General features: G+C 41.6%; 57 protein-coding genes, 1 tRNA gene and 1 rRNA gene (1 of these 59 running past the window's edge). 2 read left to right on the top strand and 57 right to left on the bottom strand.

What is annotated here, in order from left to right; genetic code table 11:
* From lysS to spoIIE, 19 genes are all read right to left on the bottom strand, one after another.
* Positions 1-1,341: the 5' portion of a lysine--tRNA ligase gene (gene lysS / locus CVD28_RS24375; protein WP_101597305.1), read on the bottom strand. Its footprint begins 141 nt before the window's first position; only the first 1,341 of its 1,482 coding nucleotides appear in the window; its start codon is at positions 1,339-1,341; its stop codon lies beyond the left edge, outside the window.
* A gap of 204 nt (positions 1,342-1,545) precedes the next feature.
* A complete protein-coding gene (gene dusB, locus CVD28_RS24370) occupies positions 1,546-2,544 on the bottom strand; it encodes a tRNA dihydrouridine synthase DusB (protein ID WP_101597304.1) in 999 nt (332 codons plus the stop codon).
* Positions 2,545-2,661: 117 nt separating this feature from the next.
* Positions 2,662-2,874 (bottom strand): helix-turn-helix domain-containing protein, encoded by a 213-nt coding sequence (locus CVD28_RS24365; RefSeq protein WP_101597303.1) that lies wholly within the window; start codon positions 2,872-2,874, stop codon positions 2,662-2,664.
* Positions 2,826-3,356, bottom strand: coding sequence for a 2-amino-4-hydroxy-6-hydroxymethyldihydropteridine diphosphokinase (gene folK, locus CVD28_RS24360; protein ID WP_101597302.1), 531 nt, complete (start codon positions 3,354-3,356; stop codon positions 2,826-2,828). The genes CVD28_RS24365 and folK overlap by 49 nt, the downstream gene beginning before the upstream one ends.
* Before the next feature lies 1 nt (position 3,357).
* Positions 3,358-3,717 (bottom strand): dihydroneopterin aldolase, encoded by a 360-nt coding sequence (gene folB, locus CVD28_RS24355; RefSeq protein ID WP_101597301.1) that lies wholly within the window; start codon positions 3,715-3,717, stop codon positions 3,358-3,360.
* Entirely contained in the window at positions 3,710-4,549 is an 840-nt protein-coding gene (gene folP / locus CVD28_RS24350) for a dihydropteroate synthase (RefSeq protein ID WP_180954301.1), read from the bottom strand. Before folP ends, folB begins: the two co-directional genes overlap by 8 nt.
* On the bottom strand, positions 4,546-5,427 hold the full coding sequence (gene pabC / locus CVD28_RS24345) for an aminodeoxychorismate lyase (RefSeq protein ID WP_101597300.1): 882 nt from the start codon (positions 5,425-5,427) through the stop codon (positions 4,546-4,548). Before pabC ends, folP begins: the two co-directional genes overlap by 4 nt.
* Positions 5,428-5,458: 31 nt before the next feature.
* Positions 5,459-6,058, bottom strand: a complete 600-nt coding sequence (pabA, locus tag CVD28_RS24340) for an aminodeoxychorismate/anthranilate synthase component II (RefSeq protein ID WP_101597299.1) — start codon at positions 6,056-6,058, stop codon at positions 5,459-5,461.
* On the bottom strand, positions 6,055-7,485 hold the full coding sequence (locus tag CVD28_RS24335) for an anthranilate synthase component I family protein (RefSeq protein WP_101597298.1): 1,431 nt from the start codon (positions 7,483-7,485) through the stop codon (positions 6,055-6,057). Before CVD28_RS24335 ends, pabA begins: the two co-directional genes overlap by 4 nt.
* A 214-nt stretch (positions 7,486-7,699) precedes the next feature.
* The gene (gene cysK, locus CVD28_RS24330) at positions 7,700-8,626 is read right to left on the bottom strand and encodes a cysteine synthase A (protein WP_101597297.1); all 927 of its coding nucleotides are present in this window, start codon (positions 8,624-8,626) and stop codon (positions 7,700-7,702) included.
* A gap of 107 nt (positions 8,627-8,733) precedes the next feature.
* Positions 8,734-9,627 carry a peptidyl-prolyl cis-trans isomerase gene (locus tag CVD28_RS24325; RefSeq protein WP_101597296.1) on the bottom strand — a complete coding sequence of 298 codons (894 nt, stop codon included), beginning with the start codon at positions 9,625-9,627 and terminating at the stop codon, positions 8,734-8,736.
* A gap of 12 nt (positions 9,628-9,639) precedes the next feature.
* The gene (hslO, locus tag CVD28_RS24320) at positions 9,640-10,518 is read right to left on the bottom strand and encodes an Hsp33 family molecular chaperone HslO (protein WP_101597295.1); all 879 of its coding nucleotides are present in this window, start codon (positions 10,516-10,518) and stop codon (positions 9,640-9,642) included.
* 42 nt (positions 10,519-10,560) lie between these two features.
* Positions 10,561-11,325, bottom strand: a complete 765-nt coding sequence (locus tag CVD28_RS24315) for a type III pantothenate kinase (protein WP_101597294.1) — start codon at positions 11,323-11,325, stop codon at positions 10,561-10,563.
* Between the two features lie 467 nt (positions 11,326-11,792).
* Positions 11,793-13,844 (bottom strand): ATP-dependent zinc metalloprotease FtsH, encoded by a 2,052-nt coding sequence (gene ftsH, locus CVD28_RS24310; RefSeq protein ID WP_101597293.1) that lies wholly within the window; start codon positions 13,842-13,844, stop codon positions 11,793-11,795.
* A 123-nt stretch (positions 13,845-13,967) separates the two neighbouring features.
* A complete protein-coding gene (gene hpt / locus CVD28_RS24305) occupies positions 13,968-14,510 on the bottom strand; it encodes a hypoxanthine phosphoribosyltransferase (protein ID WP_101597309.1) in 543 nt (180 codons plus the stop codon).
* 30 nt (positions 14,511-14,540) lie between these two features.
* Positions 14,541-15,932, bottom strand: a complete 1,392-nt coding sequence (gene tilS, locus CVD28_RS24300) for a tRNA lysidine(34) synthetase TilS (RefSeq protein WP_101597292.1) — start codon at positions 15,930-15,932, stop codon at positions 14,541-14,543.
* Between the two features lie 107 nt (positions 15,933-16,039).
* On the bottom strand, positions 16,040-17,038 hold the full coding sequence (locus CVD28_RS24295) for a protein kinase domain-containing protein (RefSeq protein ID WP_101597291.1): 999 nt from the start codon (positions 17,036-17,038) through the stop codon (positions 16,040-16,042).
* The gene (locus tag CVD28_RS24290; RefSeq protein WP_101597290.1) at positions 17,007-17,774 is read right to left on the bottom strand and encodes a VWA domain-containing protein; all 768 of its coding nucleotides are present in this window, start codon (positions 17,772-17,774) and stop codon (positions 17,007-17,009) included. The genes CVD28_RS24295 and CVD28_RS24290 overlap by 32 nt, the downstream gene beginning before the upstream one ends.
* A gap of 74 nt (positions 17,775-17,848) precedes the next feature.
* A complete protein-coding gene (gene spoIIE / locus CVD28_RS24285) occupies positions 17,849-20,323 on the bottom strand; it encodes a stage II sporulation protein E (protein WP_101597289.1) in 2,475 nt (824 codons plus the stop codon).
* 596 nt (positions 20,324-20,919) lie between these two features.
* Here spoIIE and CVD28_RS24280 point away from each other — a divergent pair.
* Positions 20,920-20,993, top strand: a tRNA-Met gene (locus tag CVD28_RS24280).
* A gap of 442 nt (positions 20,994-21,435) precedes the next feature.
* On the opposite strand, the gene CVD28_RS24275 is transcribed toward CVD28_RS24280, so the two are convergent.
* The 26 genes from CVD28_RS24275 to metG all read right to left on the bottom strand — a co-directional run bounded on the left by CVD28_RS24275 (position 21,436) and on the right by metG (position 47,913).
* Positions 21,436-21,891, bottom strand: coding sequence for a S1 domain-containing RNA-binding protein (locus CVD28_RS24275; protein WP_101597288.1), 456 nt, complete (start codon positions 21,889-21,891; stop codon positions 21,436-21,438).
* Between the two features lie 80 nt (positions 21,892-21,971).
* Positions 21,972-22,358, bottom strand: a complete 387-nt coding sequence (locus CVD28_RS24270) for an FtsB family cell division protein (protein ID WP_101597287.1) — start codon at positions 22,356-22,358, stop codon at positions 21,972-21,974.
* Positions 22,359-22,371: 13 nt separating this feature from the next.
* On the bottom strand, positions 22,372-23,004 hold the full coding sequence (gene yabQ / locus CVD28_RS24265) for a spore cortex biosynthesis protein YabQ (RefSeq protein WP_101597286.1): 633 nt from the start codon (positions 23,002-23,004) through the stop codon (positions 22,372-22,374).
* Positions 23,001-23,300, bottom strand: a complete 300-nt coding sequence (yabP, locus tag CVD28_RS24260) for a sporulation protein YabP (protein ID WP_101597285.1) — start codon at positions 23,298-23,300, stop codon at positions 23,001-23,003. Before yabP ends, yabQ begins: the two co-directional genes overlap by 4 nt.
* A gap of 109 nt (positions 23,301-23,409) precedes the next feature.
* A complete protein-coding gene (locus tag CVD28_RS24255) occupies positions 23,410-23,676 on the bottom strand; it encodes an RNA-binding S4 domain-containing protein (protein WP_101597308.1) in 267 nt (88 codons plus the stop codon).
* A gap of 18 nt (positions 23,677-23,694) precedes the next feature.
* Positions 23,695-25,167: a nucleoside triphosphate pyrophosphohydrolase gene (gene mazG / locus CVD28_RS24250; RefSeq protein WP_101597307.1), complete on the bottom strand. Its 1,473-nt coding sequence runs from the start codon at positions 25,165-25,167 to the stop codon at positions 23,695-23,697.
* A complete protein-coding gene (locus CVD28_RS24245) occupies positions 25,160-26,788 on the bottom strand; it encodes a putative polysaccharide biosynthesis protein (protein ID WP_101597284.1) in 1,629 nt (542 codons plus the stop codon). Before CVD28_RS24245 ends, mazG begins: the two co-directional genes overlap by 8 nt.
* 151 nt (positions 26,789-26,939) lie before the next feature.
* Positions 26,940-27,476 carry a stage V sporulation protein T gene (gene spoVT, locus CVD28_RS24240; RefSeq protein ID WP_101597283.1) on the bottom strand — a complete coding sequence of 179 codons (537 nt, stop codon included), beginning with the start codon at positions 27,474-27,476 and terminating at the stop codon, positions 26,940-26,942.
* A gap of 153 nt (positions 27,477-27,629) precedes the next feature.
* On the bottom strand, positions 27,630-31,166 hold the full coding sequence (gene mfd / locus CVD28_RS24235; RefSeq protein ID WP_101597282.1) for a transcription-repair coupling factor: 3,537 nt from the start codon (positions 31,164-31,166) through the stop codon (positions 27,630-27,632).
* A 178-nt stretch (positions 31,167-31,344) separates the two neighbouring features.
* A complete protein-coding gene (locus CVD28_RS24225; RefSeq protein WP_101597280.1) occupies positions 31,345-31,575 on the bottom strand; it encodes an anti-sigma-F factor Fin family protein in 231 nt (76 codons plus the stop codon).
* Positions 31,576-31,675: 100 nt separating this feature from the next.
* Complete coding sequence (gene pth / locus CVD28_RS24220; protein WP_101597279.1) at positions 31,676-32,236, bottom strand: aminoacyl-tRNA hydrolase; 561 nt, start codon at positions 32,234-32,236, stop codon at positions 31,676-31,678.
* 420 nt (positions 32,237-32,656) lie between these two features.
* Entirely contained in the window at positions 32,657-33,286 is a 630-nt protein-coding gene (locus tag CVD28_RS24215; RefSeq protein ID WP_101597278.1) for a 50S ribosomal protein L25/general stress protein Ctc, read from the bottom strand.
* A gap of 133 nt (positions 33,287-33,419) precedes the next feature.
* A complete protein-coding gene (locus CVD28_RS24210; protein ID WP_101597277.1) occupies positions 33,420-34,373 on the bottom strand; it encodes a ribose-phosphate diphosphokinase in 954 nt (317 codons plus the stop codon).
* 16 nt (positions 34,374-34,389) lie between these two features.
* Positions 34,390-35,763 carry a bifunctional UDP-N-acetylglucosamine diphosphorylase/glucosamine-1-phosphate N-acetyltransferase GlmU gene (gene glmU / locus CVD28_RS24205; protein ID WP_101597276.1) on the bottom strand — a complete coding sequence of 458 codons (1,374 nt, stop codon included), beginning with the start codon at positions 35,761-35,763 and terminating at the stop codon, positions 34,390-34,392.
* Between the two features lie 235 nt (positions 35,764-35,998).
* On the bottom strand, positions 35,999-36,295 hold the full coding sequence (spoVG, locus tag CVD28_RS24200; protein ID WP_101597275.1) for a septation regulator SpoVG: 297 nt from the start codon (positions 36,293-36,295) through the stop codon (positions 35,999-36,001).
* A 245-nt stretch (positions 36,296-36,540) separates the two neighbouring features.
* Positions 36,541-36,915, bottom strand: a complete 375-nt coding sequence (locus CVD28_RS24195; RefSeq protein WP_101597274.1) for a RidA family protein — start codon at positions 36,913-36,915, stop codon at positions 36,541-36,543.
* A 15-nt stretch (positions 36,916-36,930) separates the two neighbouring features.
* Complete coding sequence (purR, locus tag CVD28_RS24190; RefSeq protein WP_101597273.1) at positions 36,931-37,758, bottom strand: pur operon repressor; 828 nt, start codon at positions 37,756-37,758, stop codon at positions 36,931-36,933.
* 246 nt (positions 37,759-38,004) lie between these two features.
* Positions 38,005-38,874 carry a 4-(cytidine 5'-diphospho)-2-C-methyl-D-erythritol kinase gene (ispE, locus tag CVD28_RS24185; RefSeq protein WP_101597272.1) on the bottom strand — a complete coding sequence of 290 codons (870 nt, stop codon included), beginning with the start codon at positions 38,872-38,874 and terminating at the stop codon, positions 38,005-38,007.
* A 335-nt stretch (positions 38,875-39,209) separates the two neighbouring features.
* Positions 39,210-39,386 carry a small, acid-soluble spore protein, alpha/beta type gene (locus tag CVD28_RS24180; RefSeq protein WP_101597271.1) on the bottom strand — a complete coding sequence of 59 codons (177 nt, stop codon included), beginning with the start codon at positions 39,384-39,386 and terminating at the stop codon, positions 39,210-39,212.
* Between the two features lie 216 nt (positions 39,387-39,602).
* Complete coding sequence (gene veg / locus CVD28_RS24175; protein WP_101597270.1) at positions 39,603-39,854, bottom strand: biofilm formation stimulator Veg; 252 nt, start codon at positions 39,852-39,854, stop codon at positions 39,603-39,605.
* Positions 39,855-40,244: 390 nt separating this feature from the next.
* Positions 40,245-41,123, bottom strand: coding sequence for a sporulation peptidase YabG (yabG, locus tag CVD28_RS24170; RefSeq protein WP_101597269.1), 879 nt, complete (start codon positions 41,121-41,123; stop codon positions 40,245-40,247).
* 460 nt (positions 41,124-41,583) lie between these two features.
* Positions 41,584-42,474 carry a 16S rRNA (adenine(1518)-N(6)/adenine(1519)-N(6))-dimethyltransferase RsmA gene (rsmA, locus tag CVD28_RS24160; RefSeq protein WP_101597267.1) on the bottom strand — a complete coding sequence of 297 codons (891 nt, stop codon included), beginning with the start codon at positions 42,472-42,474 and terminating at the stop codon, positions 41,584-41,586.
* The gene (gene rnmV / locus CVD28_RS24155; protein WP_101597266.1) at positions 42,467-43,027 is read right to left on the bottom strand and encodes a ribonuclease M5; all 561 of its coding nucleotides are present in this window, start codon (positions 43,025-43,027) and stop codon (positions 42,467-42,469) included. Before rnmV ends, rsmA begins: the two co-directional genes overlap by 8 nt.
* A gap of 293 nt (positions 43,028-43,320) precedes the next feature.
* Complete coding sequence (locus tag CVD28_RS24150; protein ID WP_101597265.1) at positions 43,321-44,520, bottom strand: G5 and 3D domain-containing protein; 1,200 nt, start codon at positions 44,518-44,520, stop codon at positions 43,321-43,323.
* A gap of 242 nt (positions 44,521-44,762) precedes the next feature.
* The gene (locus CVD28_RS24145; protein ID WP_101597264.1) at positions 44,763-45,530 is read right to left on the bottom strand and encodes a TatD family hydrolase; all 768 of its coding nucleotides are present in this window, start codon (positions 45,528-45,530) and stop codon (positions 44,763-44,765) included.
* A 382-nt stretch (positions 45,531-45,912) separates the two neighbouring features.
* Complete coding sequence (gene metG, locus CVD28_RS24140) at positions 45,913-47,913, bottom strand: methionine--tRNA ligase (RefSeq protein ID WP_101597263.1); 2,001 nt, start codon at positions 47,911-47,913, stop codon at positions 45,913-45,915.
* Positions 47,914-48,479: 566 nt separating this feature from the next.
* Here metG and CVD28_RS24135 point away from each other — a divergent pair.
* Positions 48,480-48,770 carry an AbrB/MazE/SpoVT family DNA-binding domain-containing protein gene (locus CVD28_RS24135; RefSeq protein WP_180954300.1) on the top strand — a complete coding sequence of 97 codons (291 nt, stop codon included), beginning with the start codon at positions 48,480-48,482 and terminating at the stop codon, positions 48,768-48,770.
* Positions 48,771-48,916: 146 nt separating this feature from the next.
* Here CVD28_RS24135 and rsmI read toward each other — a convergent pair whose 3' ends face one another.
* The 12 genes from rsmI to rrf all read right to left on the bottom strand — a co-directional run bounded on the left by rsmI (position 48,917) and on the right by rrf (position 57,512).
* A complete protein-coding gene (rsmI, locus tag CVD28_RS24130) occupies positions 48,917-49,792 on the bottom strand; it encodes a 16S rRNA (cytidine(1402)-2'-O)-methyltransferase (RefSeq protein ID WP_101597261.1) in 876 nt (291 codons plus the stop codon).
* A complete protein-coding gene (locus CVD28_RS24125) occupies positions 49,770-50,057 on the bottom strand; it encodes a GIY-YIG nuclease family protein (RefSeq protein WP_101597260.1) in 288 nt (95 codons plus the stop codon). The genes rsmI and CVD28_RS24125 overlap by 23 nt, the downstream gene beginning before the upstream one ends.
* The gene (locus CVD28_RS24120; protein ID WP_101597306.1) at positions 50,044-50,787 is read right to left on the bottom strand and encodes a tRNA1(Val) (adenine(37)-N6)-methyltransferase; all 744 of its coding nucleotides are present in this window, start codon (positions 50,785-50,787) and stop codon (positions 50,044-50,046) included. Before CVD28_RS24120 ends, CVD28_RS24125 begins: the two co-directional genes overlap by 14 nt.
* Positions 50,788-51,121: 334 nt before the next feature.
* Positions 51,122-51,490 (bottom strand): DNA replication initiation control protein YabA, encoded by a 369-nt coding sequence (gene yabA, locus CVD28_RS24115; RefSeq protein WP_101597259.1) that lies wholly within the window; start codon positions 51,488-51,490, stop codon positions 51,122-51,124.
* Between the two features lie 13 nt (positions 51,491-51,503).
* Positions 51,504-52,334 carry a PSP1 domain-containing protein gene (locus CVD28_RS24110; protein ID WP_101597258.1) on the bottom strand — a complete coding sequence of 277 codons (831 nt, stop codon included), beginning with the start codon at positions 52,332-52,334 and terminating at the stop codon, positions 51,504-51,506.
* Positions 52,327-53,334: a DNA polymerase III subunit delta' gene (holB, locus tag CVD28_RS24105; protein WP_101597257.1), complete on the bottom strand. Its 1,008-nt coding sequence runs from the start codon at positions 53,332-53,334 to the stop codon at positions 52,327-52,329. Before holB ends, CVD28_RS24110 begins: the two co-directional genes overlap by 8 nt.
* A gap of 14 nt (positions 53,335-53,348) precedes the next feature.
* Entirely contained in the window at positions 53,349-53,789 is a 441-nt protein-coding gene (locus tag CVD28_RS24100) for a YaaR family protein (protein ID WP_101597256.1), read from the bottom strand.
* 14 nt (positions 53,790-53,803) lie between these two features.
* Positions 53,804-54,133: a cyclic-di-AMP receptor gene (locus CVD28_RS24095; protein ID WP_101597255.1), complete on the bottom strand. Its 330-nt coding sequence runs from the start codon at positions 54,131-54,133 to the stop codon at positions 53,804-53,806.
* Between the two features lie 312 nt (positions 54,134-54,445).
* A complete protein-coding gene (tmk, locus tag CVD28_RS24090) occupies positions 54,446-55,087 on the bottom strand; it encodes a dTMP kinase (RefSeq protein WP_101597254.1) in 642 nt (213 codons plus the stop codon).
* 63 nt (positions 55,088-55,150) lie between these two features.
* Positions 55,151-56,578 carry an aminotransferase class I/II-fold pyridoxal phosphate-dependent enzyme gene (locus CVD28_RS24085; RefSeq protein WP_101597253.1) on the bottom strand — a complete coding sequence of 476 codons (1,428 nt, stop codon included), beginning with the start codon at positions 56,576-56,578 and terminating at the stop codon, positions 55,151-55,153.
* Positions 56,579-56,716: 138 nt separating this feature from the next.
* Positions 56,717-56,935, bottom strand: coding sequence for a sigma factor G inhibitor Gin (locus CVD28_RS24080; protein ID WP_101597252.1), 219 nt, complete (start codon positions 56,933-56,935; stop codon positions 56,717-56,719).
* Between the two features lie 461 nt (positions 56,936-57,396).
* Positions 57,397-57,512: ribosomal RNA gene (gene rrf, locus CVD28_RS24075) — 5S ribosomal RNA — on the bottom strand.
* Positions 57,513-57,671: the final 159 nt, after the last annotated feature.

Here is a 57,671-nt window from a genome sequence, read left to right as displayed (position 1 = left end):
ATCCATTTCATGAGCTTCATCGTTACCCTGTGCTTTCTCTACAAGCTGTGCCTCAAATCGCTGACGCTGATCAATTGGATCATTTAGTTCAGTAAAGGCATTTGCATGTTCGCGGGCAACAATGAATAATTCAAAACGATCCGTAAAACGTGGATCATCTTCGTTTTTCTTTGCCAATGGCGAGATTTCAACAGGATGACCGAATATAAAAGTAGGCTGGATTAATTTCTCTTCAACAACCTGTTCAAAGAACTCGTTGACAATATGCCCGAATTCCATGTTCTCTTTTACGTCGATACCATGTTCTTTAGCAAGAGCGTGTGCTTCTTCCTTAGTCATCTGCTTCCAGAAGTCCACTCCAGTGTATTCCTTTACTGCATCAACCATATGAAGTCTTTTCCATTCCGGCTTCAGATCAATTTCATATTCACCATAGGTTACCGTTGTTGTACCTAATACTTCCTGTGCTACATGTGCTACAAGATTTTCCGTCAGTCTCATAATGTCTTTGTAATCTGCATACGCTTCATACAGCTCTATCATTGTAAATTCAGGGTTATGTCTTGTAGAAACCCCTTCATTACGGAAGACGCGGCCAATTTCATATACCTTTTCCATTCCGCCGACAATCAATCTCTTCAAATGGAGCTCTATTGCAATTCGCATAAACAGCTCCATATCAAGAGCGTTATGATGCGTAACAAACGGTCGGGCTGCCGCTCCACCTGCTATAGAATGCATCATTGGAGTCTCAACTTCTAAGTATCCCTGATTATCCAGGTAACGGCGCATCGCTTGTACAATTTTGCTGCGCATAATAAATGTGTTTTTGCTTTCCTGATTTGTAATCAGGTCAACATAGCGCTTTCTATAGCGTTCTTCAACATCCTTCAAGCCATGGAATTTATCAGGCAGCGGACGCAGCGCTTTTGTCAAGAAGAAAAAGCTCTCAGCTTTGATGGATAGTTCTCCAACCTTCGTCTTAAAGAGTGTTCCATTCACACCCACAAGATCTCCTAAATCAGTCTGATCAAAAATTGCATAACTTTCTTCCCCGACAGCATCCTGACGAACATAAATTTGTATTTGTCCGCTAATATCCTGAATGTGGGCAAATCCCGCCTTGCCTTTGCCCCGTTTAGTCATCACTCGGCCGGCTACAGTAACGGTTAAATTCTTTTCTTCGATTTCCTCTTTACTTAACTCCCCATATTCATTCACAAGCTGCTGAGCTTGATGGGTGCGTTCAAAACGGTGTCCAAATGGGTCTTGGCCATTGTCGAGCATGCTTTGCATTTTCTCGCGCCTCACCCTGAGCTGGTCGTTCAATTCTTCACTCATGTAATCATCTCCATCTTCTTAATCGAGCATTATATAGACAGTCCGAAACCGAACTTTGCAATCTTTTATTATTTTTACACAAAGTAAAAGAATCGAACAGTGTTTCCCGCAAAAAAATCCGTCTTTACAAATAAAAACTGCCAGAAGTACTGGCAGTTTTTATTTTAAGCGTATTATAGGAAAATGGGCCGTTAATGTCAAATATTACACCATTTGAATATTTTGTTCTTTTGCTTCGACTTCTTCGACCAATCCGTAAAGCAGCTTAAGTACATCCTCACGGGTATTGCACTCGTTAATGCCCTTCCTTGCCTTTGCATTGCCTCGGACACCTTTTAGGTACCAAGCTGCATGCTTGCGCATTTCGCGTACAGCGATGTATTCGTTTTTCAATGCAATCAGACGATCCATATGCAGGATGCACACATCCATCTTTTCACGTACCCCTGGTTCATCCATCAGTTCGCCTGTTTCAAGATATTTTACAGTACGGTAAATCATCCACGGATTTCCAAGCGCTGCCCGGCCAATCATTACGCCGTCAACTCCTGTTTCTCTTAGCATTCTTTCAGCATCCTGCGGCGACTCCACATCACCATTTCCGATAACAGGAATATTTACCGAATTCTTTACTTCGCGAATAATGTCCCAGTTTGCTTTGCCTTCGTACATCTGAACACGAGTTCTTCCATGAAGCGCCACAGCGGCACCACCGGCACGTTCTACAGCCTGGGCATTTCTCACTGCATAGATATGATCTTCATCCCAGCCCATGCGCATTTTTACTGTAACAGGTTTGTCCACAGCATCCACTACTGCAGATACCATTTCGTAGATCTTGTCCGGATCAAGCAGCCATTTAGCTCCTGCATCACAGTTGACGATCTTTGGAACTGGACATCCCATATTGATATCAATGATATCCGCATTTGTATTTTTATCTACAAAGCTGGCAGCCTCAACAAGTGATTCCTTTTGAGCACCCATGATCTGCAGGCTAAGCGGTTTTTCTCTTTCATCTATATAAAGCATATTCAATGACTTTTCATTTTTATTAATAATGCCTTTGTCGCTGACCATTTCTGCACAAACCAGGCCTGCACCAAATTCCTTTACCGTTAAACGGAATGCAGAGTTACATACCCCTGCCATCGGCGCAAGAACAACTGGATTCTTCATTTCGATATCGCCAATTTTTAACATGGTGTGTCCTCCTCTGCTTTTACTATTAACATATCATTGTAGGTAAATCCCCAACGGATTATATCAAGCCACGTTCGCCGAGAAAAGAAAAAAACTCAGGACGACCAAGAATATTCTCTATTTCTCAACAGGCGGCCGAAGTTCGTCGATTGACACGTTCAGCATTTCAGCAACCTCTGTCAAAAAGTTTTCTGTTGGTGCCCTGTTCCCTCTTTCTACTTCACCAAGGAGCGATACAGAAACACCAATTTCTTTCGCAAAGCTTTCCTGTGTAAATCCCTTCAGCTTTCGAAAAGCGCGTATACGTCTTCCCCATTTCTCCGCTTCCATAATCGAACTCCTTCTTTACCTTGTATATGATCAAGAATAGCAATTAACGGCTGGTTTCTCATCGGAAGTACAAACCCCGGATCCACTAAATCCAATAATGGAATGATGACAAACGCTCTCTCTTCTAAACGAGGGTGAGGCACAAAAAGGGTCTCTGATTCAATATTCTCTTGATTATAGAGTAAAATGTCAAGGTCTATTGTTCTCGGACCCCACCGAACATCCCTTTTTCTTCCAAGTTTTTTCTCTATTTCAAGGCAAATCTTCAGTAATTCCTCTGGTTCGCAAGTGGTTTTCATTTCCACAACGGCATTTAAAAAACACTCCTGTTCGGTATATCCAACAGGATCTGTCTCATAGAGAGAAGAAATATTAGTAACTTCTATTCTCGGGTCTGCATTAAGACTTTTAACAGCACTTAGTAAATACTCTGCCCTGTCTCCTATATTAGAGCCGATGGATAAGTATGCAATGTTTTTCACCTTACCGTCCCCTTCTTATCTCAACAGCTACTGATTTATAATGCCCAGGTATCGGAGGATCAGGTTTAATCACCTGCACTGTACAAAATTCGATCAGCGGAAATCTTTGTAATGTTTTTGCGGCAATGGTTTCAGCAATGGACTCTACAAGCTTGAATGGCTGCCCTTCCACAACCTCCCTTGCAAGTCCATATAACTCCCCGTAATTAACGGATAATTCGAGATTGTCCGTTTTGCCCGCATTAGAGAGGTCAAGTTCAACTGTTAAATTCACCCGAAACCGCTGCCCCAGCCGGGTTTCTTCTGGAAAAACCCCATGGTAGCCATAAAACTCCATTTCATTTACATAAATTTTATCCATTACTGCCTTCCTTCCCCATAAGCACGTCCATCATTTTAGTGAGCCGGGCCATAGCTTTTACATCATGAATGCGAATAATCTGGCAGCCCTGCTGTATCCCAAAGCAAACAGTGGCTGCTGTTCCTTCCATTCTTTCTTCAGGCGGCAGGTCCAAAACTTTTCCAATCATTGATTTACGTGATGTACCAAGCAAGACAGGATACCCCAGTCCCGTAAGTTTCTCAAGGTTCCGCATCATTTCCAGGTTTTGTTGAAGATCTTTAGCAAATCCGATTCCCGGATCCAAAATAATTTGATTATCCTTAACCCCGGCATTTTTGCAAATCGCAATGCTCTCATATAAATCATTGATAACATCCCGGATAAAATGCTGATAATCCATATCCCTTCGGTTGTGCATCAGAATGATTGGAGCCTCTAATTCGGCAGCTACTCTGGCCATTCCGCTATCGGCCTTTGCTCCCCATATGTCATTTATAATATGAGCCCCTGCATTGATGGCCTGTCTTGCAACCTCCGCTTTATAGGTATCCACCGAAATAGGCACATCGAGTTCGCCAGCGATTCTTTCAACGACCGGAATGACTCTTTCCAATTCTTCTTCCAGCTGTACAGCGTCAAAACCCGGACGCGTTGACTCTCCGCCAATATCAATAATATCTGCACCCTCCCTGATCATTTCCCGCGCATGCTCAAGTGCAGCATCAATACGATTGTACCTGCCACCATCGGAAAAGGAATCAGGTGTAACATTTAAAATTCCCATTACAAGGGTCTTTTTCCCATAGTCTAATGTGTGATTTCCAAATTGAATGACTGTATTATTTATCATAAAATCTCCCCGTAGGTGTGAAGTTCATTCCTGCTCGAAATTTGTTTTTTAAAACGCTGATAGCCCTCATAAAGCTTGCGTGTTACCGGCCCGCTTTTTCCTTGAAAACGGCTACCTGAATCAATTGAATACACCGAAACAATTTCTTGAATCGAATTCGTATAAAACAATTCATCTGCTCTTTTTAGATCCGCTGGAGTAAAAAAACCTTCCTCGCAACGGAGACCAATATGGTAAGCATACTCTATTATCCATTGTCGGGTTATCCCATTCAAAATTCCTGTACTGAGGTCGGGTGTATAAATCGTGCCATTACTTACCCAGAAAATGTTAGAAATTATTCCTTCAGCAATAAATCCATTTTCAGTTAAAAAGATGCCCTCTGTTCCTGGCTGGTCCGAAATTTCCCGTTTGGCGGCAATATTATTTAAGAAGTGATGAGATTTAAGCCGCACTCCAGTCTCGGGCGTATTTCGAGGAGTTTTCAGAAGAACCGCTTTTTTCTCTAATAATATATCCTCCATACTAATTGGACTCATAAAAACAAGCATATTGGGATTGTTAAAAGGGGATGTTTGGAGTCCCATTGGGGAATTTCCTGCCGAAACATTGAGCCTGATTCGGGCATTATCATAACCATTTGCCAAAATCAGCTTATCAAGAATTCCGGTAATCTCTTCCCTGTCAACGTTACCGCTTATATTCAATTCCTTAAGAGCGGCATTCAGGCGATCAAGATGATCGTCAAGAAGGAAAGGATGGCCATCATACAGCCGGAATGTTTCAAAAACACCGAGTCCATATAAAAAACCGTGGTCAAAGGGAGAAATCCTTGCTTCACTTTCCTTCACTATTGCTCCATTACAAAACATATACATAGTCTTATTTCTCCCATTTCAGCTTTTAGGTTCAGCTCTGTTGCAATGATTTTGCTTTGTAAGATTTATGGAGCTCAAGAAAATTGGCTAATAACTGTTTTCCCTTTTCGGTCATAATTGATTCCGGATGAAACTGTACACCTTCCACCGGAAGTTCTTTGTGCCGGATAGCCATAATCTCCCCCTCCTCCGTCCAAGCGGAAACAGTAAAGCATTGCGGCAGGGTTTCCTTCTTTAAAATTAAGGAATGATACCGTGTTGCCTGGAATGGATTTGGCATACTCGCAAAAATAGTTTGTCCATCGTGAAAGATGGGTGACGTTTTCCCGTGCATTAGACGATCTGCTCTTACGACATCACCGCCAAAGACCTGTCCGATCGCCTGATGCCCTAGACACACACCAAATATCGGCACCTTCCCCGCGAAGTGTTCAATGGCTTCTAGGCTTATGCCTGCTTCATCAGGTGTGCATGGTCCAGGGGAAATCATTAAAAAGTCCGGATGAAGTGCCTCTAAATCTTTAATAGTTATTTTATCATTGCGCTTTACCAGCAAGGATTCTCCTAACTCCCCAAGATACTGGACAAGATTATAAGTAAACGAGTCATAGTTATCGATCATTACAATCATGATGTAACCCCTTTGCTCACATGTCTGCTTTCTGCTTCTTCTTTTGCCTTCCACATCGCAGCCGCCTTTTTTAAGGCTTCCTTGTATTCATAACGCGGATTAGAATCATTGACAACACCTGCGCCAGCCTGGACATGCCCAACACCATCCTTGGCTACCATTGTCCTGATTACAATATTCAGTTCCATATCCCCCGAATCACTGATCCAGCCAATTGACCCTGTATACAGGCCTCTTCTAACAGGCTCTAACTCCTCAATGATCTCCATCGTTCTAACTTTAGGGGCCCCGGTGATGGTTCCACCAGGAAAAACAGCCTTTACAGCACTGTATGCATCCTCTGATTCTTTCAGCTGTCCCTGAACGTTTGAAACAATATGCATAACATGGGAATACTTTTCAATCGTCATGAATTCATTTACGTGTACAGTGCCAAATTTGCTTACTTTCCCCAGATCATTACGCTCCAAATCCACTAGCATCACATGCTCTGCCCGTTCTTTGTCATTCTGGATCAGCTCGTTCGCAAGATGTTCATCCTCATCGGGGTTTTTCCCTCGTGAACGCGTACCCGCAATCGGACGGGTACTGATCAGGTGGTCCTGTTTCTTAATCAGCAGCTCCGGAGAACCGCTGACTACCTGGAATTCCGGTGTCTGAAGGAACGCCATATAAGGAGAAGGGTTTATTTCTCTTAAGCATTCATACACTTCGATTGCAGGTACAGATAGCTCCTTTGATTGCCTGACCGATAAATTGACCTGAAACACATCTCCCTGGGCGATATATTCCCGCACTCGTTCCACCGCTTTATGGAATTGCTCTGCCTTCATCGACACAGCTAGATCATCCTTCAATTTCTCCGAAGTGGTTTTGGTTTTACTTACTTCCTTTATTTCAGCATGTCGCTTCCAGTGCTTCTCCATAACATCAAGGGATTTCTCCGCGGCTAATTCATTCTCACCCGCATGCAGCAGCCAGAGAACCTCTTCTTTGTGGTCAAAAACTGCCGCCTCATCATAGATTAAAAAATATAAATCAGGGGTTTTTAAATCATCTTTACTTGCGGCTGGGAGATCTTCGATATAACGGATATAGTCATAGCTAAGAAATCCGATAGCGCCTCCTTGAAAATCAGGATATCCAGCCTGCTTTTCGATTCTCCTCGGAGCCATCCACTTTTTCATGGATAGTAACGGATCACCCTCCATTGTTTCTTTCATACCATCTCTATGTATAATTTGGAGGATTCCGTCTTTCCCTTCCAGAATAGCAGACGGATTTAATCCAATTAAGCTATATTGTCCTCCCCTTCCGCTTTCTAGCAGAATGTGTCGGGGTAAATCGGCAGACAGTTTTCTATATGTATCAAACAAGTCCATTGAGGCAAATGGAATCTTTCTTGCGAATAATCGTCTTTGCGGCAATGCGGTCATCTCCCCGATATTTGTTTGCTATCATTCTATTTTTCCGATAATTTGAGTTTACTAAGTACAGGTGAAAATTTCTATAAAAAAGCCAAACCGGCCTGCAAAAGAAACTTGTTGCCGTCCCATTTAGCTCAGGATCAATCTCTTAATGACCAAAATAACTCACTAAAAGTAAAAATGCAAAGTCCCCTTTGGAACTTTGCACTTTTTATTATTCTTCATCAAATTGGTATAAAGGTGTGCTAAGGTAACGTTCACCATTACTCGGGATAATCGCTAATACCTTTTTGCCTTTTCCAAGCTTCTTCGCTACTTGAAGGGCTGCAAAAATAGCTGCACCGGAAGAAATACCGCCGAGAATGCCCTCTTCTTTGGCAGCTCTGCGAGCGTATTCAAAGGCTTCATCATTTTTAACCTGTAAAATTTCATCATATAATTCCGTGTCAAGAATGTCCGGAACGAAACCGGCACCGATGCCCTGGATCTTATGCGGGCCAGGCTTGCCGCCTGAAAGCACAGGTGAATCTGCTGGCTCAACCGCAACTATTTTAATTTCAGGGAACTTCTCTTTAAGCACTTGGCCTGCACCTGTGATCGTTCCGCCAGTACCTATACCGGAAACAAACGCATCAAGCTGATCCATTTGCTCTGCTATTTCCTTACCCGTTGTATTACGGTGAATTTCTGGGTTAGCTTCATTTTTGAATTGCTGAGGCATAAAGTAACCATTTTCATTTGCCAATTCTTCCGCTTTACGGATGGCTCCACCCATACCTTCAGGTCCTGGAGTCAGCACAAGTTCAGCTCCATATGCGCGAAGCAGGTTGCGGCGCTCCATGCTCATTGTTTCAGGCATTACCAGGATTGCACGATATCCCTTTGCAGCAGCTACCATTGCAAGACCAATACCAGTATTTCCGCTGGTTGGTTCAATAATAGTATCGCCATCCTTAAGCTTACCGCTTTTTTCAGCAGCTTCTACCATCGCCATCGCGATCCTGTCCTTTACACTGCTTCCTGGATTCATATACTCTAATTTCAAATATACATCAGCGCTATTTTCATCTACGAGACGATTCAACTTAACAATAGGCGTTTGTCCGATTAAGTCAATTACTGAATTAGCTACACGAGACATGTAATCACTCCTAATACCGAGTATTTTTATTGGTTTTATCTACAATGTATCGCTTCATAGGAAAAAAGTCAATTTAAATATCCTAAATTTCAGATTCTTTTTCCAATTTATATGCCGGTACCTTCACCATAAAACCATTCCACTTTCATTTCATCCCAGAAAACTTTAGCAGAAACACTGTCTTTCATTTGTTCCAGTGCGATTTGCCTCCGAATCTGATTTTTCACTCGCATAAAACTATACGATTGGCCCTTAATCCGTTCGTGAAGTTTGATGATGACCCAGCCTTCTTCCGTTTTAAAAGGCCTGCTCCATTTATTTGGTTTTATTTTCTCTGCTTCCACTAAATAGTTATCGGGAACTCTTTCACTTCCAGCTGATATGTATCCCAAATGACCTCCCTGACTGGCAGTGAAGTCATCGGTCGATTTTTCCATGGCTAAAACAGCAAAACTGGAACCGCTTTTAAGCTCTTCACTGATTTGCTTTGCTTGTTCCTTCTTTTTTACAATGATTTGAGACAACCGATAGGAAGTTGGGATTTTAAATTGACTGCGGTTTTCTTCAAAATATTTCTTTAATTGCTTTTCGGAAATGAGTACGTCTTTTGTTAAAAGTTCTTCAAGCAGCAGGCTTGATTTAGCCTGCTGTCTTAATTTTTTATCATTGTCGTCATCTTTTAATTCCTGAACAGCATACGTTGTCTTCATGATTTTAACAGCACGGTCCAATTCACTATCGGAAATGGTAATTTTATATTTCTTGGCTGCTTCAAAAATAACTTCCTGATTAATCATTTCTTCGAGAACTTCTTTTCCATACCTTTCTTCCAGCTCTGCCAGCCATTGTTCACGGGAAATTACATTTCCATTAACAGATGCTGCTTGTTCACCGTTAAAAGAGGCGGCAGTTTGAGATTTTCCCGCCCAAAAGATACATGTTCCGATATTCAACAAGATCAGGCCAGCTATAATTAACCAAAGCCTTTTTCGAGATAACATTCTTTTCCCCCGTTATTTCGCTGCTTCCTTTAATTCTTCCAGTTCTTCTTTATTAAATTGGTATTTTTCATTACAGAAGTGGCATTGCGCTTCAGCCTTGCCTTCCGTTTCAATAATATCTTCGATTTCATCTTTTCCTAAGCTTACCAGAGCATTCTCTATCCGTTCCCTAGAGCATTGGCATTTAAATTGCACAGGCATTTTCTCCAAAATCTGAACATTATTTTCTCCAAGAACTTGCTCAAGGACCTGTTCTGGAGCCAGTCCCTGCTGAATCATTTTTGATATCGGCGGAATCGTCTGCAGCCGCTGCTCAATCTCTGCAATTGTACTTTCCTCCGCCCCCGGAAGTAGCTGGATAATAAAACCGCCAGCAGCAAGAATGGTATTGTCCGGATTGACTAAAACTCCTACGCCAACTGAGGACGGCGTTTGCTCGGATGTTACCAAATAATAAGTAAAATCCTCACCCAGCTCTCCTGACACAAGGGGAACCTGGCCTGTAAAGTGATCGCGCATCCCTAGATCCTTAACAACAGAAAGCATTCCTTCCGTTCCTACTGCTCTTCTAACATCCAATTTCCCATGTTCGTTAAGGTCAAAATGAGTTTGAGGATTGGTGACATAGCCTCTTACCTCGCCCTTTGCATTGCTGTCGACAAGTATGGCCCCAATTGGACCGCCTCCATCAATTTTAATCGTTAATTTATCTTCGCCCTTTAACATGGCACCCAGCATTAAGCCGGCTGACAGGGAGCGTCCCAATGCAGCCGATGCAGTCGGCCATGTATAATGCCGGCGCTGAGCCTCTCCCACAGTTTCCGTTGATGAAACGGCATATGCACGGACTTGGCCGTTATAGCCTAGTGCTTTAATTAAATAATCCTTCATTTGTTTCTCTCCTTTGCATATTCGCGCTGCGATACATGTAATTTATGTGTTTCTTTTGTATATAAGCTGTAAGCCCTTTAATGTTAAAAATGGATCAACAATATCAATGATATCCGATTCTTTTGATATCAGCGTTGCCAGTCCGCCGGTTGCAATTACTTTTGGCTCCGGTCCGCTTTGTGCTTTCATTCTCTTTACAATACCTTCGACCTGTCCGACATAACCGTACACGATGCCCGCTTGCATGGCAGCAACGGTATTCTTTCCAATGATATCATCAGGGCGGGCAATTTCTATACGCGGCAGCTTAGCGGCTTTTGTATAAAGTGCTTCTGTAGAGATGCCGATTCCCGGTGCGATCGCCCCTCCCATGTATTGTTTGTCCTCATTAATATAACAATACGTAGTGGCTGTCCCAAAATCCACGATAATAAGCGGGCTTCCGTATTCATGTATCCCTGCCACCGCATTAACTATACGGTCTGCCCCAACCTCTCTTGGGTTTTCATATTTAATATTTAGTCCAGTCTTAATTCCCGGTCCAACCACTAGCGGTTTAATTCCGAAATACTTCTGGCACATACGCTCCAACGAAAACATTATGGGAGGAACAACAGAAGAAATAATGATTCCGTCAAACTCTTTAAACGAAAGCCCTTCATGCTCAAGAAGTGCTTTGACGACCATTCCGTATTCGTCTTCGGTCTTATTTCTATTTGTCTCTATCCGCCAATGATATTTTAAATGATCATTCTCATATACACCCAATACAGTATTGGTATTTCCGACATCTAATACAAAAATCATTGTTTTCACCACTCCGGAAAATTTTATGAAAGCTCACCGTATTTTAAGAGGCCGTCAAGATATAGAGGCCCACACGATGTAGTATACAGACGTTGCCCAAGCAAGAAAAGCATGACAGAAAAAGCAGTAAGGTGACATAAGGTTAAAAAATTTTTTTCCTTAGTTTTATTAAAAAAAGATATCCCCATCAGTATAAAAAACATCTTCCCACATCATACCATATCCCAATATTATTTCACTCGTGAAAAAGCTTCTAACTTTAACGTACCCCAACATGCGCACATGGTTACAGTTATAGAAACAAGTTTACTTGTTTTTGGGTTGATATCCGGCACAACTAAGTTGGAGTAACCGCGAAGCAAACTTCTGGCTGTAAATGTATCCATTATTACTAAACAGTCTGAGTCTGTTTGAACTACACGAAAAAAGGCATTTCCAAATTGGAAATGCCTTTTGAATTGATTCTATTACAGGTCCTTCTTGTCATCCTTATTCGGGAAAGACAGAGGTTTATCCTGCGGGCGGCCTTCCGCAATTGGAGGAGTTTGGTCCGCAGAATCATCACGAGTAACCTCTAATGATTCAGGGTTTCTTTCTTCCAAAGGCTTCAGCAACGCCTCTTTTTTTGTATTAATGTTAACTTTCACATCATCATTGTCTAGATTGCCATTTAAAGCTTTGTAATCCCGTTCTGGCAAAGTACCATGATCTGCTAGATGCTTAATTTGAGCTGCATCAAGAGTTTCAACCTCAAGCAATGTCTTTGCTATGATTTCAAGCTTATCTCTGTGCTCATTAAGGATTTTATGAGCACGCTCATAACATTCCTTGATAATGCGCTGAATCTCTAAGTCAATTTCATAAGCGATTGCGTCTGAATAGTTTTGCTCATTGTTGAAATCGCGTCCAAGGAAAACCTGGCCTTGGGACTGGCCAAATTGAAGCGGCCCAAGCTTTTCGCTCATTCCGAACTCTGTCACCATTCTTCTAGCAATCCCTGTTGCACGCTGGAAATCGTTATGGGCCCCAGTACTTGCTTCCCCAAAGACGACTTCTTCAGCAACACGTCCGCCAAGAAGGCCGACGATTTTGTCTAACAGCTCAGGCTTTGTCATGAAGAAACGGTCTTCCTTAGGAAGCATTACAGCGTATCCCCCAGCCTGGCCGCGAGGAACGATGGTAACTTTGTGAACTGTTTCCGCCTCATCGAGCACAAGACCAATTACAGTATGGCCCGCTTCATGGTACGCAACAATATTGCGTTCTTTTTTAGATATTACACGGCTTTTCTTTGCAGGCCCTGCGATTACACGATCCGATGCTTCATCCAGATCAGACATATCTATTTTCTTTTTATCCTGACGGGCAGCAACCAACGCTGCCTCATTTAGAAGGTTCTCAAGATCAGCACCTGAGAAGCCTGGTGTACGTGTTGCAATCGCTTTTAAATCTACACTGTCAGCTAGAGGCTTGTTGCGGGCATGCACCTGCAATACGGCTTCACGGCCTTTTACATCGGGACGGCCAACAGTAATCTGGCGGTCAAAACGGCCAGGACGCAATAATGCCGGATCAAGGATGTCAGGCCGGTTGGTAGCGGCAACAATTATAATGCCTTCATTGGCACCGAATCCATCCATTTCAACAAGCAATTGGTTAAGTGTTTGTTCACGCTCGTCATGGCCTCCGCCAAGACCGGCGCCACGCTGACGTCCAACCGCATCAATCTCATCAATAAAGATAATACACGGAGCATTTTTCTTTGCATTTTCAAACAAGTCACGAACACGGGATGCACCGACCCCTACGAACATTTCAACGAAATCCGATCCGCTGATGGAGAAGAACGGAACTCCTGCTTCACCTGCCACCGCTCTTGCCAGCAAGGTTTTACCAGTTCCCGGCGGTCCAACAAGAAGGACACCTTTAGGGATACGTGCACCAAGCTCTGCAAATTTACGGGGATCCTTCAGGAATTCAACCACTTCGACTAGTTCCTGCTTTTCTTCGTCTGCACCAGCTACATCCTTGAATCGTACCTTCTTTTTATCATCGTTATAAAGCTTTGCTTTGCTTTTCCCGAAATTCATTACTCTGCTTCCGCCGCCCTGCGCCTGGTTCAGCAGGAAGAAGAACAGAATAAAGATGATGACAAACGGGATAATGGAAGTGAAGAATGTTACCCAGCCGCTTGTTTCTTTAGCAGGCAGCACTTCCACTTTTACGTTATTTTCAGCTGTCGCTTCATCGATGCGTTCCACAGCGTTATTGCTGTTTGTAACATACGTTAAGAAATGTTTATCTTTTTCCGCATTTTTCAGCTGCCCTTTTACTTCATAAACAAATCGTTCGGGCTGCATGGATAAAGTTACAACTTCCCCATTCTCAAGATATTTAAAGAACTGATCCTGGGTTATATTCTCAGCAGGTTCATTATTGTTATTGAAAATACTTACAATTCCAATGATGACCAAAAAGATAAGTAAATAAAATATAGTATTACGGAAAATCCGATTCATCCCTTACCTCCTCCCAGGTAAACAAACTATTTAAAATATTATCATATAAATTCGGGTGAATACAATTATAAAACACTGAAATTTCACCCTAATCGAAAAGCTAATTTCCTGCGGTTTTCCTGCTTAATTATTTTGATAAACTTCCGGCTTTAGCACTCCAATATACGGAAGGTTACGGTATTTCTCTGAAAAATCCAAGCCGTATCCGACAACAAATTCATCAGGTACGATAAATCCAGCATAATCAGCTGTAATGTCTGCTTTCCTTCCTGTTGGCTTATCCAAAAGCGTAACAATCTTGATCGACTTCGCTTTCCTGTAGCGGAAAAGCTCTACGAGATAGCTTAAAGTCAGACCACTGTCGATAATATCCTCAATAATTAAAATATCCCGGCCCTCTACAGAGGTGTCCAGGTCTTTAATAATTTTAACCTCACCTGAGGATACTGTGGAATTGCCATAGCTGGATACATCCATGAAATCCATTTCAAGGTAGGTATCAACATGCTTCAGCAGGTCTGCCATGAACGGCATCGCACCTTTCAGCACTCCAATCGCGAGCGGAAAGCGATCGTGATACTCCTTTGTCAGCTGTTCGGCTAGTTCTCTCGTTTTCTTTTGGATTTCTTCTTCCGAAATTAAAACCTTCTCAATGTCATTTTGCATGGTCATTGTATTTGTTGCCCCCTAGAAGATCTATGCTTTTTTATATTGTAAAAATATTAACAACTGTTCTGAAACCTTATCGGACAATTCCACGTCCGTTTTTTTCAGTCCCGGCAGCCAGAGAACTTCTCCGTTACTGTCGGTTACCACTGGCCAGGCATCTCGCTCCGGCAATGGAATCTTTTCATTAATAAAGATATCCTTCAGCTTTTTTGTCCCGTCCATGCCCTTTATTTTCATCCTGTCCCCATTTTTCCGGTTCCTTGCAATCAGAGGAAGAGATATATCGCTTTCTCTTATTATAAAAGTATCGTTACCGCTGATGGACGGCAATTCTTCTATATATTGCACGATTATGCTGTTTCCATTCGGAAGATTAATTTCACCTGGAATTGGTAAAATGCAGGAATAGTTATCAGATTCGACTTTGGAATATTGAAAGGTACAAATATTGTACGATTTTTCCGCAATCAGCCCTTCCGGCAGATGCAGCTCGGCAGATGGATGAGGATTCAAAAACAAAGCTAAAAGCTGTTCGATATGTAATGCTGAAAGCGAAGAAGGTTTCATATTGTAAAGATATTTTAATATTAGTTGAATAGCCCTTCTTTGTAAAGGTTTAGGCATCGCCAGAAGAATTGGCAGGCTTATTGTTGAACGTTCTTTGCCTTGTTCGAGCCAAATTCCGGCCATTTTGGCTTCAGCCATATTCATTAACAGCGCCTCATCCTCAATCAGCTCTTCGCTAAACCGCTGGAAATGTTCGTGTACTTTTGGATTTTCCCTTTTTAGGAAAGGTAAAACCATTTTTCGGAAACGATTTCGAATATAAACATCTTTTTTATTGCTTGGATCCAGTCTCGGGGTTAATTGATGCCTTTCAACATAATTTTCAATTTCTTGTCTGCTGGCCGAAAGAAATGGCCTGACAATCTTTCCAGGACCAAAGGGTCTTTGTTGTACTATTCCAGCCCGGGCTGCTCCTCCAGCTCCTCTTGTCAGCCTCATGAGAATGGTCTCAATCTGATCATCTCCATGATGTCCAAGCGCCAGCAAACCGAGCTGATGCTTATCCATCATCTCCCGGTAAAAGCCATAACGTAAGTTTCTTGCCGCAATCTGCGAGCTTTCCCCTGTTCGTTCTATGTATTCTTGAACATTAATCCTTATTCCTTCAAAAATAACGTCCCACTCTTCGCAGATGTCTCTAACAAACAGATAATCTTCATACGATTCATCGCCCCTGAACATATGATCAACATGAGCCACCACTATTTCCAGATTAACTTCCTTACGCAAGGAACATAAGAAATGCAGGAGGGCAAGAGAATCAGGACCTCCTGAGACACCTGCAAGCACACGGGAGCCTTTCGGAAACAAACCATGCTTTACAATATTTTGCCTGACCTTAATTTCTAACATCTGTATTCTTCCTTTTTGCTTTCAATCTTTTGTTTCCAGCTTAGTTACGTTTGAATAATCAAAAGGTTTCAAAAAAGTTCATTTCATGCCGCAATCTTTTTTTCTGCCTACATAACCTGTCTGTACAAATAAAGGGCATACAGCAAGGAAACAATCATCACCAGAAGAAATGTTTCAGCAAAACCGCTCCTTTTTTTCTTTGCATGGGACCTGGTTGGAGGCTGGGAATTTTTAATAGTTTGTCTGTTTTGCCTAGTATAACCCTTCGCTGACTGCCTTGTCGAAGAAACGGCCCTGTCGCTTCTTAAGCTGAGTACTCCCATGATATCCTGTCTCATGTTATTGGCAGACTCATATCTTCCTGTGATCGCCTTTTCAATTACCATCTTAAAAGGACGCAATTCCTTCTTGGCATTCACTGCTTCAAGTATCTGCTTCTGTTCGTCTCCTTTTTTCTGGAAACGCTTTGGGTAAGAGGCATTGACCATCACCATAGCTGCAGCAAACAGGTCGTATTTCGGGTCTGCTTTTCTCGAACCTAGCCCCCAATAGCCTCTGTCGAAAAATTCCGTAAACTCCTTAATAGACCTCCCTTGCTTTGTCGTGCCTCCGACATCAATACATCGCACTTTATAAGATGGTGTAGTGACAATTAGATTCTCAGGCTTTAGGTCCCCAAACACCCAGCCTTGCTCATGCAGGTCCGCAAGACTGGTCAGCAGCTGAAGCATCAGTACACCCGTCCACGCCGGCCCTTTTACTTTTATAAAATCTAAAAAACTATCGCCCTGGATATACTCCATAACATAAAAAGGAAGAATGATTCCTGGCTTTTCCCAGTCATCTGCCTCCAGCAAAGAAGGTCCGAGGGCAGACCCCTGGACCTTGGAAAAGGCTTTTAGGATATTCATCTCAGAGGTAATTGACAATCCATTATTGCTTAGCTTAAGGGCAGCATATTGGCCATTCAATTCTGCCAGATAGACAATTCCGGTCGCCCCGAATCCCAATTCTTTTATAATCCGATAACGGTTTCCGTTCCACTTTCCCGTTATCACACTTCCTGGAGGGACGTTACATTGATTCCTCAAAGTATTGTTCATCATTCGACAACAAGCCCCTTAGTGAGCGTTTTTTATTGAAGTAGGATAATGCCTCCTGAATTGCTGGGCCCGTTGGAGTAATGCCTCCCGTAGTCAATTTAGGGAAGATCTTTGTTAAGGACTCAAGCTTTGGGGTCCAATCCAGCAATTTTTCGACATCATTCTTTTTCCCGGGAAATACAAAAACGGAAAAATGGTTATCACCCATTCTTGCATTCAAACTCAGCGACAAATCAAGTAGTGAATCTTTCACAGTCGGGAGCTTATGCTTCATACTAGCACTAGTATCAACAAGGACCAGAACCTCTAATTTAATTGTCTCTCCTAGATCATCGACTACCTCCATTACTTCACCGCGTTTATCCGGCGGAAGGTCTTCCATAGATTTAGAGCTTCCTAAGATCTGCTGCAGCTCCTTATTAACAACACCCTGAATCGTTTGGGTCATTGCTTTTCTTGTGACCATTTGTACAGTCTGAGAAAGCTGTGTCGAATAGACTACCTGGCTTACACCGCCTCCAGACAATGCAATTGCTTCAATTTCCTTTAGCCCCTGATCATCAATTACATCTTCCTCCATAACTCCAATAACATTTACTGTTATTCCTTGCTCCCTGGCTAGTGCAGCCATTGCTGCAGGATCTTGTCCCTGATTGGAGCAGCCGTCTGTAATAAGCAGAATTTGCCGTAAAGTACCTGGCCTCATCCCAATTCCCCTTCCATTAATTTCTGCTACCATCTTCGCCGAAGAAGGGGGATTTTATACTTAAAATTAGCCTTTTTCTCCTGTCCGGCTTACAGGGAAAATAGTTATCACTGAGCTTTTTTCTTAAAAGTACGCACTGGGATTGTTGCCCATTTTGGTGTATTGTGTGAAATCTTAGCCGTTACGATTGTCATATCGTCATCTATATCTCCTCTTGTCCTAATAACCTCTTCCAGGATTAAATCTGCGACCTCCTGCGGATCATCGGTCTTAATTTCTCTTAATTTCCGCTTCATCCAAAACTCGAAATTCTCGACGTGCTTAGGGGCCTCAAAAATTCCATCACTCATCATGACTAGCAGATCGCCTGCCTTTAACTGTTCAGATACTACGTCAACATCAAATTCTTGAATTATTCCCATCGGAAGGTTGCTTGACTCGACTTTCATGATTTTCTCGCCCCGTTTAATAAAGCTAGGGATCGAACAGATTTTTAGGAATTTCGCCTTCGCATCCTGCAAATCGATCATCGCCAAATCCAATGTTGAAAATATTTCGTCTGTTGTTCTAAGTGATAAAACAGAATTCACAGACTTAATCGCTATTTTCTCTTCAATTCCTGACATGAGAAACTTTTGAAGCAGCTGCAAGGTTTCTGTGCTTTCGAAGTGAGCCCGTTCCCCATTTCCCATTCCGTCGCTAATGGCAACCGCATATTTTCCACAGCCAATTTCCATGGTAGTAAAGCTATCCCCTGACACTAGTCCGCCGCCTTTGGCCGCATGCGCCACCCCTGTTTCAACGGTATATTTTTTTGCCGAACGGAATATTACATGGCATTGTCCTCCAGGATAATCGGCACATTCCTCTGAATGAACAATAATATTTTCAGACAGGATATCAGAGAGCATCGGGGCAATCAGTTTTTCACTCTCCCCTCTTCCATGACAGTTTGGAGTACTCATTTCTATATCTACGCTACCTTGTTCAAGGCTGTAGATTTCAATGTGGCTGACGTCTATGCCAAACTCCTGAATCGATTCCAAGATCTGTTCCTCTTGTTGATGGTGGTTTTGGCGTTCCCGCTGAATTTCTTTTGCAAAATCATCCATTACTGCTGAAACACCCTTTAGCTGGTCTGCCACCAGCTTACGGCTTTCTTTAACCTGCTGTTTTAGCTTTTGGTTTGCCTGATAAAATGTGAGCTCCTGAGAGATCGCATCTACTACTTTTTGGCCGCGGGTGCAATACTTATTAAACTCCGCCATCGTCCTCCGGGAAACCTGGCCGTTATTTTCATTTAATTCATGCATAATTTCTTTCATATCTTCATAGGTTGTACTAAAGTTTTTCGACCAGCATTGCTCTTTTTTAAAACACAGCTGACAAGTCTTTTCAGTGACATTGCTCAGGAAATAATCTATCTCCTTTTCCTCATCTTCATATCTTCCGTTATCATTTATTTGTGAGAAGCTGTTTGAAAGCGCTTCAAATACATTTGAAAATTGAGCCACTCTTTGCGCGGTAACATCCCGTACCTTCCTCATATAAAGTTGCTGCTCGCTGGAATATTCGACCGTACCTGGGATATGTTTGGCCACTTTTTCTATAAGGGCAGCAGGGGTAAGCATGAAAAGGGCAACGGAAGCAAGGGATTCATAGAAGGTAATCATAATATTGTTGTTGCCTTCACCGTAAAGTCCGATCAATAGCGTAGCGATAAGCAGACCAAATGCGACTCCGATTTTCCGGCCGTCCTTGAGCAGTCCTCCCAAAAGGCCCGAGAAAGCAAGCAGGCTCATCTGGTAGAGACTTGCAATACTGGCCAGGCTGAAGATAAGCCCAGTCACTACCCCTACCGTTGAACCGATGGCTGCTCCTCCTGCCATGGCAAATACCATAACCAGATAACGGGATAGAACATGCTCTATCGACAGATCATATACCGTCCAGCCGATGGTTCCTGTCAGAACCGATGCGAGCAGGATAATGATACTGACAACCTCTTCAGTTTTTAATGATTGGGATTTTTTTCTTACTGCCAGAAGCGGGATACACTGGATGAATATCAATGTTAAAATCATTGCGAGTCCAGCTTCCACTGTCATCATCATGCCGTCATATAATTGAAGATCCCTATTAAGGATATAATGCTCGGCCATGTTTACAACCCAGAGAGCCGCAAATACATAGAGTGACATCGTTTTAAATCGGTCTTCTCTGCCTGGGCTTTTTATTTTGTGCATCAGCATAAGCAAAAAACAGGCTGCAAACAAAATAATCCCATTGGAGATTTGAACGGTTAATCCTCCTGCCACCAGTCCAATTAAAACTATAGGTGAACGATCCCTCCGTATAAAATAAACAGCTGCAAAGAATGGCAATCCAAAAGGAGCAAGCTGCGAAAGAATAAGGGCTCGTCCTAATAAAAACCCCACTATGGCCAAAACTAGCCCGCGCTTCCAAAAAATATCTTCCATTTTCATTTGTATGTTAGAAATCCACTTGGTTGCGTCCAGCTTTGCATCGTTTAGACGAACTTCTGTAAGAGGCTCTATCAGATTCCGTTCAGCCTTTTCCATATCGAATCACTCCCCATACCCATTTGTTGCTTTTTATTATAAAGTGGACAGGGAAATTTTTTTGTCAGAATTATGTGACAGATATCAAGAATCATTCGACTTGTTTCTACCTCATTAATCAAATCCAAACAAAATTTCATATACAAACACAATTAATAAACCTGATTTTTTGAATTCCTACAAAGAAATCGGCATAAATTATCTTTTTTTAGCTAATGAAAGCAGAATTTTTATATTCTATAAACTATGAAACTGCATATACATCAGCACTAAAAATGGAACTGCTAAATTGATCGGACCCGATTTTTCTATGACCAAAGGTGCGGAGCTGCACTGATTGTTTGGAATAAGAAAAACTACTTGAAATATATGTAAAATCACTTAGGACATGTATCGTTTGGTCAACATCTGTTAACTGCATATTTTTTATTTTCATGCATGGGCTGAAAGTATAAACTCATGATTGTTTTCATCAGAATTTAATTATGATTTAAGTAGGAAAGTAAATAAAGCTACATTTTCCGCAAAGATCTTCCCCCATTGACATCCTTCATTACTCTATGTAAGATAAAAATTGTCCTTAAAATATAATTTTTGGCGGCGTAGCTCAGCTGGCTAGAGCGTACGGTTCATACCCGTGAGGTCGTGGGTTCGACTCCCTCCGCCGCTATCAAAGAAAAGCGCAAGCGCCCTGATAAAAGGAACGTCGACTCCAGCATATCCTCATAAAGCTGCCGCTTTGTTTCGTGCGATGGGTAGCTGCCGTACCATTCCTTGTCTGTGCGTCGGGGCTGGGCGCTGAAGCTAGACCTCTGTACATTCCTAAAAAAGTTATACTCTCTAATTTCAAGCACCTCCCTGATAATTGTTACTAGATTAAGTAACCACTATCAGGGTTTTTTTCTGCCGGCCAGCTTTTTATCCTTACTCGAAAAGCAGCCTTAGCCTATTATTATGGCGGAAATGGCTTTTTTCCATAAGAAAAAGCCCTGTCTGCTCACGCTTTGACAAGGCTTTTATATCATAGCGGCTTACCTGGGCTTTTACTAAGCCAGATTGCCAATTTATATACTTAACGGAAAGCAGATTATTTCATGCAGTTCAGCAGCAAGTTATCCGCGTCTTCCTCCACGTCCGCCTCGTTTGGTTTCGGTGCTTCTCTTTAATGTCGATAAGCGCTCTTCGCTATCTTTTAAGAAACGGGACAATTTTTGATCAAAATTTTCCTTTGGCGCAAAATTGCCTTTTGAACGAAAATCTTTTGAACGGTTGTCATTCCCTCTTCCTTGGCCTTGGCGTGGGCGCGGTGTATAAGAAGATTGTCCTTCAGGTCTGTCCTTAGCTTTTTTGATGGAAAGGCCGATTTTTCCGTCCTTTTCAACATTGATAACTTTTACCTCTACTGCGTCGCCGACTTTAAGATGATCGTTGATATCTTTTACATAGTTATCAGCCACTTCACTTATATGGACAAGTCCTGTTGAACCTTCCGGCAACTCTACAAACGCACCAAAATTAGTTATGCCTGTTACCTTACCTTGTAACTTGCTGCCTACTTCGATTGACATAAAAAAAATGTTCCTCCTTAAAATGTTAAAAAAATAAACCTACTCTATATTATAACGAATAGAAAAAAACAGTGTCAATATCAGTCACTGTCTTCCTCCTTTTTTGGTAAATTAAAAATAATTTCACCTTTATTTGACAAGAAGTAATCTTTGCGGGCGATTTTAGCAATATATTCATCGTCGTTTAGTTTGACGATTTCCTCTTCAAGGAGAACTTCCTTATGCTCCAGCTTAGCCAGCTTCTTTTGAAGAAGTTTCTTTTCCGCAGTCTTTTCTTCCAAAACGGCGGCTTGAGAGATTAGCGCTGACGCTGCCATAACAGAAAGCACAACAGCGCAAACGGCATAAAGAGTAAGCCTTCGTATTAAACCGCGGCGTTTCTTCTCACCTGTTTGAATCTTTTCTTCATGCTGTTTGATATAAGGTGATTGAATAGTTGCCACTTTTCTTTTCCTCAGGCTTCCCAATTTTACTCACTCCTCACTCGGATTTATTGCTCCGTTTCGTTTTCCACTTAATAATGTATTCCTTCACTTGGTTTAAATATCCTGCACATTTATTATATATCTTCTCGACTCTTTTTGTAACAGGCTTCGGCAAGATCTCCCAAAACCTGTTTATAAGCCAAAAGAAGGGTTTTAATCCAAATGTTACTATAGATAATACGACTTTTATAGTATATTTGACAAGGGCATAAAGACCCTTTCCAACACTTAAAAGTAAAAAAATTACCATTGTTGCCAGCCATCTTATCGGCTGGAAAATTAGCATTTTAAGCATTCTGGCAAACATGGTTACTGCCCATATAATCGATCGGATGCCTGCTTCGAGGTATTTCAGATAAATATTTTTGAATAACGCTTGATATGCAGAAAAACCGCAAAGTAAAGCCAGAAATAAATAAAAACGAAGTTCTCCTTCATTTACAAGAAATAAAACATAAAAAATGAGCAGGGCTTGGACGATCCAAAAAAGCAAATCGTTTACAAATACAATCAGGCTATTCCGTCTTGACCGTTTTAAAAAACGGTTATACGTATCCAGGGCAGCACCGAAGCAGCTGCCCATCCCGATCATTGCAAGCAAGGTGTAAAATTGAGTAGTGAGCGTCATTTGAACAGCTTGCCAAAGAACCCTTTAGCTTTCTCCCCAGAATGTTCATCCAAATAAATTAGATCATAAACCTTTCCTTTAATGGAGACAATCCCTTTATCTACATCAAGATTTTTCATTTGAAGATTTTGCCCCTTAATTGAAAGAAACCCCATTGTTGTTTCAAGAAGAAATTCTTCATTATCAAAACTTTCAACTTGCTTTACTCCTGTTATATCTAAAAGACGGCGGCCTCTCATCATCACATCGTGATCTGGAACGGACCCTTTTGGTTCATTGTCAAATAACTGACTCATTTTTTTATCCCCCACAGTACGTTGTTTTGTACAAGTCTATGAGGGGCGGGTGAAAATTAGAACAGCTGAGTTTTACCTGAGTCCGTTAGTATTCTTTCATTGGGCAGCACTATTCTGCTTCAGAAATCTTTTCTTCTTTTACCACTGAGTACATATCCGCTGCATCCTCTTTTTTAGTGGACTCCTGGATTTTTTCTATCTTCACTGTGACCCGCTTCTGGCCAAAATTAACGGTAAGTTCGTCCCCAACCTTTACATTGGAACTTGCTTTAGCTGGAATTCCATTTATGGAAATCCTTCCTTTATCCGCCACTTCTTTTGCCAATGTACGCCGTTTGATCAGCCTGGATATTTTTAAAAATTTATCTAATCTCATTGTCATGCTTTTTCCCCCTTATAGTCCTTTAGCTTTTGCTTCATTCCAAAATTGGTCAAGTTCTTCGAGTGAAAAATCGGCAAAGCTTTTTCCTGATTTTCGGACACACTCCTCTATATAAGAGAACCGCTGCTGAAACTTCCGGTTTGCACTATGTACAGCTTCTTCTGGCTGAATGCTATAAAAACGCGAAACATTCACGATGGCAAAAAACAGGTCACCGAGTTCACTTTTAAGCTTATCCTGATCCACTTCTTGATTAAAAAGCTCCACTTCAACTTCGTTTATTTCTTCCTTCACTTTTTCCCATGCCTCAACCGCTTCATCCCAATCAAACCCTACTTTGGCAGCTGCCTTTTGGTATTCGTAAGATTGAATCAGCTGTGGCAGAGAAGCGCTAATACCCGCAAGGAAGGATGAGGGAAGGCCGGCATCCTGTTTTTTTTCGCGGGCCTTAATTTTCTCCCAATTTGCCGTTACATCCTCAGCTGTTTCGGCAACGGCATTGCCAAATACATGAGGATGGCGGCGAACCATTTTTTCAGATATGCTGCGAATGACATCATCTACAGTAAACAAGCCTTCATCTTCACCAATCTGGGAATGAAGCATCACTTGTAAGAGTACATCTCCCAATTCCCCGACTAGTCCGTCATCATCGCCGCTATCAATAGCATCTATAACTTCATAGGTTTCCTCGATTAAATATTTTTTCAAACTTTCATGAGTTTGTTTTTTATCCCAGGGACAACCATTTGGACCTCTCAAGACAGCAATAATTTCTCTCAGTCTGGAGAACTCACGGTAAAGATGTTCGTCTTCTTTTACGGGAGGAACATAAACACTTGTTAAATTGCTAAGTTCCATCTGCCGGTCCAATTCAAAAAGAGGTACCTTAATTACCTTTTCCATACTGGTCCCTGCAGCTGTCACAATTAAAACCTCATAATCATCCGGAAGCTTTTCCATAAGGGTTAGCTTAACCTCTGAAGCTACAAATGCATCATAAACCTGTCCGATAATCATATGCTGGGTTATGATTATTTCATCCCTTTTAAGGGCCGTTCCATCCAGGAGCTGGAAACCTTCAATCGGGTCCGCCCCTGTTGCCTGGAACAAAGGATCAAGAAAGCTCTGACCGCCCTCAACCGTAACTTGTATACCCCTTTTAACTGCTTTTTCAAACAGGAGCTGAACTGTTTTTTCCGCCACCATCGGATGGCCTGGCACCGTATACATAATAGAGCCTTTCGCCGCATGATCGAGCAATGTTTCTGCTATTTCTTCATAAACTTCCTCAAATTGCTCGTGCTTCTCATATATATGGTCAAAGCTATTAAACAAGACGCCATCCATTGCAAGCTCGGCTATGACCGGATGTTCGAGTGTCCTTGTATAGCATTCACCGGCAGCGACTATTTTCCGGTAAACTCCCAAAGGAAGCTGCTCCAGCTCGCCCGCCCCTAATCCCAATATTTTAATTTCATTCATCAAATTCACTTAACTCCCTTTCATGTTTTTGACGCAGCAATAATGCAAGCTTGCTTCCAAAAGGCAGCAGCACCAGTTCATTAAATGAAAACATCCCTGAGCGGATGATTAGCACAAGATATATAGTCCCGCCAATTAAGACACCAGTTAAAGCCTGCAGGGACGCAAACAGCCTTCCTTCTATCGGGAAGAGCTGAAACACTTGGCCATGGATTACAAGGACAATAGCCATTGCAAGAATCCCTCTTGCCAACCACCTGAAATGGGGCATACCAAGCAATGTCCTGCGTAAATATTTTTTTAGCCTTACATGCAAAAGGACGGACATGAATATAAATGATATAACACTTGCCAAGGCTGCCCCAGTGATGCTATAAAGAGGGACGAACAACAGATTTAAAACCCACTTAGACAGTATGCCCAGCATCAGTACAATTACCGTTGATCGATAATGGCCCATGCTCTGTAATATGGAGGAACTTGTCGTGACCAAGGATGTAAAGAAAATGGATAAAGACAGCACACCAAGTGTCCCCGACCCTTTACTATCTTCAAAGAGCATATAATTTGCTGATTCTATAAGCAGCAGCAATCCTATGGCCGCCCCTAAACCAACTGTTATACTAATTCGGAATGAAAGCCTTATTTTCTCCTCAATCTCTTCGAACTTTCCTTTTTTTAAATAACCCGATATTAAAGGGATCAGTGTAAGTGATAAGGAACTCGCCACTACCGTACCCAGCTGCAGGAGCGGCTGTCCCCTGTCATAAACGCCTTTTAGCGCCTTAGCGCTATCTTGTTCCATACCAGAATCAAGCAGCAGGGAGTACAAATGCCATGAGTCCACAAGCTGGATCAGGACAAGAATCAGGCTGGTCATACAAAATGCCAGCCCTTGAAATAGGAGAATCTTGCTTAAGCTCTTCCATTTTATTCGCTGCTGAAACAGGAACTTTTTTTGAAAAAGATTCAAGTCCTTTCTTTTCCACATAAAAAGGAGAAGAACCGTAACGCATGCAAGGCCTCCTAATAACGAGCCTAAATATGCGCCAAAACCAATTTCATATAACGACTTTCCCTGCCAAAGTAAGAGTAAAGAAAAAATCAGAATTCCGCACACCCGTATGAGCTGCTCTGCCACTTGAGATACCGCTGTAGGGAACATATCACTTTTCCCCTGGTAATACCCTCTTAATACCGAGATGACAGGCATTAGCAAGAATGAAAAGGAAATAAGCTTTATTGGCCCTGCCAGTTCCGGATCCTTCATAGCAGACGCAATCCAGTCTGCACCCCAATAGAACAACGAACAAAGTGCGCTGCCGATCCCTCCGATTATCAGAAAGGCGGGAATCAAAATGGTTTGGATGAACTGATTGTCCTCCTGCCGCTGCTCGGCGACAAGCTTCGAAATAACAGCAGGAAAGCCATAGGTTGAAAAAATAAGGGCAATCCCATAAAAAGGATACACTTGCTGATATATGTAAAATCCGATATCCCCGGCTATGTTTTGAAACGGTATTCTATAAGCTGCGCTTAATATTTTAGTTACCAGTGCAGCTACAGTCAAAATAACGGCTCCGCGAAACAGCTTTTTAGATAAATCCAGCCTCTGGGCCATTGTTTTTCCCCTTCCACAGTTTATGTGGTTGTATTATAACATAAGGAAGCGGGTCCCTGAGAATGTGGAAGGACATATATGAAAAGTGATTCTTCATGATCCTAAAAAAAAAGAAAAAAGGCAGCGGCAGCTACCCTTTCCTCCACTATCCTTACGATTCCATTTGTCTTGCAAGGAAGCCTGCAGCTGTTTCTACAGCTTTCCGTTCTACTTCTCCGAGGGAACCATCCTTTGAAAAAATAATGACTGCACCTATTGGGTCACCGTTTGCTACAATAGGCCCTACCGTATAGGACTGGACATCTTCTTCTAATCCATCAACTAGCGCAATGCTTCCTTTTGAGTTTTCAAGGACAGACGAACGTTCTTCCATCGTTTTTTCAATCAATTCACTTACAGCTTTATTTAAATAATCTTTTTTGGAAATTCCCGCAAGTGCGATATAAGTATCGCGGTCACAGATCAATATAGGGTTTCCTAAGCTATCGTATAATGCTTCTGCATATTCTTTTGCAAAATCGCTTAATTCACTAATAGGTGAATACTTTTTTAGAATAACTTCTCCATCTCTATCAACAAAAATCTCAAGTGGGTCTCCCTCGCGGATTCGAAGTGTTCTGCGGATTTCCTTAGGAATAACCACTCGGCCTAAATCGTCAATACGACGTACGATACCAGTTGCTTTCATCTTGTGTTGCCTCGCTTTCCTCTAATGGTTTTTTTAAGTGATGTGATTACCTGTTTTTGAAATCATCACCATTGTTGAACTTAGTATTTTTCATATGGAAAGTTCTATACACATTGAAAGAATTTTTCTTTATATACTCCTTATGGTGCGTCATTACTTTCCGGCAGGCTGGTTCGTTTTTTTTACGTCCTTAAGCCCTTTAATAATTTCATAAAGTGTATTCAGCCACTTGTCTGGAGCAGTGCCGCGGGTATGCAGCACTATCTTCATCCTGTTTCCATCCATACCCAAACCTATCATTCGGCCATATTGCGACCCCAATTGGAATATTTTCTGGCCATCTATTTCACCGCTTGCTTTATCTGAGATGAAAATGGATATGTCATCTTTTGATTGCTTAATGCTTTCAACGCCAGCTTCTAAAGCGTATACCTTCATTTCAGCAATCTGCAAAAGATAACCGACCTCCTCTGGATATTCACCGAAACGATCAAGCATTTCCTCCTCCAGCTCTTCATACTCCTTAATTGACGTAATCCCTCGAAACCGTTTATACATCTCAATTTTCTGGTTTCCATCGGATATATAGGCATCCGGGATATAAGCATCAATTTCCAGGTCAATTTCGAGCTGTGCCGGCTTTTCTTCAGCTAAGTCCCCTTTACGCTGTTCAATTGCCTCTTTTAGCATTTGGGAATATAGATCAAAGCCGACAGAATCAATGAATCCGTGCTGTTCTGCTCCAAGAAGATTACCGGCACCGCGAATGGATAAATCACGCATGGCAATTTTAAAGCCTGAACCCAGTTCGGTGAATTCTTTAATTGCCTGCAGCCTTTTCTCAGCTACCTCAGTCAGGACCTTATCCTTTCGGTAGGTAAAATAGGCATATGCCACGCGGTTTGACCGCCCGACCCGTCCCCGAAGCTGATAAAGCTGGGATAATCCCATCCTATCGGCATCATGCACGATTAATGTATTCACATTCGGGATATCAACGCCGGTTTCAATGATGGTTGTACTGACTAACACGTCTGACTCGCCTTCGAGAAATTCCAGCATGACCGATTCAAGCTCCTGCTCGGACATTTGCCCATGAGCGAAGGTAACACGTGCGTCGGGAACCAACATGGAAATTTCTTCTGCTTTTCTTGATATATCTTCTACCCTGTTATATAGGAAATAAACCTGTCCATCCCGCGCCAATTCTCTTTCAATCGCTTCTCTGACAAGCCCTCCATTGTATTCCATAACATATGTTTGAACAGGGAACCTGTTTTCTGGAGGTGTTTCTATTACAGACAAGTCCCTTACACCCAGCATCGACATATGAAGTGTCCGCGGGATAGGGGTGGCAGTCAAGGTCAGCACATCAACATTTGTTTTCAGCTGTTTAATTTTTTCTTTATGTGTTACACCGAACCGCTGTTCTTCATCGACAATCAGTAAACCGAGGTCATGATAAATAATATCTTTTGATAACAGCCTATGAGTACCAACTACAATATCAACGGTCCCAGCCTTAAGTCCCTTGGCAGTTTCTGTTTGCTGCTTTTTGGAACGGAACCGGCTCATTAGCCCGATATTAATCGGATAATCCTGAAATCTTTCCCGCATTGTTTCATAATGCTGCTGGGCAAGGATGGTCGTAGGAACCAAAAAAGCCACCTGTTTCCCATCCATAATCGCTTTAAATGCCGCGCGAATGGCAACCTCCGTTTTCCCATAGCCAACATCGCCGCAAAGCAGACGATCCATTGGCCGTTCCCGTTCCATATCCTTTTTAATTTCATGAATGGACCGGGTTTGATCCTCTGTTTCCTGATAAGGAAATGAAGTTTCAAACTCTCTTTGCATATCACCATCTAGAGAAAAGGCATATCCCTTCGCCGCTTCTCGTTCTGCATAAAGCTTAATCAAGTCATCTGCAATGTTCTGGACAGAGGAATGAACTTTGCTCTTAACCCGTTTCCAGTCATTTCCGCCAAGCTTATAAAGCTTGGGCTCTTTCCCTTCAGAAGCAACGTATTTCTGGACAAGATCAATCTGATCGACAGGCACATACAGCTTGTCGCTCCCCTGATAGCGGATATTGAGATAATCCTTATGGATTCCATTGATATTGAGAGTTTCAATACCCAAATATTTTCCGATTCCATGGTTAACATGAACAACATAGTCGCCTACGTTTAATTCGGAATAGCTTTTTATCCGTTCGGCATTAGTAAGCTTCTGCCTTCTGGCTGTTTTCTTTGTCCTTTTATTAAAAAGCTCCTGCTCAGTTATCACAGCCAGCTTTTGCATTGGAAGCTCGAAGCCTGTATGGAGGCTGCCTTCAAGGACCTGTATCTTCTCTGTAAGTATATTGCTATCTCTCTTAAGTTCTGCCGCTTCTACCCCATAATCCTCAAGAACACTATGTAGCTTGCTGATTCGTTCTTGATCAGAACCAAGAAGCAAGACAGTATACTTACCTTTCTTCCAACGTTCTGCCTCTGATTTAAATACATGCATCTGTCCATGGAAATTCTGCATCTGCTTGCATGTGAAATTCAGGATGTTTTGCGGACTAGTATGAGGAACATGCCTCAGGAATAAAGAAAGGTAGACGAAAGGATGGCTTGAACCCTGAATAAGCTTCGGGAGAGGATGGGAGAGCTGGACATCATGTATGATAGTTCCCTCGGCCAGCAGCCCAGTGTACCATTCAGCTTCTTCTTTCTCAAGCGCTTCATTTATCTCCTGAATCCTGCTAATTTCATCGAGAATTACAATGCCGCCTGTCGGAAGATAATCTATTAAACTAGCCGGTTTTTCATAAGCAAGGCTAATGTACTTTAAAATTTGGTCTGGCTTGCTGCCATTTTTCAGCTGTTCAAGCTCAAAACCTATGTTCTGTACCATCTGTTCTTTTGCTTTATCGCTTTTTAATTTTTTTAAACTTTTAGCTAAACCTTCTTCCAGGCGGGTGATCAGCCTCTCAATATGCTGTTGCTCGAATAAAGCTTCATGAGAAGGTCCGATAGAAACGGAAGATAATTTCTCCATCGATCTCTGGTCGTCTATAGAGAAGCTTCGGATCGATTCTACCTCTGTATCAAAAAGCTCAATCCGGACAGGATTGGCCTCCGTTAGCGGATAAATATCCAATATTCCGCCGCGACTGCTGAACTCGCCTGGAGAAGATACCATATCGGACCTTGAATAGCCCATCGAGATCAGCAATTCCAGCAAGCCATCCAATTGAATGTCTTCTCCCTTAACAAACTTCAGCTGAAATTTTTTCCAAAGGTCTTTTGGAGGCAGCTGCTTTCTTAAACCTGACATCGGAACGATGGTAATACCTTTTTTATTTTGCGACAAAAAATTCAATGCCTCTACCCGCTGAGCCCTCAGCTCTGGGCTGGCAACACTTAATTCCGCGGCAATCAATTCATTGGCTGGATAAAGGTATAATTGATCTTCAGGGATAAAACTCATTAGGTCATCATATAGCTTTTGAGCCTGCAGGAGATTATGGGTAACCACCAAAATCGAACGGCTGGTTTCTTCATAAACGGAAGAAATCAGCATTGCTCTGGAAGAACCAGAAAGACCAGCTACAAGCTGTTCCCGGAGTCCTTCATTAATTCCGCTGATTAAAGACTGGACATCATCGTGAGCTGAAAACAAATGTTGCAATCCGTTCATACAGATGCCTCCTTTCTTTCTGCTTGGATTTATCTATTTATAATTATTAGTAAGCCGCTTTCCTTAAGGAAACAAGCGGGAATTATGTTCTTTAAAAGCTTCCAGTCTATCATAATTAAAATAGAGGAAAAAATTATAAACGGAAAAATGCTTTGGATTAAGTCCAAAGCTCTTTTACCTAATGAATAATATAATCATTTTGATGCAAATCTGGATTCCGATGGAAGGATTCATGACAATCCTCACAAATCGCTTTCACTCGAATATCTCCTGTTGACTCATAAACAATCATATCCTGCCGCTCTTCCTCATTCAGGCGGGAAAAACCTAAATGATTGGCATCCAATGCATTACTTTCAATTGAGCCAAGTTTTGTACCGCAATGCCTGCAAAAGTAATGGAGAGCCATTACATAACCCCCTATATGTCATACTAGTTACAGTATGTGCCACTAAAGGGGGGTCTTATTCACTTTTGAGGTTTTAGCATGAATTAAACATGAAAATCTGTTATTGATTAAAATCATTCATCACCTTTAAGAAAGGCTTTTCTATCCAATCTTCGCAGGCTGCGGCGATTTTTTCAATAACTTTGATTAAGTCAGTCCAATCCTCCTGGCTAAATCGACCCAGCACATAGTCTACTACAGGAATTCGGCCTACTGGACGGCCAATCCCTATTCTAATACGATTAAATTCCTGGGTTCCAACATGGGCAATCGTAGATTTAATACCATTATGGCCGCCTGCACTGCCTTTTTGCCGAAGCCGGATTTTTCCCACCGGGAGATCCAAGTCATCATACAGAATAACAATATCAGAAACATCCGCTTTATAGAAGTTCAGCACTGCTGCTATAGATTCTCCTGATAAATTCATATATGTAAGTGGTTTAAGAAGAAGAACTTTCTCGCCCTTTATCACACCGGTTCCATAAATACCTTTGTGCTTTGCCTGATCCAGCGGTATATTCCACTTGTCAGCTAAGAAATCAATTGCTTCAAATCCTATATTATGCCTAGTTTTTTCGTATTGCTTACCCGGATTTCCGAGTCCGATAAAAATTTTCATTCATACACACCGCCAAAATCCTTCTATTTCTTATCATTTCAAAAGACGTAACCATTTTTGGTTACGCCTATTATACCATTATTTTTCATTAATCTGGCCTAAGCAGTTTTGACTCTTTTCGACACCGAAAAGCGGAAGCGCGCTGACAAAAGGAACGACGACGACTACGGTCTGGCACGGTTGTAACATAAGCCTTTACAACCTCCGTACTGTGCCAAACGCCAACACCAGCACAATTCTGAAGAGGAAGAACAGTTAAGTTCGCCAGTATGGTAACATAAATTCGTGTTACAACCTTCGTCCTTTGGCGTCGTCAGCACTAGCACATCTTTACGTTGGGGCTTTACTTCCTGCGTTGAAAAAGTTGCTGGGTGCTGAAGCTAGATATTAGTCTTGGTTGTACTATCATATGGCTGAATATTACTCTGGCTGCGTTTCTCGGCCCTCAAGATTATCGGGAAGTCCTTCAGATTGCTGTTCTCCTGTACTGATTTCCTCTTCCTGTCTTGGAGCCAGTACGGAAGCAATGACCTCCTCATCTTCGTGGTTGATAGTGATATTATAGTTGCCTTTAATATCTCCCACCGTAATGACATCGCCTACCTGCATTTCAGTGACATCTACTTGCAGGGCATCCGGCAGATCTCCAGGCTTCGCTGTAACGGCCACTTCATGAAGGGATTGCTGCAAAACTCCTCCGTCCTTCACACCCTTTGAATCACCAGCAAGCGCTAAACGCACCTGGGCATGGATTTCGGTATCCATATTTACAGCCAAAAAATCGACATGATAAATTTCACTTTTTAATGGATCTGCCTGATACTCTGTAAGCATCACATTTTGCGGATTGCCTTCTAAATTAAGTGAAATGATTCCATTTCGGCCTACTTCTTTAATCGTTTTGATTAATTCATTGCTGCTTACGTAAATAGACTTGCTGCCCGTAGCATTCCCATATACAACTGCAGGAATATTTCCTTGATCTCTTAATTTTCGAAGCTCTGAGTGCCGGGAAACCTTGCGTTCTTTTGCCTCCAATACGTTACTCATATTCTTGCACCTTCCTTTTCAAAATCGAGTAATCCTTCCTTTAAAAATTGCCCTTATTGTCCCTTCTTTAAACGTAATTTAAGAGTTTAAAAAAACTCTGCCTTTTTCAAGACAGAGTTTTGTGCTGTTTATATTAATCAAACAAAGTACTTACGGATTGTTCTTCATGGACACGGATGATTGCTTCACCAATTAATGGAGCAACAGAAAGTTCGACGATCTTGCCAATTTTCTTTTCTTCTGGAAGAGCAATGGTATTTGTCACTACGAGTTCTTTAATTTTTGAATTTTGGATACGTTCAATCGCAGGGCCTGATAGAACTGGGTGCGTACAGCATGCAAACACCTCAGCTGCTCCGTTCTCCACAAGTGCATTAGCTGCTAATGTAATTGTGCCAGCCGTATCAATAATATCGTCGATTAAAATGGCTGTTTTGCCTTCGATATTACCTACAATATTCATTACCTCAGCCACATTCGGACGTGGACGGCGTTTATCAATGATGGCAATAGGCGCCTTCAGACGGTCCGCCATTTTACGTGCGCGGGTAACACCGCCATGGTCAGGCGATACGATCACAATGTCGCTCAAATTCTTTTCTGCAAAGTAATCAGCTAAAATCGGCACACCCATTAAATGGTCAATTAGAATATCAAAGAAGCCCTGAATTTGCGGAGCATGAAGATCCAAAGTAATAACACGGGTCGCTCCAGCCGTTTCCAGCAGGTTTGCTACCAGCTTTGCTGTAATCGGTTCACGAGCACGTGCTTTACGATCCTGGCGGGCATAACCGTAATAAGGCATCACAATATTAATCGTTTTAGCAGAAGCACGTTTCAGCGCATCTATCATGATTAATAATTCCATTAAATGTTCATTAACCGGGCCACTTGTTGACTGGATTACAAATACATCGCATCCCCGAATGCTTTCTTCAATATTAATTTGAATTTCACCATCGCTGAAACGGGTCACAGAACATTTTCCAAGCTCGACTCCGATCGCTCTTGCAATTTCTTCAGCTAATCCGAGATTAGAATTTAATGAGAAAACCTTAAGATTCGGGTCAAGATACTGATTAGACATGTGAAGCCTCCAATGATTATTTATTAAATTTTAATTGATCAACATAGTTTTCTTTATTGACTTGACGGGCACGCGCCACAGATAAGCTTTTTGCCGGTACATCTTCAGTAATTGTAGAGCCAGCTGCAACATAAGCTCCCTTACCAATCGTAACAGGAGCAACAAGATTGGAATTACAGCCAATAAACACTCCATCTTCTATCTTTGTCAGGTGCTTATTTTTTCCGTCGTAATTAACGGTAATCGATCCGCAGCCAATATTAACATCGCTTCCCACTTCGGCATCACCGATATAGCTTAAGTGTGAGGCTTTGCTACCCTTGCCAAATGCCGCCTTTTTAATTTCTACAAAGTTCCCTATCTTTACTTCGTCAGAAATATCGGATTGCGGCCGGATATGCGCAAACGGTCCAATATTAACCTCAGAACCAATTTTGCTTTCATGGGCAACCGACTGGCGAATTGTTGTACGTTCACCAATAGAACAATTCTTGATCTCCGTATTCGGACCAATTATGCTCTCCCTTCCAATTGAAGTCCTTCCCGTAATCATTGTCCCTGGATAGATGACCGTATCCTGGCCAATTTCTACATCCGCTTCGATATAGGTGTTTTCCGGATCAATAATGGTAACACCATTTTTCATATGCATATGATTTATTCTGTTTCTAAGTGTTCTCTCTGCCTGTGAAAGGGCTACCCTATCATTGACACCCAAAGTTTCTTCAAAATCTTCTGTTTGGAAAGCAGTAACCACTTCGCCTTTTGTTTTGAGGATTTCTATCACATCGGGAAGGTAGTACTCTCCCTGCACGTTATCATTCGAAACGTTCTTCAACGCTTCAAAAAGGGCTTTATTATCAAAGCAATAGGTTCCTGTATTAATTTCCTGTACAGCTCGCTCTTGCTCTGAAGCATCCTTATGTTCAACAATTTTCTCAACAAGGCCCTCCTGGTTTCGGATGATCCGCCCATAGCCTTCAGGGGTCGGCGCAACAGCTGTCAGAATTGTTGCCTTTGCATTCATTTCTTCATGGGTTTGAATCAATGCTTCCATCGTTTCAGCCTTTATTAATGGGGTATCTCCGCATACTACCAGGGTTGTACCTTCTTTTCCGGCCAAAACCCCTGCCGCCTGCATGACAGCGTGTGCGGTTCCAAGCTGCTGTTCCTGAAGCACGTAATGGCATACCTCTCCCAGCTGTGCCTGCACTTTATCTGATCCATGGCCCACAACTGTCACGATTTCTTTTATATCCAGCTTATTAATATGTTCTATTACATGCTGTACCATTGGCTTTCCACATACCGGGTGAAGCACTTTATACAGCTTGGATTTCATTCTAGTGCCCTGTCCAGCAGCCAAAATTACTGCGTATCGATTATTCATAGCAGGCCTCCACTTTACCTTTTTATCCATTTAAAAATATATCGCAAATAAGGGTTCATTTCAAGAATACATAAAGAAGTACAAATTTTTGTCAGATATACCAAGTGTAAATCTGGTATTCTGCTATCAAAAATTCCTTGTTTGGGGTTTAAAAAAGGAGGAAAAGAGGTAAAAAGAAGGTATTAAAAAGAGCCTTACTTTTGAAGCAGGCTCTTGGTGTTAGTATAAATAGTTTTTAGGAAGCTCCAGCTTCTTCTAATTCTACTTCTTCTTCAAGCTCTCCCAAGCGGTGGTATTCAGTCAATACAGCATCCTGAATTTTTCCGCGGGTAGAAGAGTTAATTGGGTGAGCAATGTCACGAAACTCTCCATCAGGAGTGCGTTTGCTTGGCATTGCCACAAATAAGCCATTATTGCCGTCAATTACACGAATATCATGGACAACAAACTCATTGTCCAAAGTGATAGAAGCGATTGCTCTCATACGGCCATCAGTATTAACGCGGCGTAATCTTACGTCAGTAACTTCCATTCTGTTCACCACCTTTTCCCCTTTGATAAAGACTTACTACATACTTCAACGCAGGAGTACAAATCTCCTTCTCATAAAAATAATTTTTTTGAAAAAAAAGGACAATCTGGTGACGAAAGGAAAAAATAGCTGAGAAATTACTTAATTAAGAAGCAGAGGCCACTCTATTTATTATTAAAACGGCTGATTACCCACTAGGCTCTTATGCCGCTTGATATTACAAAAAGATCAAAAAAAACGCTCGTTTATTTAACGAGCGCTACAACTTCAATCTCCACTAAAGCATCCTTTGGCAAGCGGGCTACTTCCACTGTGGAGCGGGCAGGTTTATGATCGGTAAAATACTCCCCGTAAACTTCGTTGATGTCCGCGAACATATTCATGTCTTTAATAAACACAGTTGTCTTAACTACTGTATCAAGCGATGCTCCCGCTTCTTTCAATACAGCCTTAAGATTTTGAAATACTTGATGAGTCTGAGCCTTCACATCACTTTCAACCATCAGGCCCTCTGCCGTTAATGGAATCTGGCCAGAACTGAAGAATAAATTATTTACGATAATCCCCTGAGAATAAGGACCGATTGCGGCTGGCGCTTCGTTTGTAAAGACAGTTTGCATATTGCTTCCTCCCACCTATTGCTTTTTTCTTTTAAAGTAATTTCCTTGAGTGACACTGATTTTCTTCTCTACCACATCAACACCAGATAATTTCACCAAAGATACATAGTCATCAACCAGGCGCTCTTCTGCCTTTTCAGATTCTACTAAAACGGCAATTCCAGCAACTGAAGCTTCGAATTCCTCTAGCAGTGAAATCATTCCATTAACAGTTCCGCCGGCTTTCATAAAATCGTCAACAATCAACACTTTAGATCCCGTTTCAAGGCTTCGTTTTGACAGCACCATCGTCTGAATCCGCTTTAAAGACCCGGAGACATAATTTATGCTTACAGTTGATCCTTCCGTAACTCTGCTATCCCGGCGAACGATGACTACAGGAACATTCAAATGGGCTGCTGCTGCATATGCGAGCGGAATACCCTTTGTCGCCACTGTCATGACTGCATCAATTTCCTTGTTGGCATAGGCAGTAGCAATTAAACGCCCGACCATATTGACAATCTGCGGCTGGCCAAGTATATCATTCATAAATAAATAACCGCCTGGAAGCAGCCGTTCAGGCTTTGCGATTACATCACACATTTCATCAATAAAAGCAGCAGCGTCTTCATCCCTGATGTTCACAATGTACTTCACACCGCCAGCAGCCCCCGGAACTGTAATGAGCGTTCCGATTCCCCGTTCCTCAAAGGTTTCCTTGATAATAGTTAAATCTTCACTGATCGATGATTTTGCCGAGCCATATCGATCAGCAAAATAGGTAAGCGAAACAAGCTGGCCAGGGTTCTCAACTAAATAATTCGTCATATCTACCAGTCTTTCACTTCTTTTAAACTTCATAATGGTCACCTCCAATTCGAAAAGTTCAAGCGCCCCAATTAGCCCAGACTAGGATTGTGACAGCCCTTATTCACAACATAAAGGAATGGACGGTACAAAACACAAAGTTGTGACAGTATCGCAACACTTGAATGGCTTTATTTTTCACAAAAAAATTGATGGGCGCTGAGCAGACATAAGTACAAATATACCTTCAGTCTAGCAAAAACCGAATAATTAAGGTTAATATACCATTAATGTACGTATTTATTCAATGCTATTTCGATCTCCAAGGAGCTGGACTGCATAAACCTGTTCACAAAAACCCCGGAGACCATTATAAATCCGCTGCATTCTTGAATCATGCTCTACCAATCCAAAAACTGTAGGTCCGCTTCCGCTCATTAATACCGCATCAGCTCCAAATTTTTTCATCTGGTCTTTAATATTGGCAACCTCAGGGTAAACCTGCAATGTAACATTCTCCAGGACATTCCCTACACCTGCGCATACTCCCTGGTAATTTTTACTTTCAATTGCCGATATCATTTTATTTACATCAGGGTGTTTAACAGTGGATAGATCCAGCCTTCGATAGACATCTGCAGTCGAAACCCCGATTGTAGGCTTGGCAAGGATTACCCAGCATTTTGGGGGTATCGGCAAATGGGTAATTTTTTCTCCTCTGCCGCGTGCAAGGGCTGTTCCTCCATATACACAAAAAGAAACATCCGAACCAATCTCCGCTCCCAGCACCGCCAATTCATCCAACGACAAATTTAATTTCCAAAGCCTGTTCAAACCTCTTAGCGTAGCAGCTGCATCACTGCTCCCCCCTGCTAAACCTGCAGCAACAGGAATATTCTTTTCAATCGAAATCGCAACACCTTTTCCGATATTAAAGCGTTCCTTCAAGAGAGCAGCTGCCTGGTACGCTAAATTCCGGCTGTCATCCGGGACAAACCGGTTATGTGAAAGGATAATAATTTCATCCCTGTCAGTTTCAGCAAATTCAATCCGGTCGGCTAGATCCACCGTTGTCATGATCATTTCTACCTCATGGTAGCCATCCGGACGCTTAAAGAGCACATCGAGTGCTAAATTAATTTTAGCCGGTGCTTTCTCCATAAGCTTCAATAGTTCCACCTACTTTACGTTCTTGGAAGTTCTTGTCCTATTTTATCATACTTGTTTACATTCTAAAGGTTTTTTCAAGCTATTTTCAATGGCTTACAGGTGAAACTGTGAAGAAAGGATCCTTCTCTATAATAATTCATGCAAATTATTTGTGAAGCCTTCAGTATGGTGGATATTTCTATAGAAAAACCTTGCCAGAATTTCAATTGACAAGGTTTGTTTTTTATATTTGGAATAGAGAGGTCCGGTGTATGTAACCGGACCTCCTGCCTGCCACAGCATGCATATTGTAAGTGACTGTAAGGATCTGGAGTATTATTCGGCTCTAAGTCCTTCTAGCCTTTGTTCATTAGCTGTGATTGAGCTTTTTCAATAGCCAGCTTGACCATGTTTCCGGCATCCTTAGCTCTAATGCCTCCCCAGCCTTCTTTTTGGACAACGTCATAAAAGCCTAATTCCTTCGCAAGTTCTTCTTTAAACCCTTCCGTCATTATGCCTCTTCTTCTGCCCAATTCTAACAACCCCTTCCACATGCTGTAACACTCATAGTGTTGGTTAATCTGCAAAATTTCATTAACCTCTATTTTTCCCAGATTAGACCGCTTACTAATGTTGTTCATCCCTTGGCTTATTAGATCCTTTAAAATGGGGTCGCACACAAGATATATGTAGGGTTAGGGAAAAAAAGAAAATAAAAAGCAGTAAACAATTGTTTACCGCCGTTAAGACTACATGTCCTGCTGTTTTGATAAAAATGTTAATTCTACAGTTTCTGTTAATACATCTGCATAGCTGTAAGATACTCGTTCAAATGCGTTTTCATCCTGGTCAAGCTCAATTACAAATACTGACGGATATGTTTCCGATAACGTTCCAAAGCGTTCAACGGTTTTTCTTCTTCCGCCATTTGCTTTCAAAAGCAGCCTCTTTCCTAAATTGGAATCGAGTGCTTTTTTAATATCAGCTAAAGTTTTTGGCATTTTCGATCCACCTCACTACGTGTAGTATAACACAAACTTACCGTATCGTCAAACAAAATATAAAATTATATCAGCACTTAATTTTGTTTGTCAATGATTTTTTGTCGCAAATTCCGCCGATTTATTAACATTTTTAGAGTAACCCAAGATCTCTAGAATTATGTAGGGTCTGGAAAGAGCAACTATTTCTGTTGCAGATTATGTCGAAAAATGAACCCGCCTTTTTAAAAAGGAAGCATAGAGCCTGCAAACCTATTGGATGATTCCAAATATATTGCTCTTTCTTAAAGGCGTTATCTAACAATACTTGAGCCTAGTGTACTTAATGAAGAGAGTTTATATTTATAAAACCAAAAGAAAAACGGGCTGCCTCATATACAGGCACCCCGCTTATTCTTCAGTTAACTGCTGATAGGGCATTCCAGTCCGTAAAACGCCTTTTGTTTCAATACCGCCAAGGCCCTTTTCTCCTGTTAAGGTATTCCGCAGAACATCCCAAACATGGATCCGATCGGTAAATGGAGTAAAACTGATTTTTGCAACGATATAGACGGGATCAAGGGCATGAATATTTACTCGTGATGGAGAACTCGCAAAATTAGCGCCTGCTGAAATCAAGGATTCAAAATGGGATTGGCAAGCTCCTGCGAAAATGACTAATTGATCTAAATTGGCAACCTTTTTCCTGGCTATGCGAACGGTTTCCACAAAATACTTTGAATTTCTGTACGCATTTAAATCAATCATTTTACCCTTTGATTTTGTGTAGGCGTCATGGCCGGTAATCACCAGTATGTCCGGCCGATGCTGGTCAAGAAGCCCTTCAATTTTTTCTGGCATTTCCTTTTCAAGACAGTGAATACCTTGAACCGGAATACCTATTTTTTCATAAATTGCAAGGCACTTCCCTAAATACAGCGGATCACCATCAACATGAAGCACTCTGCCCGGAATTTGAAATAAGTCTCCGTTATACCGATACCCTCTGCTTGCTTCATACTCACGCTTTTGCTTCAGAAGCTCTTTGTCTTGAGAAAACAGCCGGTATGATTGCTCCTTCAGTGCATCATCAGTTTTTCTTCTCATAAACCTTTCCTGCTCATCCACCTTGAGTAAGTCCTCAAAGGGAGCATCGGCGATCAGCCTGAGATCTTCACCGTACAATATTGCAATCTGCAAACCGTCCATTTCCTTCACATCAATCACACGAAATAAAATATCGCATTTGTAGGACCTGCGCCCGACTATGTCATTGATCTCAAACTTCATGCTTTTCACCTCAGACAAGCAATAGTCCAGCAAAGAAAAGCGCAAGCGCCCTGGTCAAGAAGAAAAACGGCTAAGATCGCCAGTGCTGTAACTTAAACCATGTTACAACCTTCATCCTGTGGCTACGCCGTTCTGACCCACATCCTCACAAAGGAACGTCGACGCCAGCACATCCTCACAAAGCTGCCGCTTTGTTTCGTGCGATGTATCGCTGCCGAAGCTTTCCTTGTCCTGTGGCGACATCGGCACTAGCACGTCCTGAGCGTCGAGCGCTGGAGCTAGACTTCCGAACGCTTTAAAAGAGTTATACTTTCTTATCCATTCAAAAAAACTAATACTCTTTTTTAAGCTATGCAAAAGAAACTGAAATGGTGTAGATTCCTATTGGCTGATCTCTCTCCAAGACCAGGTAAAGGAAAACCCCTGTCACAGGGGAATTATGACAAGGGTTCTGCAGCTTCTATTCTATTAACGATTCGGAAAATCCATGCAGCTCGTCACTCAGCCGAGCGAATTCTTCTATAGATAAAGTTTCTCCCCTCCGGGTCGGGTCAATTCCCGATGAACCCAGTGCAGCAAGAATCTCTTCTTTCTTTTCCTTACCGTTTGGCAGCTGGCTAGTCAGGTTATTTAAAATAGTCTTTCTCCTCTGAGCAAAACTCACCCTTACAACATGGAAGAAAAAGGCCTCATCCTTTACTTCTACTATTGGCTTGTTCCTTTTAGTTAGCCTAATAACTGCTGAATCCACATTCGGCTGCGGCACAAATACTGTTTTAGGAACAACCATAACCGTTTCTGCTTTTGTATAATATTGAATTGCAATCGATAAAGAACCATACTCCTTTGTTCCCGGGACAGCCGCAATCCGATCCGCTACTTCCTTTTGGAGCATACAAACAATTCCGCGGATTGGCAAATGTTCTTCCAAAAGCTTCATAATAATGGGTGTGGTTACATAGTAAGGGAGATTCGCTACAACCATTAAGTCTTTAATATCTGAAAATTCTTCCTTAATAGCCTCCATAACATCCGCCTTTAGAATATCCTGGTGGATGATCTTCACATTTTCGTAGGGCGATAAAGTTTCTTTAAGGATTGGCAGCAGCCTCTGATCAATTTCAAAAGCGACAACCTTTTTGCTGCGCTTGGCCAGCTGTTCTGTCAGCGCCCCTATTCCGGGTCCAATTTCAATCGCTCCGCTTTCCTCGGTCAATTCTGCATGATCCACAATTCGTCCTAAAATATTTGTATCGATAAGAAAATTTTGGCCTAGGCTCTTTTTAAAAGAGAAGCCATATTTTTCAAGTATTGCTTTGGTCCTTATGGGAGTTGCAATGTCTTTATGCATGCTCTTCCTCCTGTCTAATCTGCGTCAGCGCCTTTACTAATTCCTCTTTGCTAATTTGGAACATCTTCAGCCGTTTATACAGCTGTTTGCCATTCGTGTGGCCTATTTTAAGCAATAGGCCAAGCTTTTCCCGCCGTTCCCTTGAACCTGCCCCGCCTACGAGACCAGCATCCATCAAGTCTTCTGCTGAGATTTCCTCTTTTGCCTCTTCTAGCATGATCTGCGCTTCCTTTAAGGCATTGCGGATTGATTCCGGGGAAGCATGCTCAACACCAATCCCTTTTCCAGACTTGGGCAGTGCTTCCTTTTTCGGCAGAAAAGCATGCTTACAGCCCGGCACCTTTTCGGCAATAGTTTTTCGGATTTTTTCACCCGGGTAATCAGGATCTGTAAAAATAATCACGCCGCGTATTCTTTGGGCATGCTGAACTTGTTCGATTACGCTATCATTTACGGCTGAACCATTTGTTTCAATTGTATCGGCATCAACAGCCCTTTTAATTGCAACTGTATCATCTTTTCCTTCAACCACTATTATTTCTTTTATTTTCATTTTTTCCTCCGAACATGTGAAACAATATCTTTTTAAAATCGTCTAATAAGTAAAAGGATTTTTTCTTTAGCTGGTTTAAGATTCAGCACTCGCGAACTTAGCTTCTCTTCCCCTGTCAGGGCGCTTGCACTTTTCTTAGTATCTTTTTATATTACAACAAATATCATGAAGAATGAAATGTGACCCGACTATTAGCTGATTTTTCTCCAGCATTTTATAAACGGTGAACATGTCACTTTTCTGTCAGCATTAAAAAGACAGGGGTTCATGTCCCCTGCCAAAGCTTTTTATCTTTAGTTTAGCACCTTGATCTTTACCTTTTTTGATCCCCACCGGTAAGCAGTTGATTTAGAAGGGAAAAACACGTCTATTTTATGGCCTCTAATCGCTCCCCCTGTATCGGCGGCGATTGCGTATCCATATCCTTCTACATAAACCTTAGAACCAAGTGGTATAACGCTTGGATCAACTGCAATAACTTTAGCGCCTGGATTACTTCTCAAGTTAAGGCCAGTTGCTGTCACTCCTGAACACCCATTACAGCTTGCTGTATATGCCGTTGAAGATACATAGAATTCCTTTCCGCTTCCAGAAGATGCATACTGATCTGAGCCACCGCGTGATACTTGCGCGATAAGCTGTTTAGACCCTACAGCTACTACTTTATCCTTTTTGGCGCGTACCATTTTCTCTGAAAGAAGCGTGCGTTTTATTTCTTTTCCATTTTCCTTAACCACTTCATATTGTTTCGATACAAGACCCTTTTGACCTTCTTTGATTACTTTTTCTTTTCCCTTTTGAAGGCTGCTGTCTTTCTTGGTTACTACTGCGAAGTTAATTGGTTCTTCCACTACATCGGTGACTTTTTCTACTCGCACGACATTTATAACGCTGTTTGCCTGAACTTGTTCACCTAATCCTGGTTCAACCCGGTCAAAGTCATTAAGTTTGACACCTTGCTGTTCTAAAAAGTCAGCGACCGTAGTCGAAGTTGACCAAACCTGCTGTTCGATCCCGCTATCCACTATTTTTAATGGGAATGCTTTTTCGATAGCTATTTTCATTTTGCTTTGAAGCACCGTTTCAAGGGGTTGGCTAACCTTATCCTTTTCGTTTACCTCTAGCTTCTCTTCCTTCAACAGTTCCCCGACAGTTTCAGCCGTCGTCCAGACATTTGCACTCTGATTGTTTTGAATGATTTCAATTTGACGGGCTGGCTTCCAAACCACATTCAAATTTTCCTTGATTTTTGTATCCTTCGAGGGATATAGATAGTCTTCCGCATGAACGGTAATCTCTAAATCTTTCAAAATACCTTCAATCGTTGGTGCATGTGTCTTAACGACTTTCTTTTGCCCATCTAACGTGAGAGCTACTGTGTTCTTCGTTCCTTGGTAAAGTAACAGCCCCATTGCCCCTGTAAATACAGTTAGGCCCGTGATCACAATGGCTAATTTCTTTTTCCCAAAAGATCTGGAAAATAGGTTTTTCATGTTAAATGAATAAATGAAAAACTCCTCCTTCCTCTCGGTGATTGATTATAAAGACATTCTAATCAAGGTGTCAACCTAAACACTATTCCGCGGAAAGTATCTCTTATTATGCATACTCTCTCTTAAAAAGGAAAGGGTGACTTCTCGACATGGTTATCCTATGAAATGAATGAGAATTGTAGAACTTTTTAGAAACAAGTTTTTCTAGTACAAGTTCATGCAAAATATGACAAAAACCTCTGTCAGGATATGCCGAATAATTTCTTTGCATTTGCCGTAGTCACAGCTGCAACCTCTTCAAATGACACATTTTTTATTTCTGCGATTTGCTCTGCTACTAGTTTTACATATCCCGGCTCATTCCGCTTTCCACGGTGTGGGTGCGGAGTAAGATACGGACAATCCGTTTCAATCAGCAGGCGGTCAAACGGAACAGCAGCAGCTACCTCTTTAGGTTTCTTCGCGTTCTTGAAAGTCACCGGACCCCCAAGTGAAATATAGAAATTCATCTCCACACATTCCAGTGCTGTTTCAGCGCTTCCACTAAAGCAATGCATGATACCGCCTACCTCCGCTGCGTTCTCTTCCTTTAGAATTTCTACTATATCTGCTGTAGCTTCCCGATTATGTATCATGATTGGAAGATTGACCTTTTTCGCAAGCCGAATCTGTTTTCGGAACACTTCCTTTTGAATCTCCTTAGGCGACTTATCCCAATGGTAGTCCAAACCCATTTCTCCAATTGCTACTACTTTTGGGTGGCTGGCAAGATCTTCAATCCATTTCAGATCATCATCGGTCATATCAATAGCATCAACCGGATGCCAGCCGACACATGCATAAATAAATTCGTATTTCTCTGTTAACTCCATGGCACTTGTGATCGTAGGCTGGTCAAACCCTACTACTACAATGTTGCTAACACCCTCCTTTCTGGCTCTTTCAATCACCTGTTCCAAATCTTCTTCATATTGCTGAGCGTTTAAGTGAGCATGTGTATCAAAAAGCATGTGGTTCTTCCTCTCTAGCATCTAGTGTATTAACCAATCATACAAACAATGTTTAACAGTTTTGTAACAAAAACATTACAGAGACAAAACACCTTGATTTCCTTGGCTTAAAATTATTTATATTCTACATAGACAAGCATGTTTTGAAAAACAATATGCTCTTCGACTATTCCCTTTTATTTTTCGGGAGAAAGACTTTACTCTATACCATTATTTTTTAAAATATTATTTTAAGATAAATAAATTTTCCATCATCGTTAATCTGCTTTGAATAAAAAAAAAAAAACACAGACGAGAATTTCCATATAATAAATATTATTTTAAACAAATAAAAAAAGCATACCAATGTTCCACATGAAACAATTGGTATGCTTGGATTTTTTTATTTTACTTTTGATCCATTTGGCAATGAGCCATCAACAGTGGCTAGTGAAAGCTCCCCATCCTGGCTCCCAGCGAGAATCATCCCTTGTGAAAGCTCCCCGCGAAGTTTAACAGGCTTTAAATTGGTGATGCATATCACTTTTTTTCCTACCAGATCTTCTGGCTTGTAGTATTGAGCAATACCGGATACTACCTGTCTCTTTTCATATCCGAGATCCAGCTGCAGCTTCAATAGTTTATCCGTTTTTTTGACTGGCTCTGCGTGAAGAACTTCAGCAACGCGTAAATCAACTTTCATAAAGTCATCAATCGCAATTTCATCAGCTTCCGGAACATTCACTGTTTTTGTCTCTTTCTTTTCTTCCGTTTCTCCGGTAATTCCGCCCTGCATCTTCGATTTAATGTACTCAATCTCTTCCTGAAGCTCAAGACGAGGGAAGATTGGGTCGCCCTTCACTACCTTAGTGCCGGAAGCTATCAGGCCAAACTGTTCTAAACTATCCCAAGACTTTAAAGCTTCATCCTCGATTCCAAGCTGGGCATAAATCTTTTCAGGTGTCTGTGTCATGAAAGGCTGGAGCAGGATCGCAATCCTCCTTAGTGTTTCAGCAAGATGGACCATCACGCTTGCAAGTTCACCCTGGCTTCCTTCATCCTTTGCAAGTGCCCAAGGCTTTGTTTCATCAATATACTTATTAGTCCTGCTTACTAGCTGCCATACCGTTGATAGGGCAACTGAAAAGCTCATATGTTCCATAGCCTCTTCATAGTTAACTACTGTTTCCTTATTAGCCTGAAGAAGAGCGTTGTCAAATTCTTTCTCCGAGTCTTTATAGTCTGGTATGATACCATCGAAATATTTATCAACCATCGCTACCGTTCTGTTTAGAAGGTTACCAAGGTCATTGGCTAAGTCAAAATTAATTCTTTCCGCAAAGCCCTCTGGCGTAAAAACGCCATCGGATCCAAATGGCACTTCACGAAGTAAATAATAACGCAGTGCATCAAGTCCATATCGGTCAATCAGTGTCGCAGGATCAACGACATTTCCCTTAGACTTTGACATTTTCCCATCCTTCATTAAAAGCCAGCCATGTGCAAATACTTGTTTAGGCAGCGGAAGATCAAGTGCCATTAGCATAATCGGCCAGTAAATTGTATGGAAGCGGGCAATCTCCTTACTCATAAGGTGCACATCAGCCGGCCAATAATTTAAATAATTAGCATCATTATCTGTCCCATACCCAAGAGCCGTAATATAATTGGAAAGCGCATCAATCCAGACGTAAATTACATGTTTTGGATCGCCAGGAACCTTGATTCCCCAGTCGAATGTTGTCCTGGAAACAGCCAAGTCTTCTAATCCAGGTTTGATAAAGTTATTAATCATTTCATTCTTTCGGGATTCTGGCTGGATAAAATTAGGATTCTGCTCATAATACTCAAGCAGTCGGTCAGCATACTTGCCCATCCTGAAGAAATAAGATTCTTCTTTGACAAGTTCTACTGAATGGCCGCTGTCAGGGCTTTTTCCGCCAATTATTTTTCCGTTTTCATCATAAACCGGATCAACTAATTGCAGTTCAGTATAATAGGTCTCATCGGAAACCGAATACCAGCCTTCATATTCATCCAGATAAATATCGCCTTGTTCCATCAATTGACGGAACATTTTGGTGACAACTTCTTTATGCCGTTCATCTGTAGTACGGATAAAATCATCATATGATATATCCATTTTTTTCCACAGTTTTTTAATGCCGGAAACGATCTCATCTACATAAGCCTGAGGGGTGACCCCTGCTTCCTCGGCCTTACGCTGGATCTTCTGACCGTGCTCATCCGTTCCAGTCAGGTATCGCACATCAAAGCCCCTCATACGTTTATAGCGGGCCATTGCATCTCCTGCCACTGTTGTATAAGCATGTCCTATATGTAAATTTCCGCTTGGATAATAAATAGGTGTTGTGATATAAAATGTATTTAACTTATCCTTCATCTCGTTCCCTCCAATTTATTTCTGTTGGTGCTGAATGAACAGCACAACTGCCGAATAACCGTATTCTCACTACTTATACTACCATCTTAACCCTCTTTTACTGAATAAAAAAAGAGAAATTCTTCTATAATTTTCTTTTCTAAAGATTTACAAAGATTCCATATATACACTGGTGGTCATTATGTCAGCATTACCTATTTTACTGATAAAATATACATATGGAAAGCGCAAACGACCTTATATTCAGAAATGATAATACTTATTTTCACAATTGGTTATTACAATTCCATTACTTAATTAACAACGCTATTTATGTCGAATTGAGTCGATTATATTGTCGATATTTTCACAGATTTTGAACTTCTTGTCCAATAATGCGGATTATTATTTATCTTTTGATCTTTCTTAACCCTTATGGTTACTGGACTTTTATTACAAATGTAAATTGTTGCTATAAAATCATTGACGAATATGGGAATGGCTGGTATATTTAATATATATAAAAACTTTGTCGAATTATGACGAAAATAGATATAAAATCGGGATCTAAACGTTCGAGAGGGGAATTGGGTATGAAGTCAACAGGTATTGTAAGAAAAGTGGATGAATTGGGCCGTGTAGTTATTCCTATTGAATTGCGCCGTACTCTGGGAATTGCTGAAAAAGACGCTTTGGAAATCTACGTTGATGATGAGCGTATCGTCTTAAAGAAATATAAGCCAAACATGGTTTGCCAGGTTACGGGCGAAGTATCAGATGAGAATATCTCATTAGCTGGCGGTAAATTAGTTCTTAGCCGTGAAGGCGCAGAACAATTATTTAAAGAAATCCGCGAAACATTTGAAGTATCGAAATAATTAACCGCATCCGCGGATGATATATACAAAATGCCCTTGCCGCTTCTAGGCAAGGGTTTTTTGTATATATCATCATAACAATGAGTTAACTGCATCAAATCTTTAAAATCTAACATCCTTCGCCGGACTGGATTTCCTGAATGCTTTTATTCTATATGATAAGCCTGATACACATCCCGTTTATTAATGTCACGGTCTTTAGCTGCAAGCTTAATGGCCTCTTTTGAGGAAACACCCTTGCTTTCGATATAAAAATCGACATGTTCTTCGATCGTTTTGCTTTCCCACCATTTAACTTCAGGTTCATCATCTGCTTCAGAGGCTCCCTCTATCACAAGGCAAAATTCACCTCGTATTTCTGAATTCAAAGCCCAATCTAGGGCTTCACTGACTGAACAGCGGATGAATTCTTCAAACTTTTTTGTAAGCTCTCTGCAAAGCACGATTTGCCTGTTGCCTGCCACTTCAAGAAGCAGCTTTAAGGTTTCCTTTAGCCGGTGTGGAGACTCATATAGGATAAAGGTAGACTGGATTTTTTTCAAATCCTCCAGCTCCCGCCTTTTCTCTTTTGCTCCTCTTTGCAAAAATCCATAAAAGTAAAAGGGCTGCGGCGGTAAGCCCGAAGCAATCAAGGCCGTAAGCGCTGCATTTGCCCCCGGAAGCGGAATAACTGTAACCTTTTCCTCTAGAGCTTCTTGTACAAGCTCGTAGCCGGGATCAGATATGGTTGGCATACCTGCATCGCTGACAAGGGCAATCGTTTGGCCGGATTTAAGCCTTTCGATCATTTTTCTTCCGCTTGCCTGCTTATTGTGTTCATGGTAACTAACTACAGGTGTTTCAATCTCGAAGTAATTGCAAAGTTTTTTCGTGTTTCGGGTATCCTCAGCGGCGATGACATCCGCTTCCTTAAGAATTCGCAAAGCCCTGTAGCTAATATCCTCTAAATTTCCGATCGGGGTAGGGACCAAATAAAGAGCGGGTTCCTGCCCTTCTTTTTCAAAGCTCTTCTGCTGCCACATTGAAAAAATCCGACTCCTTCTCAATAAATTCTAACTTAATCGGCCTTCTTAACTGTTTAAATCGATACTCCGCTTTCATAGCTTCTGTTTTAGAAGGAAACTCTTTAGAAAAAACGAGTTCAACAGGTCCCCTGCCGCGTGTATACTTTGCCGCTTTTCCCGCATTATGCAGACTTATTCTTTTAGACAAGTCATTTGTATAACCCGCATATAGACTGCCATCCCTGCATCGCAATACATAAAAAAAGTGTTTATTCATCGCCATATAATATCTTACGTATATCAGGTGTATATTCATTGTGCTCATTATAGACAATTAGCGGCGGCAGTATTTTCAGATCAGGTTTTCCATCCTTGATTCCCTCAATAAGGATGGTATTAGATTCTTTCGACAGTTTCGGATAGACAAACTGCAACCGCTTTGGTTCAATTCGATATTTCTTCATTAAGCTTAAAATATCCATTAATCTTCCTGGACGATGAACAAATGCAGCCTTTCCACCCTGGCGAAGCAGCTGGCTGCTTACCTGAATGACATCCTCTAAGGTACACAAAATTTCATGCCTAGCAATGGCCAGATGTTCATTCAGATTTATTTCATCACTTGATGGAGTTGGAAAATAAGGGGGATTGCAGGTTACAACTTCATATTTTCCATGACCGAGCTTTTGGGGCATTTCCTTAATATCACCGTGAATCATGTTAATTTTTTCGGAAAGCTTATTGTATTGCACACTTCTTTGCGCCATATCATAGAGCCTTTCCTGAATTTCTATGCCGCTAATGTTTCCTTTGGTGCGCGTGCTCAACAAAAGAGGAACCACTCCGTTGCCCGAACATAAATCAATCAGCTTACCCTTTTGTATCGGGACCTGTACAAATCGGGAAAGCAAAACGGCATCCAGGGAAAAAGAGAACACAGTGGGGCTCTGGATGATTCTCAATTCCTCTGCCAGCAAATAATCTAGCCGCTCATCTCCTTTAAGCTCAACCATCAATCTGACTTCGACCTCCTGTCATACATCTATGTATTACTTTCTGGACTAAGAAAATCGTAAGCGCCCTTGGAAGAGGAAGACCGGCTAAGGTCGCCACGTCCTCACAAAGCTGACCTTTGTTTCGTGCGAGGTATCGCTTCCGAATCATTCCCTGTCCTGTGGCAACGCCTGCACTCGCACGTCGTGTGCGTCGGGGCTGGGCGCTGGAGCAAAACATCTGTACTTGTTAAAAAAGTTATACTTTCTTGTCAGGTTAAAAAAGCTGGCTATGGAGCGGTCCCTTCTCCTTCACGTTGAAGGAGCGGGACTCTTCCCTAGAGCCAGCCCTGAATTATTTTTTATTTAAAAAGGATAAGCAAAACATGCAATCCCCATCTTTCCTGGGACTTCCAAATTGAAGATTGCAGATATGAAAGCCTTCCTGGTATAGGCGGGCAAGATTATCATATCCTTCCCCGATATCCACCGATTTATTGCCTTTACGGTTACCCTGTTTCTGTTTCTTTTCATCCTTTTGTACAGAGCCGTTCACCCTATCTTGATCTAATCGTCTGCGCAGATTATCGTTTTCAAGCTTTAGTGAATTATTCTCTTCAAGGATTTCAGCTAAATGCTGTTTCAGTGCTCCAAGCTGCTGATATAAATGCCCAATCTGGGCTTCCATATTCGTTACTGAATCAAAGACTTCTTTTTTATCCACGCTCTTCACCACCTTAATAATCTGTGGCTTGAATAGATATGGCTCCCTCTTTTAGAATCTCATCTAAAGTATACTCTAATACTCTTTCTTGTTCGATGATTTCAACCTGAAGCACTCGTTCTAGAATATTAAGCCCTACTACCTTGCCTTTTCCATTAGGGGTATCAATATATTCACCCAGATCAGGAAGTTCTTCCTTCGCACTTTCATATTCATCATTTTCATACTTTAAGCAGCACATTAAGCGGCCGCAAAGCCCGGATATTTTGGTCGGGTTCAGGGAAAGGTTCTGATCTTTAGCCATTTTAATGGAAACTGGTTCAAAATCGCCAAGAAATGTAGAACAGCATAGCATCCTGCCGCATGGCCCAATTCCCCCAAGCATTTTTGCCTCATCACGTACACCGATTTGGCGCAGCTCAATACGGGTCCGGAAAATGGAGGCCAGGTCCTTCACCAGTTCCCGGAAGTCAACACGCCCATCCGCTGTAAAGTAGAAAATGACCTTATTCCGGTCAAATGTATATTCAACATCTACCAGCTTCATATCCAATTGATGTGATTCAACCTTCTGGCAGCACGTTTCGTACGCTTCCTGTGCAGCAGTTTTATTTTCTTCCACAATCAATCGGTCTTTCACATCCGCAATTCGGAGCACCTTTTTCAATGGCAGAACAACATCGTTGTCACCTACTTGTTTGCGGGCTGTCACAACCTTTCCAAACTCTACACCGCGGACAGTTTCCACGATAACATACTCATCCTTTGGTATGATTAAGTCGCCCGGGTCAAAGTAGTATATCTTGCCCGCTTTCTTAAAGCGGACTCCTACAACATCATACAAATGATGATCCCTCCTGCAAATTCAGCACAAGCTGTTCCATCAACAGCTGTGGATTTGTATTGGACATCAGCTTCCTCTTCGCTTCCAAAATAAAGCCCATTTTGTCTGCCAGGCGCTTCTGGGAAATATGGAGAGCGTGAGATTCATATTCACCAATGTTATTTCGGAAAATCACAAGATTTGGCTTGTCCAACTGAATGTATAGTAAATCTTTATAGATAAGAAGTAATAGATCAAGACCACGGTCCAGCTGTTCTTTATCTTTAAAATGCAAAAACCATTCCTCCTGAAGATACAGCAGTGCCTTCAAAGGATTTTGCCTCTGCATTTCATATAATTTTAACACTATTTTTTGGGCTTGTGCAAACCATTCTTCTGCGCTCCATTGCAAACCTTCTTCAAAACTATGAGTTAAGTGGGAAATAATTGATGAAGTTTGAGGATCGACTCCGTTTTCAACCAGTTTTTCTTTAAGCCTTTGGGGAGACAAAGGCTTAAACGTCAACGCCTGGCAGCGGGAAAGGATTGTAGGCAGCATCCGCTGTACCTGTTCGGTAATCAATAAAGCAATAGTGTCTGCATGCGGTTCTTCCAGAAATTTCAATAAACTGTTTGCTGCATTAACAGACATTTTATCAGCATGGACGATTGTATATATCTTTCTTTTGGACTCGACACTTTTTTTCGAAAACTCATCCTGCAAGCTTTTAATTTGTTCTTTTTTGATTGATAACCCATCCGGCTCTACAATATGGACATCTGGGTGATTGCCGCTTGTAATCCGTCTGCAGTTTACACAGTGTTCACAGGGCATATATCCATCAATTAATTCCAAGCATAACAGACTCTTAGAAAACAGCTGGGCCACTTCATGTTTGCCAGTACCCTTTTCTCCTTCTAAAAGGTACGCATGAGCGACCCGGTTCTTTATCATAGTGCTTCTTATCATATTTAAAATCTCAGGCTGAATTTCCTGGAGATCTCTCCAATTTCCTGTCATAAAAATCATCTCGCTTAAGTGTATAAATTAATAAGAAGTCCCTTTATTTCACCGATTTTATTTAGAATATCAATTGAACTTTTTTCCTTGTTGACTACTTCTTCGGTCATCTCGACTAATTTTCCGTCAATCGTTTCCACAGTTTTTAAAGGCCGGTTTTGGCCAAATTGATTCCAGCTGTTTGATTGTTTAAGCTCCATTCCAAAATCCACCGCTTCGCGAACAAATCTTTTTACGAGCATTTTGAATTTTGCAAGGTCCTTAAATGTCCGGGAACGGGCGAGCCTTTCTCCTGCTCCTTCTATATCTACCAACAATTTATTTAAAACATCATATTGCATCTTTTGGTCTTGTTTCTGCACCATCTCTTGGAACCTAATATTACCGCCCGAAAGCTGTTTTGCATCGGTCCTAGGTTTATCTACTTTTACATGCACTTCCTGATTAATTTTCATTTAACAGCACATCCTTAAAATTGAAGGAAATTCTCAATAGGCAATACAAACACCGTCGCGCCGCCAACTTCCACTTGTACCGGATACGGAACGTAAGAGTCAGCATTTCCTCCCATCGGAGACACAGGAGCCACCAGCTGGTCACGGGACTGGCAATTTTCCTTGATAATCTGAAGTGCCTTATCAACGCGAATATCATCCGTACCAATCATAAAGGTCGTATTTCCTGCTTTCAAGAAACCTCCGGTTGTTGCCAGCTTTGTGGCCCTGAAGTTATGTTCCACCAAAGCATTTGATAATTTGTTGCTATCTTTATCCTGTACAACCGCAATGATCATTTTCATCTGTCTATTCCCTCCAATTATAAGATTCCGTTTACTCTGTTATTTCTATTATAACAATTATTTTTACCCAAAACAGAGGCTAATCAGGCATATTCCTTTTAAATAATGAAGAACAGGTACATTTGGGTGCGAATAAAAGATTATATCCACAAGGTTCGCCGTAATTTCATGTCCTTTTTATCTGCCCGGATTCCTGCTTTGGCTATCAGTATATGTTGGAATAAACTAAAATGCGCAATCGGCCCTGACAGAGGATGGATGCTCAAGTGCACCAGTATTAACTAAAAAAATCCCTGCCATAGACGGCAGAGATCATTGAATTTTTCGGCTGATGATGTCCAGCATTTTCGTTTTTGTCTGCTCCAGGACATTCTCTAATTGCTCCCTGGCGTTGATAACTTGAAAACGGCTTGGGTCTTTCTTCATTACAAGAAAGTATCCTTCCCTAACCTTCTTATGAAATTCCAGCTTCTCCAGGTCCAATCTGTTTACTTCCCTGACACCGCTGTTTTGAATCCGTTTTAACCCTTCTTCAGGTTCAATATCGAAAAATAAGGTGGCATCCGGCAAAAATCCTTCAATTGCAAACTGATTTATACTGTAAACTTCATCAATTCCCAGACCCCGTGCATGTCCTTGGTAGGCGAGCGAGCTGTCGATAAATCGATCACATAGAACTATTTTCCCCTGCTCGATAGCTGGCTTAACTCTTTCCACCAAATGCTGCCTTCTCGCAGCTGCATACAACAGAGCTTCGGTTCTGCCATCCATTTCTGTGTTTTGCTTATTTAAAATAACGTGCCGAATCTGCTCAGAAATGGGAATGCCCCCAGGCTCCCGGGTCAGCAGAACATTATAGCCCTGGCCTTCAAGGAATTCGCAAGTTTTCTGTAACACAGTCGTCTTTCCCGCGCCATCAGGTCCCTCAGCTGTGATAAATATTCCTTGTTTCATTATGTAACCCCCAACTTATATATCCGTTTCAGTATACATGATTTCAATACATCAAGGTCTGAATTATTCAAAAATCAATAACTTCCCATCTGATAAAGCTTCACCGCCATGAAATCTGGATCCTGCTTTCATTAGGTCTTGCAGATATCTCATCTTGCCTTCATCGATCCTTTCTCCAGGCATAAATAACGGAATTCCCGGCGGGTAAGGAATGATCATTTCTGCAATAAACTGTCCTTTGCAATCAGCTAAAGATACCCTTCTTTTTTGTTTTTGTTTCATTTCCTTATATGTAAATACAGGCTTAGAAACCGCAACAGTTTTATAAGGGTAAGCTACGCTGGAGATCTCCTCGTCTTTTCCTGCAGCCATTAGAGTCTCTGTTACTCGTTCAATAGTGTCTGTAAGCGGAAAGTTTTTTAATGATAATGGCAAAACAAATAAAACATTCCTTAAATCCGCCATCTCCGAAAATATTCCCTTTTCTTCAAGCAATCTTTGAAACTTGTACCCTGTTATACCCTCTGCCTGAAGGGTAATTTTTAAAGGATCATGACTGAGGCTATCATTTTTAAAAAGCTTGATTCCCGGAATTCCTAAAAGCTGTTTTCTTAGACAGGTGCTCGCTTCCATAAAATCCAGCTTGTCATTTTCCCTATAGGCAGCCGCGAATTTCCTGGCAAGATCAAGCGAAGCCATAATTGGATAAGAGGGACTGCTTGACTGAAGCATCTGGAGGAAAAAACGTATTTTTTCTGAATCAATCTGCTCCCCATTGATATGTAAATACGAACCCATTGTCATTGCAGGAAGTGTCTTATGAGCTGAATGAACGACCACATCCGCGCCTGCGGTTAGTGACGAAATTGGAAAAGGAGCTCCTAGTGCAAAATGGGCTCCATGTGCCTCATCCACCAACACAATTAAACCTTTTCTATGAGCATACGCAATTATTTTAGAGATATCTTCACTTACCCCGTAATAATTGGGGTATGTCAAAATTAGAGCCTTCGCCTCCGGATATAAAGCTGCTGCTTCTGTTACCGTTTGGTGAGATACCCCTCCAGCAAAGCCCCACTCTTCATAATAATCAGGCTCCAGGTATACCGGACTTACATTAGCCAGCATTAAACCATGCAAGATTGATTTATGGCAATTTCGCTGTACCAGAACGGTTTCTCCTTCATTACAGGCGGCGAGAATCATAGCTATATTTCCCGAACTACTTCCATTCACTAAGAAAAAACTTTCCTTTGCGCCATAAAAACCAGCTAACAGCTTCTGTGATTCCAATATAGGGCCCTCAGGTGAATGAAGATCATCAAGACCTGATAATTCAGTTGCATCTAATTGAAGGATATTCTCAAAAAAAGCGTGTCCCTCCTTCTGAAAGACCTTTCCATTTTTATGACCCGGAACATGGAAAGAGATTGGTCTTTTCTCAACATGCCGCAGCAATGCCTCATATAAAGGCGCCCTGTCCTGATTCATCTTCATCTTCCTTACATTATGTCGTCCCGATTATTTTACCAGAGTTTCGTTAAGAGAAACACACTATTGGCGATTGGTGAAAACCCAGCAATAACCTTAAATTGTCCGGAAACTAAAAAAAGGATTCTAAGAACCCTTCTAAGAATAAATCTCTGGTGTGTTCACCTTTTTAAGTTTTTTTAAATAATATCGATACTGCGGATCATTTGTTTCGGTCCTAACCATTTCCTTTTCACAATCTCCGCAAATAAAAGATGTATATAGATGTATGCCTAATAGCTTGGATTGTTCACAAATGATACAGGTTTCACCAACTTTTCTTACAGCAGCTGTTGTTTCCACCCTTTCCACCTCCATGCCCTTATTCTTTCCGGGAACCTGTCATTGTATACAATTTTATGAATTTTTTAACCACCCATTATTCTCCTTTAATAATGTATGTAATACAACCAAACTGTGTGTATGTCTATGGTGAAGTTTTTAAAAAGTATCAAAGTATTTTTAAAATGGTTATCGTGCGCTCTAATTTCACTGCTATTTGTATGTGAAAAGTAAAAGGCTTGAGTGGGAAACGGAGACGATGCACTCTTTACCCGGGAAGCGTTGCCTTTAACCATTTGGCTAAATTAATCGGAGTTTCGGACGAAATTTCATTTTCAACTTACCCTCATCTGCTGCTGAGTATTAGATATATCAGAACTTGCATTCAAATCCGTTACAAAGTATCCTTGTTTTTCTGTAAAAGTTTTTATAAAAAACACCAAAATTATTAAAAAGAACGCAAAAAAACGACCAGCTTTTCAGCTGATCGTTCGTTTGCCTGGCAACGTCCTACTCTCACAGGGGGAATCCCCCAACTACCATCGGCGCTGAAGAGCTTAACTTCCGTGTTCGGGATGGGAACGGGTGTGGCCTCTTCGCCATCATTACCAGACATGCGATTTGTGATGACCATCGACCTTCTTCGTCAGCTTCCCTCACTCATTCCTCACGTATGTAAATACGCTGCGTCATTCGCTCAGTCGCTTCCTCGAATCTCTCGGTCCTGACAAATCTTAATTTTTTTTGAAGAAACGTTGTTCCTTCAAAACTA

It is taken from the genome of Bacillus sp. M6-12, assembly GCF_002860285.1.
Classification (GTDB): Bacteria; Bacillota; Bacilli; order Bacillales; family DSM-1321; genus Peribacillus.
The sequence above is the reverse complement of the archived record's forward strand: the minus strand, read 5'-3'. Positions and strand labels throughout refer to the sequence as shown.

Coding starts and splice junctions, on each gene's coding strand:
- dusB (WP_101597304.1), bottom strand. CDS start 2,544: ATGTTAAAAATTGGCGATATCGAAATGAAGAATCCAGTTGTTCTTGCG.
- CVD28_RS24365 (WP_101597303.1), bottom strand. CDS start 2,874: ATGGAAGCGGAGAAATGGGGAAGACGTATACGCGCTTTTCGAAAGCTG.
- folB (WP_101597301.1), bottom strand. CDS start 3,717: ATGGATAAAATTTATGTAAATGAAATGGAGTTTTATGGCTACCATGGG.
- folP (WP_180954301.1), bottom strand. CDS start 4,549: ATGATAAATAATACAGTCATTCAATTTGGAAATCACACATTAGACTAT.
- pabC (WP_101597300.1), bottom strand. CDS start 5,427: ATGTATATGTTTTGTAATGGAGCAATAGTGAAGGAAAGTGAAGCAAGG.
- pabA (WP_101597299.1), bottom strand. CDS start 6,058: ATGATTGTAATGATCGATAACTATGACTCGTTTACTTATAATCTTGTC.
- cysK (WP_101597297.1), bottom strand. CDS start 8,626: ATGTCTCGTGTAGCTAATTCAGTAATTGACTTAATCGGACAAACGCCT.
- CVD28_RS24325 (WP_101597296.1), bottom strand. CDS start 9,627: ATGTTATCTCGAAAAAGGCTTTGGTTAATTATAGCTGGCCTGATCTTG.
- hslO (WP_101597295.1), bottom strand. CDS start 10,518: ATGAAGGATTATTTAATTAAAGCACTAGGCTATAACGGCCAAGTCCGT.
- CVD28_RS24315 (WP_101597294.1), bottom strand. CDS start 11,325: ATGATTTTTGTATTAGATGTCGGAAATACCAATACTGTATTGGGTGTA.
- ftsH (WP_101597293.1), bottom strand. CDS start 13,844: ATGAATCGGATTTTCCGTAATACTATATTTTATTTACTTATCTTTTTG.
- hpt (WP_101597309.1), bottom strand. CDS start 14,510: ATGCAAAATGACATTGAGAAGGTTTTAATTTCGGAAGAAGAAATCCAA.
- tilS (WP_101597292.1), bottom strand. CDS start 15,932: ATGTTAGAAATTAAGGTCAGGCAAAATATTGTAAAGCATGGTTTGTTT.
- CVD28_RS24295 (WP_101597291.1), bottom strand. CDS start 17,038: ATGATGAACAATACTTTGAGGAATCAATGTAACGTCCCTCCAGGAAGT.
- CVD28_RS24290 (WP_101597290.1), bottom strand. CDS start 17,774: ATGGTAGCAGAAATTAATGGAAGGGGAATTGGGATGAGGCCAGGTACT.
- spoIIE (WP_101597289.1), bottom strand. CDS start 20,323: ATGGAAAAGGCTGAACGGAATCTGATAGAGCCTCTTACAGAAGTTCGT.
- CVD28_RS24275 (WP_101597288.1), bottom strand. CDS start 21,891: ATGTCAATCGAAGTAGGCAGCAAGTTACAAGGTAAGGTAACAGGCATA.
- yabQ (WP_101597286.1), bottom strand. CDS start 23,004: ATGACGCTCACTACTCAATTTTACACCTTGCTTGCAATGATCGGGATG.
- yabP (WP_101597285.1), bottom strand. CDS start 23,300: ATGAGTCAGTTATTTGACAATGAACCAAAAGGGTCCGTTCCAGATCAC.
- CVD28_RS24255 (WP_101597308.1), bottom strand. CDS start 23,676: ATGAGATTAGATAAATTTTTAAAAATATCCAGGCTGATCAAACGGCGT.
- mazG (WP_101597307.1), bottom strand. CDS start 25,167: ATGAATGAAATTAAAATATTGGGATTAGGGGCGGGCGAGCTGGAGCAG.
- CVD28_RS24245 (WP_101597284.1), bottom strand. CDS start 26,788: ATGGCCCAGAGGCTGGATTTATCTAAAAAGCTGTTTCGCGGAGCCGTT.
- spoVT (WP_101597283.1), bottom strand. CDS start 27,476: ATGAAAGCAACTGGTATCGTACGTCGTATTGACGATTTAGGCCGAGTG.
- mfd (WP_101597282.1), bottom strand. CDS start 31,166: ATGAACGGATTGCAACATTTGTTTTCAGCTCACGATGATGTCCAGTCT.
- CVD28_RS24225 (WP_101597280.1), bottom strand. CDS start 31,575: ATGGCTCTCCATTACTTTTGCAGGCATTGCGGTACAAAACTTGGCTCA.
- pth (WP_101597279.1), bottom strand. CDS start 32,236: ATGAAAATTTTTATCGGACTCGGAAATCCGGGTAAGCAATACGAAAAA.
- CVD28_RS24215 (WP_101597278.1), bottom strand. CDS start 33,286: ATGAGTAACGTATTGGAGGCAAAAGAACGCAAGGTTTCCCGGCACTCA.
- CVD28_RS24210 (WP_101597277.1), bottom strand. CDS start 34,373: ATGTCTAATCAGTATCTTGACCCGAATCTTAAGGTTTTCTCATTAAAT.
- glmU (WP_101597276.1), bottom strand. CDS start 35,763: ATGAATAATCGATACGCAGTAATTTTGGCTGCTGGACAGGGCACTAGA.
- spoVG (WP_101597275.1), bottom strand. CDS start 36,295: ATGGAAGTTACTGACGTAAGATTACGCCGCGTTAATACTGATGGCCGT.
- CVD28_RS24195 (WP_101597274.1), bottom strand. CDS start 36,915: ATGCAAACTGTCTTTACAAACGAAGCGCCAGCCGCAATCGGTCCTTAT.
- purR (WP_101597273.1), bottom strand. CDS start 37,758: ATGAAGTTTAAAAGAAGTGAAAGACTGGTAGATATGACGAATTATTTA.
- veg (WP_101597270.1), bottom strand. CDS start 39,854: ATGCCAAAAACTTTAGCTGATATTAAAAAAGCACTCGATTCCAATTTA.
- yabG (WP_101597269.1), bottom strand. CDS start 41,123: ATGAAGTTTGAGATCAATGACATAGTCGGGCGCAGGTCCTACAAATGC.
- rsmA (WP_101597267.1), bottom strand. CDS start 42,474: ATGCATAAAGACATTGCAACTCCCATAAGGACCAAAGCAATACTTGAA.
- rnmV (WP_101597266.1), bottom strand. CDS start 43,027: ATGAAAATAAAAGAAATAATAGTGGTTGAAGGAAAAGATGATACAGTT.
- CVD28_RS24150 (WP_101597265.1), bottom strand. CDS start 44,520: ATGAAAAACCTATTTTCCAGATCTTTTGGGAAAAAGAAATTAGCCATT.
- CVD28_RS24145 (WP_101597264.1), bottom strand. CDS start 45,530: ATGCTTTTTGATACACATGCTCACTTAAACGCTCAGCAATATGAAGAA.
- metG (WP_101597263.1), bottom strand. CDS start 47,913: ATGAAGGATAAGTTAAATACATTTTATATCACAACACCTATTTATTAT.
- rsmI (WP_101597261.1), bottom strand. CDS start 49,792: ATGTGGCAGCAGAAGAGCTTTGAAAAAGAAGGGCAGGAACCCGCTCTT.
- CVD28_RS24125 (WP_101597260.1), bottom strand. CDS start 50,057: ATGGCGATGAATAAACACTTTTTTTATGTATTGCGATGCAGGGATGGC.
- CVD28_RS24120 (WP_101597306.1), bottom strand. CDS start 50,787: ATGGTTGAGCTTAAAGGAGATGAGCGGCTAGATTATTTGCTGGCAGAG.
- holB (WP_101597257.1), bottom strand. CDS start 53,334: ATGACAGGAAATTGGAGAGATCTCCAGGAAATTCAGCCTGAGATTTTA.
- CVD28_RS24100 (WP_101597256.1), bottom strand. CDS start 53,789: ATGAAAATTAATCAGGAAGTGCATGTAAAAGTAGATAAACCTAGGACC.
- CVD28_RS24095 (WP_101597255.1), bottom strand. CDS start 54,133: ATGAAAATGATCATTGCGGTTGTACAGGATAAAGATAGCAACAAATTA.
- tmk (WP_101597254.1), bottom strand. CDS start 55,087: ATGAAACAAGGAATATTTATCACAGCTGAGGGACCTGATGGCGCGGGA.
- CVD28_RS24085 (WP_101597253.1), bottom strand. CDS start 56,578: ATGAATCAGGACAGGGCGCCTTTATATGAGGCATTGCTGCGGCATGTT.
- CVD28_RS24080 (WP_101597252.1), bottom strand. CDS start 56,935: ATGGAGGTGGAAAGGGTGGAAACAACAGCTGCTGTAAGAAAAGTTGGT.